The sequence below is a fragment of the Paenibacillus sp. LBL genome (assembly GCF_029893715.1).
GTDB lineage: Bacteria > Bacillota > Bacilli > Paenibacillales > Paenibacillaceae > Paenibacillus_AQ > Paenibacillus_AQ glucanolyticus.
Genome location: NZ_JARXYU010000013.1, coordinates 115,344 through 156,114, shown reverse-complemented (window position 1 = coordinate 156,114; position 40,771 = coordinate 115,344). Strand labels below are relative to the sequence as shown.

Here is a 40,771-nt window from a genome sequence, read left to right as displayed (position 1 = left end):
GTCTGTCCATTTTTAGAATGGAGCCACCATATAAGCTTGATCCTTATTGGATCCTGTTGTCTTTACGTCAATTTTCGAATTATGCAAAATGCTCATATAGAAATAATAAGTTCGATTTCTGTCTATTGTTTGGTCAAGCCCTTGGACAACCATTTCTCTATGACGACTACTCCCCAGTACATCACCATGGACAGCAGCGACAAGACAACTACGCCCACCCACACGAGATTAATATCGAGTATGGTCCCCGCATACATGATCATCCGGCCGACACCCTGGCTTGAAGCGATAAACTCACCCACGATGGCTCCTGCCAGCGCAAGGGCAATGTTAATCCGCAAACTGCTGATAATCCAGGGCATGGACCATGGGACAACGACCTTGGTGAAGACCTGATGCCGTTTGGCGCCCAGGGAATACATCAGCTTTTCCATATCAGGGTCCACGCTCTTTACACCGCTGTATGCGGAAAGCGCAGAAACGACAACCGTCATGGAGAAAGCGAGAGCCACCTTGGAGAAGAATCCAATTCCCAGTAGAATGACGAGTACCGGAGCCAGGGCAAGCTTGGGCATGGCATTCAGAATGATAAGATACGGCTCGCTGATGCCTGCATACGATCTCGACCACCAGAACGATAATCCAAGCAGCGCTCCAAGCAAGGTTCCGAACACAAAGCCGAGGATCGTCGAGCCGGATGTGTACGTAATGTCCCTCAACAGAGTCCCTTCGGCCATTTGAGTCCAGGTCGTGCCAAGAATGGCGCTAGGACTGCTCCAATAATAGGAATCCAGCAGACCGACCCGGGTGAACACCTCCCATACCAGAAAAATAAATACAGCCACAGCGGCGCGTCCCCAGACGATCCGCCGACTCCTGCGGCGCTCCATCGCCTCTTCATCCAGGATGTACGGTACAACCTCCGGCCGTTTGGATGATCCGGTCACCGACTCCGCCGGTGCCACGGCGTGTACAACAAATGCCTCTTTACGTGCAGTTTCCATCGCTATCCCTCCCTCTTCGATGCTTGTCGCTTACGATATTTGCTCTTCTTCATGCCCGGCCGACAATAAATCCATCAGATGATGCTTCAGCTCCATAAATGCAGGAGACGTCATGTCTTCCGTTTTGCGCGGACGTTCCATCGTTACCGTAATTTTGGATTTGATTCGCCCCGGTCTGGAAGAGAACACATAGATATCATCCGACAAATAAATCGCTTCATCGATGTCGTGGGTAACAAACAGAACCGTCTTTCCAAAATCCTCCCAGATCTGCAGCAGCCAATTTTGCATAGTCAGCCGGGTCTGTGCGTCCAATGCGCCGAACGGCTCGTCCAGCAAAATAATATCCCGGTCGTAGAGCAGCGTCCGCAGCAGAGCGGCGCGCTGTTTCATTCCTCCCGACAGCTCCCTCGGATAATGCTTGTCAAAACCCTTCAATCCATACTTCTCCATTAAGGGCAGGGCCCTTTCCACGGCTTCCTTGTAGGGGACGCCTCTAACCTCCATGCCCAGAATGATATTGTCGAGGATCGTGCGCCAAGGCAGGAGCATATCCTTTTGCAGCATGTAACCCACGTAACCGGTTTTGCCCACGATGTCCTTCCCATCAGCCAGCACTCTTCCCGTGGACGGCGGCATCAAGCCGGCGATAATGTTAAACAGGGTTGATTTGCCGCACCCGCTCGGACCAATAATGCTAACAAAGCGCCCTTCCTCAATCGACAGACTCGTCTCCCGCATGGCAGCAATTTCTTCCCCATTTCTGCGGAACCATTTGCTGACACCCGAAATTTCAATTTTGTGAGTCATACCCCTTCCTCCTTCATTCTGATTTCATGATTTTTCAGAAATACCAAACATTTATTTTCAAAAGCGGATGAAAAAAATCGCCAGTCCAGCCCCAATCTATGCACATACGTGCATGCTTGGTACCAAACTGACGATCGGCCCGCTCTCTACTTAGAGTTCCGGCATGTCGTTCAGATATGTTTCTACATCCTTCTCCAAGAATACGATGGTACCGGAGTATTCGGTCTCTGCATCGTAGTCTTTAAGAATGGAGATGATTTTAAATTGAAATTGCGCTTCGAGACAGGTTTTAATCTCCTGTTTGAATACCTGAAATAAAAGATGGTCCAACTGCCGGGTAGAGAGGGGGTAATTCTCATCCAGCAGTTTGAGGACGGGGACTCTACTATTCCTCGATACAATGATGATTTTGTTGCCGACGAAATCGACTTTTTGCTGCTTTACACCCACGTTAAATATTTTCTTATTTATCGCGTTGTAAACCCTCAAAAGATCCTGTTTGAGTTCGCCTGCTGTCGTCATTGTCCAACATCCCTTTGTGTAAATTTTCATTACATTGACCGGGGTAGGTATAGGGTGTTTATCGAGTTTTCTCTGTCCTTGGGTATAATTATAGGCGATTACAGACACTTGTCAATACAATAACGTCAAAAAAGTTACCAAAAATCAATTTTATGTTAAAATATATAACATTAATATGACACAATTTCATTTCTCTACCTTAGCTCTACTCTGTTCTTGTTTCATAGATTGTTAGAGATATCCACTGATTCGGCTAGGCCCTGTGCCCTCTTCTATTCCCCGTTAAAAATCCGCTCCAGGAACAAAACCGCCTCCCGCTTCTGGTATTCATTGACTTCATGGCCCGAGAACGGGTAGTCCCTGATTTCTTTATTCGCCTCTATCCTGTTGTATGCGGCATATATCGTCTCAGGCATGCAAACCGTATCCTTCCAGCCCACGGATACCATGACCGGCGCCTTGATTCTGGGCGCTAAATTCAGCATGTCAAAATGCGCGAGATGCGCCAGAATATGATCCAGCTGCTCCGGGAAACGTTTGATGTACTGGGCGATTTCGGTCAGGGAGCTGACCGAATACAGAATTCCGTAATCCATTCTGCACATATTGGGAATGTCTGCTACGATGGCTGAAACCTTCGCATTCAGAGCCCCTGCGAGCAGCGCCAGACCTCCGCCTTGACTCCCGCCAACCACGGCGATTTTATCCGAGTCCACACCCGGCTGCTGCGACGCTGTTTCAACTGCCCTCACAGCATCCATGGCAATTGCCATGTAATAGGAACGATGCATATCCGTAATCCCCTGTGTCACCCAGCCCTTCACCACGCCGCTGTCCATGGACAGCAGATTTCCCGTCTCCCCGCCCTGTCCCCTGACATCAACTGCAAACACTGCGTAACCGAGCATCACCCAGTGAGCGTACCGTTCGGGAAGTCCCCGATCTCCCGAATAACCCGGGAAGGTCACGATACATGGCATGGTCTTCTTCGTTGAAATACCGCTGGCTGGCGTGATATACCATGCATGGATGGGGGTATCATCATAACCGTGATAGGTAACCTTTGATACTTTCATATGAGGAAATGGCGTATCTTCCGGATGATTGACAATCTGCAGCGGCTTATCGTCGTAGTTCTTGAGCACCTCCTCCCAAAACCGATTCAGTACCTGCTCGTTCATCGTTGGTTCCGGACGCAGGCTGCCAAGTTCATTCTTGCGAAGCTTAATGGTATCCATCTAGTGTTCAATCCCCTTTTCGCGTGTGAAGTAGAAGTACATGGTTAACATGATTATTCGGCAAGTGACCTGCAATCCCCTTCGATAGAATAGGAAGCAGCCCCGAACAAAAAACGGCAGGTCCTTCGATAAAGCGGTACAAGGAACGGGACGGCTACCCGTTAACCTTTTGTAAAAAATAATAAAAGCTATCATAGATTTATAGAGTCGAACATATCATAATAGAAACTATGAAATAACGAGGGTTGATATAAACGAAGCACTCACCTAACCCCCAAATGACATCTTATAGCGAATGGAGACGATGAATATGCTGCAAGGTTTAACTAGCGCAGGACTCGGAAAACTTGAAAGCGATTTACAGTTTATCGAACTCGCGGCCAAATATGAGTTTCAATGTGTCGATATCGATGCCAAGGGTCTTGCAGACCGTCTTGGAGTAGAAGCGGCAGCCGATCTGCTGCAATCCCATCACTTGGAGATAGGCGCAATCGGTCTCCCCGTTGAATGGAGAGGATCAGACGAACAGTTTCTCAGCGGCCTTGAAAAACTGCCGGCAGCGGCAGCGGCTGCCAAAGCCCTGGGCTGTACGCGCTGCTGTACATATATTCTGCCTGCGACAGATGCGTCCGCAGCACATTTTATGGCGCTCGCCACAACAAGGCTGCGGGCCTGCGCCAGCATTCTCGGAGCTTACGGGATCCGATTGGCGCTGGAATTTGTAGGACCGCATCATCTGCGTACCCAATGGAAGAACCCGTTCATCTGGACCGTCCAAGAGACTCTGGACTGGGTTGATGCAATTGCAGAACCGAATGTCGGGCTTCTGTATGATGCATACCATTGGTATACCAACGAGATGACAACCGCCGATATTCGATCGCTGCGTGCCGAGCAGATTGTCCATGTTCACATTAATGACGCCAAGGACATTCCTGTCCAGGACGTACTCGACAATGATCGGCTCTACCCGGGTGAAGGCGTCATCGATCTGCCGGGCTTCCTTACGGCCCTGAACGATATCGGTTATACCGGCCCGGTTACGCAAGAAATTCTGACCCCGTCTGCACCAACGGGAACACCGGAAGAGCTGGCAGCCAAATCACGCGAAGCCTTTAATAAAGTATTCGGCGCTGCCGGACTGTAGCGGGATCATGTGATTCGTACGGAATGACCGCAGGATAAGTAACATTATGTATGGCAATGAGCTGTTATCCAAGCTCGCGGTTCAGCCGCTGACGGAATGAATTCTCGTGTTCAGGGTACACTGAAACGGTAGTTTAAGTACCTTTTCGGGAGGCCGCAATATGAACGGGTTTGAGAAGGAAGAACGATCGGAAGCCACCGATCTGTCCACCGTTGAGTCACAGCGCAACGATCTGGCACCGGAGGAATTTCCGGAGGGACCTTATGGTTCCGATCTTCGCAGCGAATCCCTCGGCAAGAGCAGTCCGTGGCGCGCGGATCAACGCCCTCCGAATCGATTCGATTATGAGGATCGCAATCTGCACATGGGCATCAAGCGGGATTATCCCGGTGAAGATGAAACCATTCAAGCAGATCCGGGACAAGAAAAACCAGAGTAGAAACTGTATATACCAACCGTCATTCTGTGGACAAGACGGTTGGTTTTTGTCGTAACAGGGCTTGTATGTCCCGGCCGAAGAGCATAACCGCCTATAAAAATACATAAGATGGCATAAAAACCTCAATCGAACACCATGATGCACTGGCTCATGAGCCTTATCGCAATTTACCGAAGATACAGAGATAAGAAGGAGTGGGGGGAGCTGCTTATGCCAAACCAGAGGAAAAACGATGAATTCGTTATCTATGTTGTCACTTTATCCCATGTTACACACTACATGTCCATCGAGTTTATCGGTGGATCCTGCGGCTATATCATCGCACAAAGAGCACTTCAATCCGATCTGCTTGGCATGATCGGCAGTATCCTGGCTCCGATTGCGATTCGCCGCGTGCTGCAGTGGCAGCAGCTTAAATCCGGCAATTCTCCGCACCTGAGTCTGCGCTCGCTGTCAGGTGCAAGGGAGCTAAACCCTACATAGATCAAAGCGGCGGCACCTTGGAGAGGTGCCGCCGCTTTATACTTTCCAACTTGTATTTTTGCTACCGGACAAGGTGTTTAAATTGAACTTCTGCTCAAATGCAAGTAAAAATCAAGATCTGCCTGCAGATGAGATTTCATTAAGCGCTCAGCCTCTTCAGCATCATGAGCACGGATTGCATCCACGATCTGCTGATGCTCATCAATGAGGAACGGCCGTTTATGATGCACCACCGCTCTGCGAAACAGATAAATAATGGACTGCATTCGATCAATGATAAGAACAAGCTCCGGATTGCGGCTTGACTGCACAATAATATCATGGAACATCTTGTTAGCTTCCATGGTTTCGCTGACGCTCCCGCTGCGGGCCACAGCAATGCATTCCTGCAGCTGTTCCAGCGTCGCTTCATCCATATAAAATGCCGCACAACGAGCAGCAAAACCTTCGAGCAGCATGCGCACCTGAAAAATATGGCGCAAATCCTCGTCAGACGGATTCACCACCCGCTTATTCTTGATGAGACCTTCCTGCTCCAGCTTTCGGATGGACTCACGGACAGGAGTGCGGCTTACACCCAATTCCTCCGCAAGCCGTTCCTCCACCAATTTCATGCCGCCCGGCAATTCGCCGTTCAATATTCTATCCCTGATCAGCTCATAACAATGGAGATACGCCGCTTGGAATCCTTGTTTAGACATTCATTATTCCCATCCTTCGTTTACACATAGAGCATGACTTATACACCGTCCTTAAATTATAGGGGAAAGCATGGTCCATTAAAAGCTTTCTTTCAATTTTTGTATCCACTACATTTACACTTGTATCCAATGATAATATTTTTGTATACAATTTTAAATTTATTGTGTACAATTAGTTCGAATTTTAAATATCGTTATCATCTAGGAGGAACTTACATGAATATTGGATTCATAGGTCTTGGTATCATGGGTAAACCGATGGCCGCAAACTTGTTGAACAAAGGTTACAGCCTTACCGTTTATGATCTGAATACAGAGGCCATCGATCACTTAGCGCAATTGGGGGCAAAAAATGGACAATCACCTAAAGAGGTTGCAATTGAAAGCGATGTCATTATTACGATGCTTCCAAACAACGCCATTGTGAAACATGTCATTCTTGGAGAAGACGGTATCGTTCAAGGCGCTAAAGCCGGGACGGTTGTCATCGACATGAGTTCGATCTCACCGGTTGTTGCCAAGGAGGTCGCAGAGAGCCTGCAAGACCACGGCATAGAAATGCTGGATGCCCCGGTCAGCGGCGGCGAACCCAAAGCAATCGACGGTACACTGTCCGTTATGGCCGGCGGAAATGAAAGCGTTTTTGAGAAAGTTAAGCCAGTGCTCGCTTGCATGGGCAAGGACATTACGTGGGTGGGTCCCAGCGGCAGTGGTGCAACCGCCAAGCTGGCCAATCAGATTATGGTCAATGTCAATATTGCCGCTATGTCAGAGGCGCTTGTGCTTGCTGCCAAAGCTGGCATCGATATCGAAAAAATGTATCACGCTATTCGCGGGGGGCTTGCCGGGAGCGCCGTTCTTGATGCCAAGCTTCCAATGATCATCGAACGAAATTTCAAAGCCGGTGGACGCGTTGATATCAATCTGAAAGATTTGACAAATGTCATGGAGACGGCTGAAGCATTTGATATGTCCCTCCCAATGACCGAGCATGTCCGCCATATTTTTGAAACCTTGAAGGATGAAGGCAAACAGGCAAATGATCATGCGGGCATTGTCCAATACTATGAAAAAGCAGCAAATGTGGAAGTCAAAAAAATGCCGAACTAAAATTAATATCATTGTAAAGGTGGAAAATACATGTTAACAGGACCTATGCTCATCGTAGTATTCCTTATTGCGTTAGCCTTCTTGTTCCTGCTGATTATTAAATGGAAGGTAGAGCCGTTTCTGGCTCTGACCGTCATCGCATTCGGCACCGCGATTGCCATTGGCATCCCGCTCAAGGAAGTGCCGGGCATCGTAACGTCGGGATTCGGAAACACGCTGGTCGGGGTAGGCATTCTAATCGGTCTTGGCGTCATCTTCGGCCAGTTTCTTGGCGCTTCCGGTGCAGTTGAAAAGATTGCCGGCTCGCTTCTGAAAATATTCGGCATTAAAAATTCACCGGCCGGATTGGCCATGTCAGGTACCCTTGTTTCCATTCCGGTGTTTTTCGATGCAGCCTTCGTCATCTTAAGCGGACTGCTCAAAAGCTTGGCAACTCGAACAGGCATCTCGATTGTTACATTTGTAACCGCTCTCGGCATCGGTCTCATTACTTCCCATAACATGATTGCGCCAACGCCTGGTCCGATGGTGGTTGCCGAGAATACCGGGGCTGATCTGGGATTGTTTATCTTGTACGGTATCCTGGTGGCAATCCCCGCAACATTAGTGGGCGGTTTTATTTACGGAATGTTTATAGGAAAACGCATCCAAACCACAGAAGAGGTCGTGGTTGCCGAGGAAGCCGAGAACAAAGCTCCACGCAAAGAAATCAGCACCTCCTTGTCTTTCGGGATGCTGGCACTGCCCATTGTGCTTATTCTGGCTAATACCATCTCCAAAATGCTGTACCCGGGAACAGCCATAGAAACCTTCTTCGGTTTTATCGGCGATAAGAACATTGCACTGTTGATCAGCGTGTTCGCGGCTGTCATTTTCCTGCGTCCTTACATCGCGGAGGATTCGGGCAAGCTTTATTCCGAAGCTATCGCGACCGGCGGTATGATTGTGCTTATTACCGGAGCGGGCGGAGCATTCGGCGCAGTCATTAACCATAGCGGCATTGGCGACTATCTGATCACAACGATGCAAAGCTGGAGCATTCCGGTGTTGATGCTGGCCTTCATATTCTCGCAGATTCTGCGCGCATCGCTGGGCTCCTCAACCGTGGCACTCGTTACGACCTCCAGTATTATGGGGCCGCTCGTTCTCGATCTGGGTGTTTCTCCTATTTTGCTCGGACTGGCCATCTGTGCGGGCGGTATCGGTTTATCGCTTCCGAACGACTCCGGCTTCTGGGTCGTGAACCGCTTCGGCAAGCTGACAGTAACCCAGACGCTGAAGGTATGGACACTCGGCGGTTTCATCGCCGGATTGACAGCGCTCGCAACGGTGTATGTATTAAGTTTGTTCAGCGGCATCTTACCAGGACTATAACGGGCACGACTATACAGATAAAGGGTGATGAGAACCTATGAATACGAAAAAGAGAATGGCAGCAGATGTGTTGGATCACCTGCCTCGCATCGATGAAACATGGGTAAGAGCCAAACTTGCGGACGAATTGGACGGATTTGACCGGAAAATCATCGTGCTGGATGATGACCCAACGGGGGTTCAAACGGTACATGGCATTTCGGTATATACCGATTGGACAGTCAACACCATGATCAAGGGATTTGAAGAGGAGCAGTCGATGTTCTTCATCCTGACCAATTCCCGCGGCCTTGTGGCAAGCGACACAAAAGCGGTGCATCGTGATATTGCCCTTCATGCGGAAGAGGCATCTCAAGCGACAAACAAGCCATATGTGATTATCAGCCGAGGTGATTCCACCCTGCGAGGCCATTACCCGCTCGAAACGGAAACACTGAAAGACACGGTGGAGGCACAATCCGGCATCTCGTTTGATGGCGAGGTTATAATCCCCTTTTTCAAGGCAGGCGGACGGTTTACGGTTGATAATGTGCATTATGTATTGTACGGTGAAGAACTGATTCCCGCCGGTGAAACGGAGTTCGCGCGCGACCGTACGTTTGGCTACACCAAATCCGACCTGGGGGAATGGGTCGAAGAGAAAACCAATGGCGTGTATACCGCCGCGAATACAACCTATATTTCACTTCAATCCCTTCGAGCCTTGGAAATCGAGACGATCGTGGATCAGCTCATGGCAGTTGAGCATTTCAACAAAGTTGTGGTCAACGCAGCCGATGATGTAGATGTCGAAGTATTCACCATTGCACTTATTCAAGCGATTAAAAAAGGGAAACATTTCATGTTCCGAAGCGCGGCTTCCTTCACCAAGGTGATCGGGGGTGTCAGCGACAAACCCTTGCTTACAAAAGAGGAGCTTATCCAAGAATCCTCCACAAGTGGCGGGCTCATCCTGGTAGGATCGCATGTCCAAAAAACGACAGAGCAGCTGGAACAATTGAAAACCGTTGATTCGATTACATTCATCGAATTTGATGTTCACCTGGTCACCGATGCGGCTGCATTCCAGTCGGAAACCGATCGTGTCATCGCTCTAGCCGAGAGTGCTATTGCTTCCGGCAAAACAGTTACGATTTATACCCGGCGCGAGCGGCTGGATCTGGGTGAAGGCAAACAGGAAGAAGAATTGAAGCAATCCATCAAAATTTCCGATGCCGTGACCAGCATCGTGGAGAGACTGCAAGCACGCCCTCGTTATATCATTGCAAAAGGCGGTATAACGTCCAGCGATATCGGCACGAAAGGTCTCCGGGTCAAACGTGCCACGGTAGCCGGACAAATCAAACCTGGCGTGCCGGTATGGATTACCGGAGATGAGAGTTTGTTCCCCGGTATGCCGTATATCATCTTTCCGGGCAATGTGGGAACACGGGATACACTAAAAGAAACAGTCGAACTGCTGGAACGGTAGAACCTGTATTTACGTTCTGCATAAACCAAGCTAAAGCCACCTCCCTAAATGGGAAGTGGCTTTGTTTGCTCTATATGAGAACCATGAACGTTGATCCAAGAAAAACTCCAACGGGCTGCGCCTATCGCTTCTGCTTGTAGAACTCGTGATACAGCTTCATCAGCGCCCTCTTCTCGATGCGTGACACATAGCTGCGTGAAATGCCAAGCTCCTTGGCAATTTCCCGCTGCGTCCGTTCCTCTCCGCCGGCTTCCAGGCCAAAGCGACCAATAACTACTTCCTTCTCGCGATCATCCAGTATATCGAGATTCCTATAGATCTTGCTCTTCTCAATCTTCAGCTGCACCGCATCCACGATATCATCCGCTTCTGTTCCGAGGATATCTATAAGTGTAATTTCGTTCCCTTCTTTGTCCGTTCCTATCGGATCGTGGAGGGATACGTCCTTGCGGGTTTTTTTAAGCGAGCGCAAATGCATCAATATCTCGTTTTCGATACATCGAGCTGCGAATGTGGCCAGCTTTGTGCCCTTGTTGGGCCGGAAACTTTCAATGGCCTTGATCAGACCGATGGTTCCGATGGATATGAGGTCTTCCAAATCCTCGCCGGTGTTATCGAATTTTTTGACGATGTGTGCGACCAGCCGAAGATTATGCTCAATCAGTTTATTGCGCGACTGAGGATCGCCTTCGGCCATTCGCTGCAGATGTTTAGCTTCCTCCTCCTCAGTCAGAGGCTGAGGAAACGCGTTGTTTTTCACGTACGAAACGAGCAGGGTCAACTCTTTAATAAACAAAGCAATTGCGGTAAACAGTCCAGGCACTTTGGGACACCTCCTGCGAAGTTACAATGCAACCGGCCCTTATCGCGCTCGGTTTCTCGGTCTTCTCATTGTATGTAGGCAGCGGCCCAGAAGTGCCTGTACGGGGGAAAGTGATAAGTAAAAAACACAAGATGCAGACATATAACGGGACATATCATTACGCATTAACCATTTATGGCTTTCATAGTCGCACCAAGCTTTAAAAACGGATCCTAGGCAATGGCGGAGGCATATCAGGGCGGTTCAACTGCTCGAATAACCAATCGTAGGAATGCCTGCCGCTGATTTGATGGGCCCCCGGGAACAGATCGGTTTGCAGCTTCTCCTCAGAGCCTTCGCGCCGGTATATTTCCCTGAGCCGATCAACTGCAGCGTTAAAACCGGCAGCGGGAAATATCGGATCATGCGTTCCAGACTCCAGAAACAAGGGCCTGGGAGCCATCAGCCCCAGCCATTCGGGCAGCTCGGCATGTTTCAGAATACCGGGGATGTAATTGCACACGCAGTGGCGGATTTCCATGATACTGTCCTTGAAGGTGTTGGGATACCCAGCCAGCACAGCGGCCCGGATTCGTTCATCCAGCGCCGCGCACAGGAACGAGATCAGCCCGCCGCCCGAAAAACCCATAATGCCGATTCTGCCTGGCTGAACCTCGGGGCGCTCGGCCAGATGGCCCACTGCCCCAAGTGTCTCGGCCACGCGCAGACCGGCAACCGTCTTGCCATACATCATCAGCTGGGTAGACAACCGATGGCAGGAGTTCGGGGTATCCGGGTCCCGTGCGAGATCCGCCATAAGGCGACGTTCACCGAAACCGGCTACATCCGGGGCAATTACCACCATGCCCCGCCGCGCCAGCTCAACCGCGAAATGCCGATGGATGCCCGGTTGTTCGGTATCAGTTGATCCGTCCTCCCTCAGCCCCACAATCTCCCTGCTTCCATAGCCATGTCCATGAACGGCAACGACGGCAGGCATCGGCTTTCCCTGACTGCCATCCGGAATCAATACATAGGCAGCATAGGATACACCAGGTACGGCGGACAGCTCCACCCTTTCGCGAACATAGCCTTCACACGGCACCCGTTCAAGCAATACAGGCTTGTGGTTTACATTGATTTCGAATTCGCCAATCAATTGCCGAAGTACTTGCTTCAACAGCAGCTTCCTCTCTGATGGACTCATGGAAACCTGTCTGTCTTTCGCTTCTCTTATTGCTTCGTTATACATGTGCTCCAGCAAAGTATCTGCTTCCCACATCCCGAACTCACCTCCTTCGATTTACTCGCTGTTTCACATAAGGCGTCCCTTGCTTGGATTCATGTACATCCCTGGCCTACCGGGGGTATCAGGGCCCCATAGTGCCGGGCAGACCACGACCACCCTGATCTGCTTTGCCATCTCTTATGTTCTGTTCCTCCGCCAGGAGATCAGAGGCCGATCCTAATCTTTCGGTCATACGAACAAGCTCATCTGAAGAATTCATCAGATGAGCTTGTTTTGTCATCAAGTGTTCTAAAGGTCATGCCCTTTCGGCCTTATTTTCCTTACACTTGTTGTATCGCGGCTTGCGACAAAAATCCAATCTTCCGAAGCCAGCCCTCGCACAGGCCCGTCCATTGCGCGACACTGACGTCCGCTTCGGCCAGCCCAAGTCCATGGCGCCCCTCCGGGAAGACATGAAGCTCAAACGGGATGCGCTGCTCGCTTAGTGCCCTGGCATACATCAGGCTGTTCTCGACCGGAACCGCCCCATCATCCGCGGTATGCCACAGTAAGGCAGGCGGGGTCTCCGGTTTCACCGCCCGCTCCAGAGACAGCGCCTGCCTCTTGTCCTCCGAAGGCTCCTCACCCAGCAGATTGAACATGGAGCCCTCATGGTAGTGATCTTTAAACGATATAACCGGGTAACACAGAATCGAAGCGTTCGGCCGTGAGCTATGCCGCTCCACAGCATCTGCCGACTCCGGGTTCCCTTCATCGAAATAAGTGCTGGCAGTAGCCGCGAGATGTCCGCCGGCAGAGAACCCCAGGATCCCGATGCGGTCCGGATCGATGTTCCATTCCTCAGCATGATGTCTTACCAGACGGATCGCTCGCTGAGCATCCAGCAGCGGATGGGGGTAGCGGTAAGGGGCCACGCGGTAATGAACCACAAAGGCCGATAAGCCAATCGAATTCAGCCACATGGCAACCGGATCGCCCTCGTGGTCTGCACGTCCTCCATAACCACCGCCCGGCAGCACAAGCACGGCTCCGCGAGGCGAATCATTTTCCAAAAGATAAGGTTTCATGTACGGTGCGAATTTCTCTTCCACCGACTCATATCCGGGAATATCCTCTTCCCAAAGCTTCATTATACCCATTCCTTTCTGCCCCCTTGTCAATAGATTCACTTCCCTCCGTTCGCACCTTCCTCAGGTGCCAAGCAAATCCAGTCTGAGCGGTGTAAACGTATCCAAAAGAGCGGATGGCTCAAGGGCTTTCACCCCGTGCTCTGCTCCGCCGGGAATGACGATGGTGTCTCCCTGACGAACAAGGGTCTTCTCTCCGTTGATCTTAAATTCAATGGCACCCTTCAAACAGTAACTCATCTGCTCATGAGGATGGGCATGCAGTGCCCCTTCCGCCCCTTCTTCAAAATGAACCTCCATCATCATCAGCCCGATTCCCGGTTGAAACACCTTTCTTGTAACCCCAGGCTCCGCTTGCTCCCAAACTCCAATGGCCGCCATGTTCCTCCTCCTCTGCTAATCCATGTCTTAACTCTAAGCAATTTCTGCCTTCCGCAAGGAACAACAAGAAGAACAGCTGATGTCGATGTACCCGCACCATCCCCGCTCTTCATGAAAAGGCGTCACTCCTGCGGCTTCCTTATGAACCTGTCTACTTCTTCGCCGCAGGTCCCGCGAATTCCTATATGAACACCAGATTATTCACCGATCCTTTTCGCATCTGCCCAAAGAGGCAGCAGCTCGGCTTCCGCATAAGGCAGATGTCGTTCCGGCAGTCCTCCAAGCTCGCGCAGGGAGTAACGAATGAGAATGGCCTGCGTTCCGGCATTCATGTCCCCTTCCACCTCACCCATACCTAACGGAACAGCCGCGGGCATGTCGGGATAATACTCTCCCGGCTTTACCTGCGCCACATTCGGAGCTGGCGGGGAGTGATCGATCTCTCTGGAGAATCCTCCATCCTCACGCTTAAGCTGTGCCATGTTGTGCAGGGTAATCTCGGTGATCTCGGCCAATGCCTTCATTGGTAGTTCCATTCTCATCGATGACAGCAGACTGATCGGATTCCGAATATAACACATATCCACTGCCCTCTCATTTCGCAGGGCATGCCGCAATGATCGGTATATCTCTGTCGTCCGCGGCAGCGGAACATGGAATCGGTTATAGAAGGTCAGCAGCTTAAAGGTCCCTGAAATTTGGACGTAGGGGGCGCCTTCTCCCCACAACCCGGTCTCCGGATCCTGCATGCTGGCGAAATAAGACAGCGCTTCTCTTAAAAATGGCTGCCGCTGCTCCGCTGTCATCTGCATCAGATGCGGAGCAGAATTGCACAATCTGTCGCAGCCGCGCCAGCTGTTCACCAGACTGACCGAGCGGAGCCATTCGGCATAAACCTCCGGTGAATCGCAGTATTCCGGCGCCATATTGCGATGGCCCGGCAGCGGGTGCAAGGGGGCAGCTCCCAGCTTGCCAAGAGCCCCCAGACTATAACCGAGTGCACGGCCGACCATCACATCGTCCCTTCTCATCCGGGGATCAGCATCATAGAAAAAACCCGTTACCGGGTCCTGCTTCGCTTGAAAAAAACGGACGATTCGAGCTCTCCTCTCTGCGCTCAGCAAGCTGCCTGCTCCGCAGCACTCGATGATATTCAGCGCTTGGGCCGTCGATTCGATATCGGGCGTAAACGCCTCTCCCTCCCTGGAGCTGCGTGCATAATAGAAACCGCCGCTCACTTCATCATACTGAAGCGCAAGCCACTCGAAGAAACCTTCAAACAGCCCGTCACCACGTTCAATAATGTCTTCTAAATAGGAATGCATTCAAAGCCCCCCTTTCAGCTGCTTAGGACGTTATACGAAAAATTCCGGAAGATTACCTTGCCTTTACCAACGGCATCCAATCCGATGCGAAGGCTCTGAAATCCGCCAAACGTGTTGTGATGAAACCCTGAGACGTCCACCACCTTGTCGTACCGCACCCATTCCAACCCATCGAAGCTGTAATAGAATGAGACGATATGCGCATCGTTTACCAAACGCAAAAATGCCCTGCGCTGATCATTCGGCATCGTGCCATATCCCTTGAAGGACCGGAAATGCCGGACTCCGTACTCGTTGACTCCCATGCCGAGATATGCCGCATCATTATAATAGAGCAGCAGACGACCTTCTGCAGGTCCCTCCACAACGACCTCCACCTCTGCCGAATAACGCTTACTGCCCGCCATATAGAGCAGCGGAGAAGCTGTGGCTTCCTCCGCTGCCGCTTCAGCAACCAGCTCATGATTCCCCGAACGGAACCGGACCGCAGGCTCCACACCCTCGCATTGCCAGTGCAGGCCCAGTTCAGAATCGTCAAAGGTATCAAGAAACGACGCTGCCTCATCTGCTGGAATCGCACCTTCCACACCATCCGGATGATCGATCCCTTGACGGCTTCCCGCAGCACGAAACCACCCGTCCGGGGTCCACTCGACCGGCTCAAGCAGGGTCTGCCTGCCAAGCGAATGAAATCCGTTGGCATAGGCATGGTATACCATCCACCACTGACCGTCCGGAGAATCTATCAATGATACATGTCCTTTGGACCACCATGGCTCACTCCTGGACTCCGTGTGAACTATCGGGTTGTACGGAGAATGCTCCCACGGGCCCGAAGGCGTTCTGGATCTTGACGATACGGCCATATGGCTTGTAGGCGGACCAGCCGTCCCGCCTACAGCCACCGTCAAATAATAATAGTCATCGTGAAGGGTGATCTTCGGTCCTTCCAAACTGTATGCCTCCACTACCCAGTCATCCGGATATCGCCAGCCGTCATACACGTGTCTGATTTCGCCGGCAATCGCTAATCCATCCGCTGTCAGCTCTACACAATCACCTCCGGACATATGCAGATAACGCTTTCCGTCCGGTCCTGCCGTATGCCCTGGATCAATTCCCTTGATACCCAGATTGATCGGTTTGCTCCATGGCCCTGCCGGACTGGGCGCCGTTACAACCCAGTTCGTTCTCCCCGCCGGATAATAGATATAGTACACCCCGTTATGCTCCACAAAATCCGGCGCCCACACGTCCCCCTCATAACGGGGGAGCGCAGCCCCAACCCTGCTCCAGTTCAGCAAATCGCGCGAATGCCAGATAATAAGCCCGGGCGTCAGCTTATAGGATGAATGCGTCATATAATAATCCGCGCCTACCCGGATGACCGAGGGGTCGGCATAATTCCCGGCAATAACAGGCGCATACTGTCTCTTTTCCATTAGCGATCCACAGCTCCTCTCTACCCCTTGATTGAACCCAGCAGCGCACCTTTTGCAAAATGCTTCTGCAGAAACGGATATACACACAGGATCGGCAGTGTCGCAATGACAATGACCGCCATCTTCACCGTCTGCTCCGGCGGACGGACAAATTCGTCCATACCGGACGTGTCCGCTGCCAATCCGCTGGCCAGAATGACAATCTGCCGCAGGATGACCTGGACAGGCCATTTGGCCGCATCATTCAGATACAGAATCGCCGACATATAGGTGTTCCAGTAGGTTACCGCATAGAAAAGCGATATCGTTGCAATGGCCGGCATCGACAGCGGGATGACAATCCGGAACAGAATGCCCCAATCACCTGCGCCGTCGATCTTTGCGGATTCTTCCAATCCCTCAGGCAGGTTCTGGAAGAAGTTTCGCATGATAATGAGATTGAAGGCGTTGATGGCCGTCGGGACAATCAGCGCTGCATAGGTATCGATCAGGCCCATCTCCTTCACAACGAGGAACGTGGGAATCATACCGCCGCTGAAGAGCATCGTGAACAATACCATGAACATTATGAAGTTTCGGCCGTCCAGATCCCTCCGCGACAGTCCGTATGCCATCAGGCAGGTTAACAGCATGCTGAACAAGGTGCCGAAGAAGGTTACCCCCACGGAAACGCCAAGCGAGCGAAAAACGGTATTGGTTGAAAATACATATTTATAGGCATCCAGGGACCATACGGTCGGAAACAGGACAAACTGCTTCTGCGCCAGCTCCGTCACCGTTGTGAAGGATCCGGCGATGACATGAAGGAAAGGCAGAATCGTAACCAGGCCAATGATCGACAGCAGCGTATAGTTCACGATATCGAAGATTCGGCTCGAAATCGTTTTATCTTGTACCATAGTGGTCCACCTTTCTGTTATTTAATAGATGCCTTCTTCTCCGGCTTTTTTCGCCAGCTTGTTGGCCAGCATCACCAAGATCAGACCGATCAGTGATTTGAAGAACCCGACGGCTGTACTGAAGCTGAATTGTCCTTGCTTGAGACCCGCAGTATATACATACGTATCGAATATCTCCGCCACATCCCGGTTCATCGAGTTTAAGAGGAGATAAATATGTTCGAATCCAAGTTCCAGCACATCCCCGATTTTCAGAATCAACAGTACAACGATCACGCTGCGAATGGAGGGGAGCGTAATATGCCACATTTGCCGAAAACGGCTTGCCCCGTCCATTCGGGACGCTTCGTATAAACCGGGATCAATCGCGGCCATGGCGGCCAAATAAATGATGGTCCCCCAGCCCGCTTCCCGCCAGATGACCTGCATGACATACATTGGCCTGAACCAATCGCTGCTCATGAGGAAATTGATTTTGTCGAATCCGGCCATAACCATTAACTCATTAATGATTCCGCGGTCCATCGAGAGCATCACAAACGAAATGGATACAATGATGACCCAAGACATGAAGTGGGGAATGTACACCAGCGTCTGGATAAAACGTTTAAACACCTCGCGCCGCACCTCATTCAGCATCAAGGCTAGAATAATCGGCACAGGAAAATAGAACGCCAGGTTCAAGAAAAACAGCAGCAGTGTGTTGCCAAGGATCGTGAAGAACATCGGCTCGGTAAACAGCCGTTCGAAATGCTTGAGTCCAACCCAGGGGCTGCCCGTAACGCCAAGATAAGCCTGATAATCCTGGAAAGCTATGATCAATCCCGACATCGGGATATATTTAAAGATCAGAAAGTATAAAAATCCCGGAAGAATCATGAGGTAGATCGCCCGGTTTTTTATGATTCTTCTCATTCGGCCAGACTCCGGTATTTTGGGGGTGCTTTTGCGCATCCCGGCCTTCACTGCGGTTTCGCTCATGATCTAAAGACTTCCTTTCTGCCCCGAACCCCCGGGGGACTGCAGAGCATCGCAGTCCCCCGATTCCTCGGGATGCTGGCCTGTTCATTATTTGGAGGATGAGTAGGAAACATTGAATTCATCTATAATTTGTTGACCGCCGCTCTTCAGCCAGTTATCTACGACGGACTGAAATCCGGCCTCATCGATATCGCCAAGCATGTAGCGATACGTACCGTCCTTAATCATCTCCTGCAGCTGTACGCCTTTTTCGTTAAACGTCTTGGAATCGAGCGCGGCCGACGGGTCCTCAATCAGATAATCATTGTTCTCCGTAATCATCTCTTCGGATTTTGCTTTGACAGGGAGCATATGCTTCGGTTCATAAAATCCTTCGATTGTTAAAGGCCCGCCGACCTGGATCGCTTGATAGGGCTTCACTTCACGATCCGTCAGCTTGGTGTCCTCCGAAGGAATGACCTTGCCGTCCTCCAGCTTGTGATGCGTGCCTTCAACCCCCCAATAGATCAGGTTGCCAAGTTCTGGACTCATCAGTCGATCCATAAATGTAAGGACATTATTCAGATCCTCTTCTGTTTTAATGGCGGTTTTCGGGAAGAGAATAACCGAGCCATAGCCGGGCACAGACCAGATGCCATAGCCGTTCGGTCCGCCTTCGATTTTATTCTGGACGTCGAGCTCTGCATCCGGGTTCACTTCCACGACCTTCGGATGCAGGCTGGATACATCCCCCATCGCTCCGATGTAAACACCGGACTTGCCAGTGATGAACAGATTTTGCTGATCGGTTTTGCTGGTGACCGGAAAATCCTGATTAATCAGGCCTTCCTGGTGGAGCTTCTTGAAGAAATTCATCGTCTCCATATACTCAGGAAACATGAATTCGGGTGCCAGCTTGCCGTCCTTCTCGCCCCAGTTGTTAGGTGTACCGAGCCAGGAGCTTATCGTCTTGAAGGCACCATAGACCAAATCGTTTCGGTCCGTCAGCGGGATGGTATCATCTTTGCCGTTGCCGTCAGGATCGTTCTCCTTGAACTGCTTCAGCATGTTGTAGAATTCTTCGATATGGGTTGGAGCGCTGAGCCCAAGCTTGTCGGCCCAATCCTTGCGGTAAATGATGCCTTGGCGCGACAAGGGCACTTCACGGTAAAGCGCATAGATTTTGCCGTCCACCGCCGTGTTCTTTAACACCTCCGGTTTCAGCCGACTGAGGTTCGGGTACTGATCCAGCAGCGGGCCGATTTCCCAGAATTGACCGTTGCGGATCGCATCACGCATATTCACCAGCGAAGCTGCATTCTTTAGATATGTCACTTGCGGCAGCGTTCCTGTGGCAAAGGATGCATTAACCTTTTCGTCATATGTACCGTCCGGTACCCACTGAATCTCCAGCTTGGTGCCCGTTTTCTCTTCCAGCAGCTTCTCAATCATATCGGAGGGAACTTCAGGGGTATGGAGGTTGGCCATGATCGAGATGGCTACCGGTTCGCTCTTGTTCTCCCCTTGCACTGCACTGCCATTGGAAGTGCCGGTTGCCGCAGGCGCGGAGCTGCCGCCGCCACAACCCGCCAACACCGATAAAGCGGTTACAATTGCCAGAATGGAACTGGCTTTTTTCTTCTTCATCTTCTGACCTCCGTATTAAAATTTGAATGGGCCTGGCAAGTAAAAGCTTAGATTATGGCGCTCCGTTACGTATATAATCCCAAGATTGGATGTAGCGATTTCGGGCTCGCCTCATATGTGGAACCACCTAAATCAAATCTAATGATTGTGCTGCCACTGTCATGGCACTCGCGCGCCAAGTCAAAAAAAACCGCCAGGGAACGTGCTCCCCAGCGGTTTACTCATGCAGATACGCCCCAACCGTCCTTCGGTAAGACGCATTATATTCCTCGATAATTTGCCTGCCCCCATCTTCAAGCCAGCGATCAATCTCGGCTTCATATCCCTTCTCATCCATCATGCCGAGCATGAATTGATATGCGGCGTCCCGCATATGCTCATTCAATCTGACTCCGATCTCATTGTACAGCGGAGATTCCAGCGGGCCGGTCGGATCATAGATCAGGAAGCTTTCATTATCATAAATCAGCTGCTCTGCCTTATCCTTGACCTTATTCGCGTTAACCGACTGCAGCATGCCCGGTATGGTGCTGAATCCTCCGACCATCAGGGCCTGGTAAGGCTTTACGTCCTTTTCCTTAAGCTCAAAAGCATCCACCGCCATGGCTTTGCCGTTCTGAACGGTGTAATGGGTTCCTTCGATTCCCCAATAAATCAGATTCGCAAGCTCGGGACTCATTAACGCATCATAGAAGGAGAGGATTTTCTTCAATTCCTCCTCCGTTGCAATGGCGGACTTCGGAAACAAGATCACCGTCCCATATCCCTCCGAGGCCCATATGCCGTACCCTTCCGGTCCGAGCACCCGATTATGCACATCCAGCTCTGCTGCTGGATCATGGGCAAGAAGCCTGGATTCCAAAGACAGCACGTCCCCCATCGCTCCGATATATACGCCGGCTTTTCCCGTAACAAACAGCTCCTGCTGATCCGTTTTACTGGTAATCGGAAAATCCTCGTTCATAAGTCCTTCACTATGGAGCTTGCGGAAGAACTTCATGGTCTCCATATAATTCGGGAACACAAACTCGGGCTGCAATGATCATCGTACCATCCCCAATTATTCGGCGTTCCGTAATAGGAGCTGATGGTCTTGAATGCCCCGTAGATCAGATCATTCCGATCCGCCAAACCCATGGTATCATCAACGCCATTGTTGTCAGGGTCATTGTATGTAAACCCTTTCAGCATTTCGTACAGCTCATCCAGCGTTTCCGGTGCCGAAAGCCCGAGTCGGTCTGCCCAATCCTTACGGTAAATGATGCCTTGACGGGCTAAAGCGCGCTCCTGATACAGGCTGTACAGTTTACCGTCAATGGAGGTATTGTTCAGAACCTCCGGTTTCAGGTTCTTTAGATTCGGATAGTCCGCAAGCAGCGGTCCGATCTCCCAGAAGAGCCCGCTCCGAATCTCATCTCTGAAATAGGACAAGGATGCGGCATTTTTTAAATACAGCGCCTGCGGCAGCGTCCCTGTTGCAAGCGAAGCATATACCTTCTGGTCATAGCTGCCGTCCGGAACCCACTGAATGTCCAGCTGAGTGCCCGTTCGTTCCTCAAGCCATTTCTCAATCCAGTCAGATGGAACCTGTGCGGTGTGCAGGTTGGCCATAATAGAGATGCTGGTTAATCGACCAGAAGACGTACTTCCGTCATCCTCGCCTGAGGATCTGGCCATGCTGAGGCAAGCAGCAGAGACAATAAGGACAGCCAGCGTAAGAAATACATAGTTTGACAGACGGGTCATCACTTCCGTTCTACCTCCGTTCCCACCATGCTTCTTGCAATTCCCATATGAATGGGATGATCATACCATATGTACATCTTTTTACATGGTAAGCCCATGATGATCAAATACAGTGATTATTCATTTCGAAATGATTATTGAATGAAACCAGGGTTGCCCATACAATGATTATACACTTTGTAAAATGGGAAGGTGTAACCTATTGCATCCAAAAAGTAGCTTTTATTCTAAAATGGTCCTGTTCGGCTGTGTCATCAGCATCCTCCCTCTTGCAGCCCTCGGCTTCTTCTCGTTCATGAAATCATCAACCTCTGTGCAAAACCATGTAAACGGCAGCAATATTCAGATTATGAATCAAACGAACAGCAATCTGGAGCAGGTGCTGCGGACGGTGGACTATACACTTAATTACGTGATTAATTCCAACATTCTGCAAAGTGCGCTGTATCGGCCGCTGTCCTACTATGACTTTCAATTGTATAACAAGCTGAGAGAAGAAATGAGCCTGCTGCAGTCTCCTGAAACTAAAGTAACGGATGTCATTCTCGCGAATACAACCACGAACTGGCTGATCAACAATCGGGGCATGTACCCATTTAATGAATACGCTTCCAAAGATACACTTTTGACACTGATGGAGCTTCAGGGGAATTCCAACTGGGTGATGCTGGATACGGAATCCCTGGGCTCCAGCGATACGCTCAGTTATGCCTGCCCCTACACCATTGCGCTTGTTAAGAAAATGCCGCTCTCCGCCTCCATCGCCCGGGGAGTCGCACTTGCCACCATTCCGAGCTGCAGTCTCGCCGCGATGATGGACAGCCCTTCCGATTCCCGTGAGGTGATGGTACTGGACCATGACTACCGGATTATCGTGCATCCCGAGCAAGCGAAGCTTGGTCAGTACCTGACGGATAACGGGTATGCGAAGGAGGCGCTGAACCATTTTGACAGCAAGTCGGGGCAATTCGAAACGAAGATACATAACAAGCCGGTGTCGGTTACCTATGTACGGTCCGATTTTAACGGCTGGCTGTATGCCTCCTTCACCGAAATGTCCGCCATTACCAAGGAGTCCCGCTCCATCGGCTGGTTTACGCTGTATATCTGCCTGCTGATGATCGGCCTTAGCGTTCTGCTTGTATGGGTAGGTACCCGCAAGATGTATACACCCATCCGCCGCATCTTCCAACATATCGTAGAGCGCCTGCCGGAAATTCAAGCGAATAAAAAGAGCGAGCTGCAAGTCATCGATGAACATATCCGTGATATGTTCAATTCGAACACCAAGCTCCGCAGCGAGCTGCGGCAGACCAGCCAGCAGCTGCGCACCTTTTTCCTCCATAAACTGTTCCTCGGCAAAATCAGTCCCCAGGAAGTGATGGAACAAATCGAATTGTTCGGCTTCGAGGAGCAAGTATCCGCTTGGGAGCACCTGGCGGTGTTTACCCTTCAGATCGACATGCTGGATGAAACGCGTTATGAACGCAAGGATTCCGATCTGCTGCTGTTTGCCATCAACAATATTATTGAGGAGATGATCCCCTCCGCCCATCGGCTGCCGTCCGTCATTATTGACCTAACGCAGGTTACACTGATCGGACGGGGCGGGATTTCCCTGGAGGAATTCAATAATGATCTCTATACGTTATCTGAAGAGATCCAGAAAACGACCCGCCATGTCCTGGATCTTGAAGTCAGCATCGGCATCAGTTTGCCATATGAGAGCTTATCCAAAACATCACGCGCGTATCAGGAAGGGCTCGAAGCGCTCAAGCACCGCATCAAGCTCGGCACCGGCGTCATCATTCCCTACTTCAGTCTCAACTCCGGCAAGCATACGCGGGTCTATTTCTATCCGATGCAGCTTGAGAACGAGCTGATTGATGCCATTAAGCTGGCTGACGAGGAACGGGCCATCGAGCTGCTGAAGCAGTGGCTTGATGAAGTGTTTCGCAAGGATCGGACGCCCCATGATTACCAAATCTCGCTCATCCGGCTGTTGAATGATCTGATGATTGTGATGCAAGAGAACGGGATCATGCTGGAGCAGCTTGATATCCGGGACAGCTCCCTGGTGGAGGAGCTCCTTCGGCTCTATACCAACCCCGATATCGAGAGCTGGTTCAAATCCCGTATTATCCGGCCGATGGTGAGTGTATTCCGGGATCGCCAAGACTCCCAATATCAGAATCTGTCGGAGCAGATGATTGAGATGATCCGCAATGAATTTGACCGCAATATTACGCTTGAGGAATGCGCGTCACGCCTGCACTACAACAATTTCTATCTAAGCAGTGTATTTAAAAAAGAAACCAACATGTCCTTCAGTGAATACCTGTCCCAATACCGCTTCAAAATGTCCAAGAAGTGGCTTGTCGAAACGGATATGCCGATTAAGGATATCGCCGAGAAGCTGAGTTACAACAATTCGCAGAATTTTATCCGCTCCTTCCGCAAGCTGGAGGGAATGACGCCCGGACAATATCGCAGCAAGTACAGAGCCGTGCCTTAAACCGCAGCAATACCGCATCAAATTACCAAAAAAGGTCACCTGTGTCCCGTACTTTTCCTTTGGTAGAGAACCTACAATTAGAATAGTCACTTTTTTTGTTCTGATCATGTGGATCACTGAATCACTCTAAACCATCCCCAAAGGAGAATCTGTGTAATGACACAACAAATGCAGGCCGATATCGTCATTCTCGGCGGCGGGACAGGTGGAACTGCTGCCGCGCTCGCCGCTGCGAAATCAGGAAAAACCATCATCATGACGGAGGAGACTGCCTGGATCGGAGGACAGCTGACAAGCCAGGCGGTTCCGCCCGACGAGCATCCATGGATTGAATCGTTTGGCTGCACGCGCAGCTACAGGCAGTTCCGCGAAGGCGTCCGCCAGTACTATCGCGATCATTTCCCCATGACTCCCAAAGCAAGATCCAATGTACAGCTAAACCCCGGCAGCGGCATTGTCAGCCGGTTGTGCCATGAGCCCCGGACCGCATTAGCTGTGCTGCAACAAATGCTGGCCCCCTATATTCACAGCGGGCGGCTCACGATCCTGTATCGATATGCGGCGGTGTCTGCCGACGTTAGCGGGGATCACGTGAACAGCGTAACCATTCAACATCTTGAGACCCAGGATCAAATCCTGCTCCAGGCCCCGTACTTCGTGGATGCCACCGAGCTCGGGGACCTGCTTCCGCTGGCGGGTATCGAATATGTTACCGGAGCGGAGTCCAAATCCCAGACAGGCGAACCGCATGCCGTCGATGGGGAGCCGCTGCCGCAGGACATGCAGGGCTTCACGTATTGTTTTGCCGTGGATTATCTGGAGGGCGAGGACCATACGATTGAGAAGCCAGAGCTGTATGATTTTTGGCGCGATTACAAGCCCGATTTCTGGCCGGATAAGCTGTTAAGCCTGACCGCCGTCAAGCCGTCCACGAATGAGCCGATTGAGTATGAGATTTTTCCGGGCCACGGCAAATTCCCTCTCTTTCAATACCGGCAAATTCTGGACCCGAAGCATTTTGCCGAAGGCACGTTTGAAGGCCCGGTTTCTCTGGTAAACTGGCCGCAAAACGACTATTGGCTGGGCTCCATTATCGATGTACCGAAGGAAGACGCGGACCATCGTATGTATCAGGCCAAGCAGCTGAGCCTGTCCCTGCTGTATTGGCTGCAAACCGAGGTGCCGCGGCCGGATGGCGGGCAGGGCTACCCCGGGCTGCGCCTGCGGCCGGATGTTGTGGGTACGGAAGACGGAATGGCCATGTATCCTTATATCCGTGAATCCAGAAGAATTCAAGCCGAGTTTACGGTACTGGAACAACATGTGGCAACTGAATCGCGGCCGGACGGTGTTGCCGAGACGTTCCAGGATTCGGTCGGCATCGGCTGTTATCGGATCGACTTACACCCGAGCACCGGAGAGCGCCCTTACATCGATATCTCTTCCCTGCCATTCCAGATTCCGCTGGGCAGCTTAATCCCGAAACGGATGAAGAATGTGCTGGCTGCAAGCAAGAACATCGGTGTAACCCATATCACCAATGGCTGTTACCGATTGCATCCCGTTGAATGGAACATCGGCGAAGCCGCCGGTTATTGCATCAGCTACTGTCTGGATCAAGACATCCTGCCGACAGACGTGCGAAACGATGCAGAAAGACTGGCCACGTTCCAGCAAAGGCTGGTCAGTGCAGGGATTGAGCTTGCGTGGCCGGCACTGCGCCCGGTCTGATCCCACTCATAACAGAAACGCCAAAAAACCAGCTCAGGGGCCATCCCCCGGGCTGGTTTTTTTCCTGACTATTCACAACTCCTCAGCCGTTACGAACCGGATGCGTTCGGGGAAATGCCGGCAGGTACTGCATACCGACAGCTTGTAGCCTTCTTCCAGTGCATACTGTTTAAAAGAATACGTCTCTCCACTCTCCCCAACAACAGGTGCCCACTTGCCCTCCTTCAATTCCAATGCAAAAGAATCCAGCGGCAGGTGCAGCCCCTTGCCCACTGCCTTAATATAACTTTCCTTTAACGTCCACAGATCAAAGAAGTGAGAAAGCCGCGCCGACGGTTCACGGTTTAACAGTGCGTGAAACTCGGTTTTATGGAAAAAGCGCTTGGCGATATCCATATCGATGGCCTTCATCTTCTCCACGTCGATCCCGACGGGCTCATGGCTGACGGCGCACACAATCCAATGCCCTGAATGCGAGATATTAAAATGCAGGTTCTCATAATCCTTCAGGAACGGCTTGCCATATGTATTTCTTATGATTTCTATGTGATTTCGACCTTGCCCCAGCTTCTCCCGAAGAACCCGGTGGACCATGGCATCTCCAAGCACTGAGCGGTGGTAATCGCCCACCCTTCTGAATTTGGATACGTAGTCCTGCCTTTGGGGTGACAACGTCAGGAATAAGGCTCGGAACGTCTCATCACGGATATGGTCCGAATTCTTGATTGCATATACCTCGACAGCGCCGGGTTGTTCCTGATTCAATGTAGCCATAACTCCGTCCTTTCACCAAATAAATAGTCCACTGTTCACTTCGATGCACAGGTACAATTCCCCTGCTTGCCAGGTGCAGTCTGCCCCAATTACTGGTGTAACGGCTGCAGCCAACGCTGCCAATTGACAAGGAAATAATCCCCAAACATAATGGATGAATATCACATAAGTTAAAGGTGGGCATCAAGTTGGACACACCCTTGGTTTTGAATCGTGTTGCAGGATTATTTAAAGAGGAGCTTGGTGGCAATCTGGTCGGCATATATTTGCATGGGTCATTGGCAATGGGATGTTTCAACCCGGACACCAGCGATGTGGATCTGCTGCTCGTGGTACGGGACAAGCTGACCCGGGAGCAGATGAGACGGCTTGCCAAGAACATCATAAATTTACACGATACCATGCCCAATCAGCAGGGATTGGAGCTTAGCCTTGTTCTGGAATCCAGCCTGCAGAATTTCGTGTATCCGCCCCCGTTCGAATTCCACTATTCCGCCTTTCATCGCGAGAGGTACCTGACCGACAACGAATATGTTTGTGGTGGATTCGAGGACGCTGACTTGGCCGCTCATTACACCGTGATCTATCATCGCGGCATTGCTTTGTACGGGAAACCGGTTCGAGAAGTCTTTGATCTTATCGACCGGCAGTATTACATCCAGGCGATTGTACAGGATGTGGAAGGCGCGGTGCAGGACATCACCGACTCACCCATGTACTATACGCTGAACCTGTGCCGAGTGCTGTACTATCTGAAGGAGGGCGTGGTGTCCTCCAAAAAAGAAGGCGGTGAATGGGGCCTGCACACACTCGCCTCCAAGTATCGTCCCTTGATTCAGCGCGCTTTAGCTCAATATAGCGGCGGTGCCCGTAATGCTGCGGATTCCGCACCGGATGAACTCATGTCGTTTGCGAGCGATATGCTCGCTCAAATTTATGAGTCGCTGGAATAGACAAGGGATACGCAAACCTTATAGAATGATATCGTTTATGGTTTCAATGAATCGTTTTTGATCTTGAGGATTATAGGCATCAGGCAAAAGACGGAGCAATTCATCTGTTCGGTTTTTCAAGTCTTCAAACGTGCTAATATCATAATCTTCTAAATTAAATGCAGACATCCGTTCAAACATCGCCTCGTCGATATAAGATAAAAATAGTTCTATGCTATGCGAGTTCATCTTGGTTGAAGCCATAGAATTCTCAAATCGTATAAACGAATGAATGGATAAGTTAAGCCTTTCATCTGCGTTAATCAACAGATTCATATTTTCAACTTTTCCATTTGTTTCTACGACCTCACCCATCGTTTGACTGAAATACTCAAGCCCGTGGATAAATATTCTGTACGAGTTGGGATCTCCGATTCCATACTTGTTTTTATGATGTGTATATGGATATAGAAATACAGCAGACAATAAAACATTCAAGATGATAGAAACGATTAGAGTGATTTTTAGAGGTTTTTTCAATTTTTTCATTCCATTCAAAGAGGATTCATGTATTGTATAATTAACAGGAGCAGCAATGATTCATCCATTGCCAGGATACGGTTAAAATCCTATCATTATTAAAATAAAGATAGTAAACGAAATATTTACTATTATTTGAAATAATCGGTTTTATATGAAAAAAATGACCGATCAAGAGGTGAATATGATGAACGGTAAGACATTTGTTATTATCATGGTTGTTGTTTTGCTGGTAATTGGCGCATTCGCTTTAATCGCAGCGGAGCTCCTGAATTCATTAGGTAGCCCGGATAGCAATTGACACCTGTTTTCGGCTGCTTCGGACTAAAGCTGCATCAAGATCTGTGCTATTCCAGAGGCCTAATACATAAAAAATCCCCGTTCGTTGATAACGAACGGGGATTTTGACTTTATCGATTCATGAATTCTGCCATCTTCAGCATTCTGGTTAATACTACCGCTCCTTCAGCCCGGGTGGAATGAGCTCCCGGCACGAACCTGTCGGCCGAACGTCCCTCCATCAGGCCTGATCTTACGATGGCCGATACGGCCTCTTCCGACCAGGCTGCAATGCTGTCGCGATCCTTGAATCCTTCCAATATAGATGCGGGGTCTCCTGCCTCCAATTCCGTTCCGGCAAGCTTCAGCGCCCGGAGCAGCAAGACACTCATCTGCTCACGTGTAATCTCTTCGTGCGGACGGAACGTACCATTGCTGAAGCCCTCGATCAGCCCATTCTCCACAGCAGTGGCCACAGCGGCTGCATACCAATCGTTTGCCTTCACGTCCTGGAAGCCCGCATCGGCTCCCTGCTCCTTCAGTCCAAGAGCACGAACGAGCATCGCGGTAAACTGCGCCCTCGTGATCGGCTCATTCGGACCAAAACGCGTATCACTTAAACCCTCGATCACTTTTTTCGAAGCCAGCAGCGATACGTCCTCGCGTGCCCAATGACTTGTTAAATCCGCAAACGTCTTCGCATAGGAGACAACGGAATACACTCCACTCTCCGTCCATTTAAACTCCGCATGGGATTTTCCGTTGGCCGTTCGAATGAGTGCCGGCACGAACACTGCCTTGCCGGATGCCGGATCCCATCGTAACACCGTCGTTTGGGATGGGCTGACGACACGGGACAGCACCTTGGTAAACTTCGCGTAAGCTCCCTTCAGTGCTGGCAGCGTCGATAATTTGTCACCCTGTTTCCAAGCCAAGGTTAAGGCAAGCGACGCATCCAGCATGGAGGCTCCATCCTCCATGGCTGCCTTCATCCGGTCCTCTTCTTCTTTCGAAGCAAAACCGATGCGAATTTGCAGGCTATCGGCCGCCCCCCGACGCTGCAGCGCTTCCGTCAGCGACTGCAGCGGAATTTCCAAGCGGCCAAGGGAGGATTCCAACAGGATGGATCCCCCTGGCAGCTCCTTCACCGCAGCGCTCAGTCCCTGAACCGGCAAGTGAAGAACGACGGAATCCGACGTGTCCGTCACCGTATACGTAAGCAGGCGCGAGGCCGCAGGCAGCTTGCTGAGACGTTCCACATCCGCGAGCATGGCGCTCTCGTTTGCATCCGCTACGATGACCGTACGACCACCCTCAGCCGTTTCTTTTTTGATACTCAGGCGCTCTGGCACAGGTGGTTTAGGAGGTGTCGTTCCACCAGATGAACCGGAGCCGCTACCAGGAGAACCTGGATGGCCTGGCTCCGATCCGCCATCACCCGTTGAGGTCCGGATCACCTCAAATGTTTTACTGTTTGTTTTGTATTCGTCAACGAATACATCCACCGTGATGGAGTTCACACCGGTCGCCAGCGGAATATTAGCAGTAAATTCTCCGCTCGCTGACATGACGGCCTCCGCACCGTTCACCTTCACGGTTGCTTTGCCTGGTCCCAGAACTTCAACCATGCCTTTCAGTGCAAGCTGACTGTCGCGCGTTTCTTTGCCTTCATCATCCATCAGTCCGCTTAGTACCGCCGAACGAACCTGGTCGCCCGCATTATAGGCATTGGCAACAAGCTGCCGCAGCGTTCTTGTGCCTGAAGGATCCAGCGTCGAAATCACGAAGCCGCCTTGCGGAATGACGCTGTTGTTCTCCTCCGGCGATCCCCAGCTCCATTTAATGGCTTGGTTCCGATTGACCACGCGTGTGACGTGACCCGTGGCGTCCACAACCACTTCAACCCCGAAGCGGTTCGTACCGGTTGAGTAACCGAAGGCCTCCGTCATCACATTGACGTTGCCCTCAATCCGGTTAATATTATAGAAATTGCCTTCGAGGAACGAATCCGGACTTCCAGGCAAACTCATGCCAAGCTGGTAATCCTTCACCCACTCCTTATCCTGCAGAGCAGCTGCCGCAATCGGCCAGTTGACCTGGGATGCATCAAACAGCATAAGTCCGTTCGTGGATTTCAAGCCCGCCTGGAACACTTCGCGCTGAACGGCCGGTGCCTGCACATTGTTCATCGCAATGCCCGCATACAGCGGAATTTCCCCGTTCGTAACGATGTTGCCAAGCGTGATGTATTTCTGAATTTCCTGACTGGTGGTTTGATACGCCCCGATCATCAGGAAATCCAAATGCTCGATATACCCGGTCTGATAATATTCCGGCGTATACACCGATTCGTCCGGCATGCCGAGCGCGGGATTAAACCGGAAGTTCTTGCTGCCCCAGTTAACGCCGTTCAAATAATACGTTTCGTACCAGGATCCTACATAGGAGGAGACTTCGATCTTTCTTCCCTTTGACGCTTCGTAGGAATCCACCAGCGTCTTCACTTCGCCGAAGAAGCTCTGAATCGTCCCTGAGCGGAATTCCCACCAATCCTGAATCAGTGGGCCGTATACTCTTGCATTGTTTTCATAGTAGAAGATATCGTTTGGCCAATTGACAAGCTGCTTGCCCCGGGCCTGCAAAAACTGCTCGAACTTCACGCGGGTTTCGTCACTGAAATCGGCCCCTTCGTTGTCATACCGGCTCCGGTCATGGATAACGCCGTCCACATCATAGTTCTTCATGATTTCTTCAAAGGTTCTAAGCTGATAATTTCGAACCTCGTCATTGGACGGGTTGACAAAGGCTACCAAGCCCTGCTTTTTGCTTTCGCGAAGACGCTTGATCTCCCCGTTGTTTTCAGGAAAATACACTCGCTCCTCCCAGTCGAGGTGATCGTTCAGAACCGCATACTCGTTATGAGCGATCGATCCCTCGGCAAACACGTTGATTGCCGCATGAATCTCCAAACCAAGCGCATGGCCGTGGTCAATGAACTCCTGCAGCAGGTCCAGATCCGGGCTTGCTCCCGCTTTTTCGGGTGCCTTGATCTCACTGACGTAAGGTCTGCCTGTCAGGTCATTCTTTTTATACGATACATACCCTTCAACGCCTTTTACATCAAACGCAATCGAAGTAACACCCGTCTCCTTGGCTTTTGTCAGAAAAGCCAGAACATCCTCGCTGGTTTTGAACTTTCTCGCATTGGAAGCCTGGTCCACCCAGAGAATAACTTCTTTTTCCGGGGAAAACCCAGGTCTTGCAAACACCGCAAGATGACGAACATCCTGCTCGATGTCATTCTTCAGCACTTTGACTTCGATATAGTTGGTCCCATTCGCAAGCGTATAAGTGTAGGAGAATGAACCATCTGCTTGAAAAGAAATCTCGTTATCGTTCATCAGCAGTTTAATCGCCGTGATATCGTCCATGTTGTCAATGCGGCCAGAAATCACGGTGCTGCCTTCCGTTACCGTATACATCGCCTGGTTATCCAGCGTAAGCCGGGCAATAAGCCCGTTGCCGCTCATGATGTCGCGTACCTGTACCACTTCTCCGTTCTTGCGCAGCTTAATCATGTCCCCAACCTTAAAGTTCTCGGCCAAATACCGCTTGATGTTATTGCCTGCATAGCTGTTGTCCTGTGCCATCAGCACATAACCGCCTTCAGGTATTTCAAGATCGGTCGGTCCAGTCCATACCGGAGGTTTGCCGTCGATGGATGGATTAATGACCCTTAGTACACGATTGTTGGCATCCACCTGCACGGCAACATTGGTCTGAGGAATCGTGATGGAGGTGCCATAATCCCTTGTAAATACCGCCACGATGTTAGGCACGCCCGTGACATCCTTGTCAACGTAATCCAGCTGCTTGCGCGGACCTTCAATGTCGATGGTAATGTCCTTTGGCGCCGCCTCAACTTCAATATAATCCTGGTTCTCAATCGGTTCATACATCATGTTCAGCGTTTGAGCAGCCAGTTCGCCCTCTCCCTTGAACAGCTTAACTTCAGCTGCGTTCGGACCCGGCTCCAAATAAACATTCGTGCGAAACACCCCATCCGCTGTAAGCGTGCTCTCATCGCCATTGACGGTGACGCTTAAATCCAGGTCCTCGGCATAGTTCGCCACAAAACCCGCAATCTCAACGACCGGAATATCCACGGTTGTATCGTTTGGTGTAATCAGATGCAGCTCCGGCGGCAGCGGATCCGGACCTGGGCCCGGGCCCGGCTGCTCCGGCAGGAAATCGGCCGCAGTCACCTCTACTCCAGCTTGCATCAGCTTCACCGAGTCTCCCGTTTTGTTATGATTAAAGAGAGGTTTCTGAAAAAGGGATTGATCCCACGCATTGGTGCCGCCAGCTACAACAACGTAACCCCCGACAGGAATCGGCAGCAATGTGCCGGGATCCCAGGCAGTCGGCGGATCGCTGTCCGGTCCAACGATATCCTGTACGATGCCGCTTGCATCCACAGCAACCGCAACCTGCAGCGTCGGAACCCACACCTCGCCGGTATATACGGAGCCCGTAACGGTTGCACCGCTGGTGTACAGTGCCAAATAATCATTTTCCCCTTCCAGCGGGTCACCTGCCACGTTAATATCCGTAAACTCCAGACTCTGTCCGCCTTGGGAGACCAGCGTAATCGGGTCGGGACTCGCGCTTTGAGCCGGGGAAGCTTCGTTATCCGCGAACGCGGAAGAACCAACCGGCACGATGAGGGATATGATCAGCGAAAGACTGAGTAGTAGAGCAATCCGCCTGCGAAATAAACGATACATTAATGATTACCACCCTTCTTTTATTAAGAATGAACCGTGCTCTTTAAATTCAACCAACACCTCTTTATTCTTAATTTTGAAAAAGCAGCTGCAAATGCAGACTGCTTCTTCAAATGAAATCATTTACTTCGTGGATTGGAACCATTCATTCGCTGCGTTTACCATATCGGCTCCACCTTCAGCTCTCCATTGAGCAAGGAATTGATCGTATGCATCAATCGGCTTCGCTCCGGAAATGAATTGCAGCACATTGTCATCCAGCATGGTTGTCAATTTCAACTGATATTTGGATACAGCTTCAATTGGCGGTGCTGTTGACATCGGATCCACTACGATAATACCCTCGGCATTTTTCTGGAAAGCTTCGAAATGTGCTTGCAGAACCGGATCCTTACGAACGCGTGCCTGCCAGTAGATCGGGTACTTCTCTTCATCGACACCTGTAAGGAAACTGCTTGCATTGTTGAGCTCATCATTAAAGATCGGCAGAATTGGATAGTACTTACCGTCCTTCACTTCATGATGGACGCCTTCTTTACCCAGCGCGATGCCTTTGAACGTCTCAGGCTCCAACTTCGCGTTCAGGAATTCCATCGCGGCTTCCTTGTTCTTTGAGGATTTCAGGATAGCTACATACCAAGTGGTGTTCGTTTTAACACCGACAACGGCTTTGCCGTCTTTGCCTTTCAGGTAAGGGATGATGGACGTTTTGGCATCCGGGAAGTTTTTCGTAAGCGCATCAATCGTTGTCCCGGCATTCCACCAGGCCAGCTCATACATCGCAGCTTTACCACCCGAAAACTTTTCAATGGATTTCTGTGCGGTATTAATCGGAGTCTCGTTATCGAGCAATCCTTCTTTATACAGTTTGTTCATAAAGGTAAGGTACTCTTTCATCTCTGGAAGCTCAGCCCGATGCATCAGCTTGCCGTCGACCTCTTTCCAATCCGTCAAAACACCAAATGTCGTGGCAATGTTGCCATAAATAGCAGGGGCCTTATTGCTCACCGTGAGCGGAATGACATTTTTCTTCTCTTTGATCGTTTTGAGCACATTGTAAAGCTCATCGGCGTTTGTCGGTGTGGACAGTCCCAATTCATCCATCCAATCCTGTCTAACCACCAGTTCCTCCCCGATACTTACGCCTGCTCCAGTCTCGGGAATGCCGTAAATCTTCCCGTCGATGGTGGCACTGCCGAAGGATTCCTGCTTAATGGATTGCTTAATATAATTGCCGTGGGATTCCAGCAGCTCATCAATTGGCTCAAGTGCTCCCGCAGATGCCAGATTGTAGAACTGGGCTGCATTCAATTTCACCAGATCATAATTGTCTTTGCTGGATACGAGCAGGTTCAGCTTCTCGTCCGCATTTTCTGCCGGCAGCAGTTCATATTCCACATTGAATCCGGTTCTTTCCTGGATGTACTTGGCCGCATATTCAGTCTTCGGATCAAACAATCCATATTGCATGATCATGCGCAGACCCGGTTTTTCAGCAGTTTTCCCTCCGTCCCCTTCATCTTTCGGGGTCGTAGCCGGCGTATCCGAAGGCTGAGCTGCCGGTGTATCGGTCGTGCCGCCTCCCCCGCCGCCGCATCCGGACAGCGCCAGCGTAAATCCGAGAATTCCAGCCAGTACTGCGGATTTTTTAATCTTGATCATGGATAACCCTCCTTGTGATTGAGAAATTCAATGAATCCTGCCACCTGAGCAATACGAAGCGCATCACCACCTTTATAAGAGAACCCCACAAAGTGGGGCCTTGCTCCGAAGTCCATTCAGGTACTTTGTGGGGACCCCGGAAATTATAATAATGTTAAGAAAAACGTCTATCGACGTGCTTTCTCTAGAGATCGACCGCTTATAGAGGACATTTTTCCTATGAAATAAGGTGGGTAACCTTCCGGTACTTCCTTGTCTCTTAAGAAACACCTGATGAATCTAGCCTTTAACCGAACCTACCAGCACGCCTTTGACAAAGTACTTTTGCAGGAATGGATACACCAGCAAAATCGGGATCGTTGCCAGCAGGATTGAAGAAGCCTGTATGGACTGAGGTGTTGCGTTAATCGCGGCGTCGACATTATCCTTCAGGAAATCCCCGCTGGACGAAACCAGCAGCTCCTTCAGGTACAACTGCATGGGTTTGATCGCCGGATCGGTAATGTAGATCATCGCCGCAAAATAGTCATTCCAGAAAGCGACCGCAAAGAACAATCCAATCGTTGCCATGACGGGAAGCGAGAGCGGCACAATGACCGAGACGAGGATGCGGATATTCCCCGCGCCGTCCAGCTTGGCGGATTCCTCCAGCTCATCCGGAAGACCCTCGAAATAGTTTTTAATAATGAGCATGTTGTACACATTCACCATCGCTGGCAGGAACAACACTGGGAAGGAGTTTACCAAGTTCAAGTTCTGCATAAGCAGGTAAGTCGGAATCAGGCCGCCGCTGAAGAGCATCGTGAATACGAAGATCAACAGCAGTCCTTTTCGTCCCCGCAGTCGGTATTTGGACAACGGATAAGCCGTGAGCGTAGTCAGAAACAGGCTGCAGGCCGTTCCAACCACTGTCAAAAAAATGGACACCTTGAGCGAATTCAGGAACATGGAATCCTGAAGCACATATTTGTAGGTTTCGAATTGAACCCCGACCGGGAGCAGCCCTACCTGCCCTGATATGACGGCACCCTCGCTGCTCAAGGATTTGGCGATCAAATTCATGAAAGGCAGCAGGGTGGTTAAGCCCATCACAATGAAAAAAGCATAATTAAATACCGAGAAGCATTTTTCCGAAAACGAGGTTTGGATGACACCTCGGGTGGTGTTTGTTCCTTCCAAAGCTTTTTTGTGATCCATATGCGCCACCCTTTCTTTACCAGATCCCGCGCTGTAAGTATTTTCTGCTCATAGAATTGCCAATGATGACCAACGTGAAGGATATAATGGCTTCGAACAAGCCAACCGCGGTGGAGAAGCTGTAATCCTGGTTTCCGAGACCCTGCCGGTATACATAGGTTCCGATGACATCCGACACCTGGTACACCACCGGATTGTACATGACAAGAATTTGCTCCGTTCCCGCTTCCAGCACGTTCCCGAGCCGCAGGATAAACATCAGGACAATAATCGGCGCGATCCCCGGCAGCGTGATATGCCACAGCTGCTTCCAGCGTCCGGCCCCGTCAATCTTCGCGGCTTCATACAGCATCGGGTCAATCATTGTAAACGCTGCCAAATATACGATCGTGCTCCAGCCCGTTTCCTTCCAGCCTGCGGACGTGATCAGCACGCCCCGGAACACGCTGTTATCCAGGAAAAAAGCAATCTGCTCCATCCCCAGGGATACCAGCAATTTGTTGACGATTCCTCCGTTTGTTGAGAGGAGATCGATAAACAATCCGCCAACGATGACCCAGGACAGGAAATGCGGAAGATAGATGACGGTTTGCACCGTGCGTTTAAATACCATATTCCTCAGCTCATTGAGCATCAGGGCAATCATAATGGGGAGAGGAAACAAAATCACGATTTTCAGGAAGCTGATGATAACCGTATTTTTGAATACCTGCGCAAAGTCCGGCGACGTGAACAGCTTCTCGAAATGCTTCCATCCTACCCACGGGCTGTCGGCAAATCCGGTGAAGATGTTGAAATCCTTAAATGCAATCGTAATCCCGTACATCGGTGTGTATTTGAACAGTAAAATGAACAAGATGCCCGGCACGAGCAGCAGGTAAAGATCCCACTCTTTCCAAATGTCCGTCCCTAAACGGCCCCAGTATCCTCGTTTTGGTTTTATCTCTCTATGCGGTGCCGGCGATGGTTCTATCGTGAGTTTCATCGACTCGTCTCCCCCTTTCTATTGATTCAATCTCCTTGGTTACTACACATTGTAATTCGCGCCGAGGAGACTGAGTAGGCGAGGATGATTACTATTTATGGTAATATGATGTTGTGTTGGGGCATGGACGTCAGTAATTATGACATGAGGTTGCGGCAGGTATTTCATAAGGTGTTAACTTGTCACGATCGGCTAATCGCTGCCAACGAAATTCAAATCTGAAATTCAAAGCATACCCTGCCAAAAAAAGAGGATGGTTCATCACTCCGCATACGGATTGTCCTTCCGATCCCTGTTACCCCCGGATTTCATCTGAATGGATAGATAATGTGGAAATCCGGGGATAAAGGAGACCGCTGCCGCTTCTCCAGAACAATTCCGCCTGCTCCGTTGAAGCTTGCTCATTAGGGTTTAGGCGGTCGATTTATGGCTTGCCGTGCACCGTCGCCAAAGGCAGCACCTCGTCTGCTCTGCGCCGAGCTTGGCCTTTCTGCACAACCATCTGAAGCGCCCATGCGGGTGATTACTTCCGTCCTGCCGATGGTTGGGTCTGGAGGGATAAACAAACGAGCCGTTCGGGATGTATGCCCCGAACGGCTCGTTTGGTTAGTTTATGTACTGCGCGCGCTCTGCTGCGCTGCGTTTTACCCCCTCCCCCACTTCAAGGGGGAGAGGCTTTGGGGGTAGTATGAACCCACGCGGACCAGCGGAGAGGACATATCGATTCCGGAAAAGCGGTAGCGGTCGGCTGAAAGTTTTCCATAGGAAAACTCACATCGAAAGCATAATTTGGAGCCGAATTTCTTCCTCCGTAACCATCATTCCAGAAATTCGGCGACAACAGCGATTGGAGGAACGATATGACCGCGCAGCGGGCTTCACGTTTCTTCCTCCCCCCAACTACAAGGGGGAGAAGCTTTTTGTGGGCATGACCCCCACGGACCAGCGGAGCAGACGTATCGATTCCGGAAAAGCGGTAGCGGTCGGCTGAAAGTTTTCCATAGGAAAACTCACATCGAAAGCATAATCTGGAGCCGAAATTCTTCCGCTCTCATCATCATTCCTGGAAATTCGGCGACAACAGCGATTGGAGGAACGATATGACCGCGTAGCGGGCTTCAGATGTGTGCAGTAGTGCCGTACAGCCTCTCCCGCATCCTCATCCCTTAAACTCCCCCGGGTTCACGCCCCAATACTTGCGAAACACCTTGGTGAAGTAACTGACATCGCGGTACCCGACCAGCCTGGCGGCATCGTACACCTTAAATCCATCCTGCAGCAGCGACTTGGCCCGCTCCATTTTGCGCTCCAGCACATAGGTAGAGAAGACTACCCCCATTTCCTGCTTGAACAGCCGGCTGAGGTAGGAGGAATTGACGTATAAACGGTCTGCTACCGTATGCAGCGTAATCTCCTGGTCCATCTCCTCCTCAAGCAGATTCAGAATATCCTTCACCACCTGATTGCTCGTCGTTTTCCGCTGCTCGCTCATAAACGCGACAATATGTTTCACCGTTCGCTCCAGGAGCGAGAACGTCTGCATTTTAGTGCTGAGCAGTTTGACGTTTTGGAAATAATCGATATCTTCGCCAACCACGCGTTTCACCGTCCAGCCCTGCTTCTGGATCATTCGGGTGAAAAAGCTGTTCATATAAAGAACCGCCTCATGGAATTCGTCCGAGGATTCGGATCTCGTAAAGGCCTCCTCCCACAACCCCTTGAGCGCCTCCAGCGCCTTACTTTCGTCCGCCGTTTCCAGCGCGATCTCAAGTGCCTTCTCCAGGTTCTGCTGCACGATCACGCCCTGGATATCCCGTCTCAGCTGTTCCCGGTAAGGAATCGCGAGATCGTGTCCATACACGACGCGCTCCTGCAGGGCCCGGCAGGCCTGTACATACAGCAGGCTCATTTCTTCAATCGTGCCGATGGATGCACATATGCCCGCACTTGCCGTTAACTTCAGCACTTCCCTCGTTTGCGAGAGGAGCTTGGATACATCCGCGTTCAGCCGCAGCATGGCCTCCTTGGCATCCTGGTCCTCCTCCACAATCAGCACCAACAGCAGCAGGTTGCCCGAATCCGATGTAATCCAGCGGGAAGGATGGGGCAGCAGCTCCTTCGCCAGGCACTGCATGGTAAACTGCAGCAGCTCCACATCTCCACGTTGAAACCGGGTCTCATGCTCAGGCAACGGGTCCAGATCCACCACAGCCACCGCAATACGGTCATGCTCCTTCAGCGGAATATATAACTCCCTGCTCTTGCTGAGAATGTCCTGCCTCGTATATTTGCCGCTGATCCATTGGATGAAAAATAGGTTTTGCAAATGCGGAAGATTATCCTTCCATTTCTGCTCCAGCGCCGCCTTGCGCTGCCACTGCTCCAGATCCCCTCGAAGCTGCTGTCTCGCTTCCAGCACAGCCTCGAGAATTTCTTCCTCGCCGGCCGGCTTCAACAAATATTTGGACACCCCGTATTCCAGCGCAATCTGCGCGAATTCAAAGTTATCATGTCCGCTCAGGATGATCATTTTCATTAATTTGCTGATTTCCTGTCGGCTTCGCAGTTCGCCAAGGAGCGTCAGTCCATCCATTTCAGGCATCTGCACATCGATCAGCATGATATCAGGCTTCTTCCTGCTCACTAGCTCAAGTGCCTCGACTCCGTTAGATGCCATTCCCACCACTTCAATCCCGTGTTTGTCCCACGGGATATTGTGGGCTAGTGCATTGCGCAGCCGAGGTTCATCTTCCACAATCATGAGATTCATTCAGGTCCTCCCCTTTTAAGGCCATCTAGATATGAACTATAACTCCATATTAACTTCCTTGCAGCGGTCCAGCGGAATGGAGATGGTGACGGTTGTGCCTTCGCCAGGCACACTGTGCACCGTCAGATTGGCCTCCCTGCCGTAATACAGCTTCATCCGGCTAAATACATTGCGAAGACCAAACAGATCCTTCACATTCTCCTCATCCTGAGAGGAAGCCGGCACGCTCCGGGAGCCCATCATTGCAAGTTCATGCTGTATGTAACGCAGCCTTTCCTCTCCGATGCCCGGTCCATTGTCCTGTACACTGATCACTACCGTATTCCCCTTCTCAATGCAGCTGGAAATCTTCAGGCATCCCCCTGATGACTTCCCCTCCATGCCATGAATGATGGCATTCTCTACCAAGGGCTGAAGCAGGAGCTTCAGGAGTGGTACTCTCTTGCTGTCTTCCGAAATCTGATAGTCTACGGTGAAATTGTCCATGAAGCGAAGCTGCTGAATGCGCAAATAGTAGTGCAGGTGGGTGATGCTCTCCTCAATCGTGAACACCTGCCTGCCCTTGTTCAGGCTCAATCGGAAAAACTTCGACAGATTCATGACCATCTCGCTGATCTCATCCGCATCATAATTCTTCGCCGTCCAATAGATCGAATCCAGCGTATTGTACAGAAAATGCGGGTTGATCTGGGATTGCAAAAATTTCAGCTCCGTTGTGGTCA

Annotated in this window: 31 protein-coding genes and 1 pseudogene (1 of these 32 running past the window's edge); 9 read left to right on the top strand and 23 right to left on the bottom strand. The window is 50.8% G+C overall.

What is annotated here, in order from left to right:
- Window positions 1–122: 122 nt before the first annotated feature.
- The 4 genes from M2277_RS23250 to M2277_RS23235 all read right to left on the bottom strand — a co-directional run bounded on the left by M2277_RS23250 (window position 123) and on the right by M2277_RS23235 (window position 3,574).
- Window positions 123–1,004 (bottom strand): ABC transporter permease, encoded by an 882-nt coding sequence (locus M2277_RS23250; RefSeq protein WP_148247915.1) that lies wholly within the window; start codon window positions 1,002–1,004, stop codon window positions 123–125.
- Between the two features lie 30 nt (window positions 1,005–1,034).
- Entirely contained in the window at window positions 1,035–1,814 is a 780-nt protein-coding gene (locus tag M2277_RS23245; protein ID WP_006208963.1) for an ABC transporter ATP-binding protein, read from the bottom strand.
- 150 nt (window positions 1,815–1,964) lie between these two features.
- Window positions 1,965–2,336: a Na-translocating system protein MpsC family protein gene (locus M2277_RS23240; protein WP_006208962.1), complete on the bottom strand. Its 372-nt coding sequence runs from the start codon at window positions 2,334–2,336 to the stop codon at window positions 1,965–1,967.
- A 272-nt stretch (window positions 2,337–2,608) separates the two neighbouring features.
- Window positions 2,609–3,574: an acetylxylan esterase gene (locus M2277_RS23235; protein ID WP_280755599.1), complete on the bottom strand. Its 966-nt coding sequence runs from the start codon at window positions 3,572–3,574 to the stop codon at window positions 2,609–2,611.
- A 310-nt stretch (window positions 3,575–3,884) separates the two neighbouring features.
- Here M2277_RS23235 and M2277_RS23230 point away from each other — a divergent pair, with 310 nt between their 5' ends.
- From M2277_RS23230 to M2277_RS23220, 3 genes are all read left to right on the top strand, one after another.
- Window positions 3,885–4,721 (top strand): sugar phosphate isomerase/epimerase family protein, encoded by an 837-nt coding sequence (locus M2277_RS23230; RefSeq protein ID WP_076152266.1) that lies wholly within the window; start codon window positions 3,885–3,887, stop codon window positions 4,719–4,721.
- A 160-nt stretch (window positions 4,722–4,881) separates the two neighbouring features.
- Window positions 4,882–5,160 (top strand): hypothetical protein, encoded by a 279-nt coding sequence (locus tag M2277_RS23225; protein ID WP_006208959.1) that lies wholly within the window; start codon window positions 4,882–4,884, stop codon window positions 5,158–5,160.
- 210 nt (window positions 5,161–5,370) lie between these two features.
- Window positions 5,371–5,643 (top strand): hypothetical protein, encoded by a 273-nt coding sequence (locus M2277_RS23220; protein WP_076152267.1) that lies wholly within the window; start codon window positions 5,371–5,373, stop codon window positions 5,641–5,643.
- Window positions 5,644–5,720: 77 nt separating this feature from the next.
- Here the strand turns inward: M2277_RS23220 and M2277_RS23215 are convergent, their stop codons facing one another.
- Window positions 5,721–6,344 (bottom strand): GntR family transcriptional regulator, encoded by a 624-nt coding sequence (locus tag M2277_RS23215; RefSeq protein ID WP_006208957.1) that lies wholly within the window; start codon window positions 6,342–6,344, stop codon window positions 5,721–5,723.
- Window positions 6,345–6,560: 216 nt separating this feature from the next.
- Between M2277_RS23215 and garR the strand changes: the two genes are divergently transcribed.
- The 3 genes from garR to M2277_RS23200 are packed head-to-tail and all read left to right on the top strand — an operon-like array spanning window position 6,561 to window position 10,299.
- Window positions 6,561–7,454, top strand: a complete 894-nt coding sequence (garR, locus tag M2277_RS23210) for a 2-hydroxy-3-oxopropionate reductase (RefSeq protein WP_280755598.1) — start codon at window positions 6,561–6,563, stop codon at window positions 7,452–7,454.
- Between the two features lie 30 nt (window positions 7,455–7,484).
- A complete protein-coding gene (locus M2277_RS23205) occupies window positions 7,485–8,828 on the top strand; it encodes a GntP family permease (protein WP_280755597.1) in 1,344 nt (447 codons plus the stop codon).
- A 37-nt stretch (window positions 8,829–8,865) separates the two neighbouring features.
- Window positions 8,866–10,299 (top strand): four-carbon acid sugar kinase family protein, encoded by a 1,434-nt coding sequence (locus tag M2277_RS23200; protein ID WP_063478914.1) that lies wholly within the window; start codon window positions 8,866–8,868, stop codon window positions 10,297–10,299.
- 121 nt (window positions 10,300–10,420) lie between these two features.
- On the opposite strand, the gene sigK is transcribed toward M2277_RS23200, so the two are convergent.
- The 10 genes and pseudogenes from sigK to M2277_RS23150 all read right to left on the bottom strand — a co-directional run bounded on the left by sigK (window position 10,421) and on the right by M2277_RS23150 (window position 21,877).
- The gene (gene sigK, locus M2277_RS23195; protein ID WP_006208952.1) at window positions 10,421–11,122 is read right to left on the bottom strand and encodes an RNA polymerase sporulation sigma factor SigK; all 702 of its coding nucleotides are present in this window, start codon (window positions 11,120–11,122) and stop codon (window positions 10,421–10,423) included.
- A gap of 199 nt (window positions 11,123–11,321) precedes the next feature.
- Window positions 11,322–12,383, bottom strand: coding sequence for a dienelactone hydrolase family protein (locus M2277_RS23190; protein ID WP_063478913.1), 1,062 nt, complete (start codon window positions 12,381–12,383; stop codon window positions 11,322–11,324).
- Between the two features lie 287 nt (window positions 12,384–12,670).
- On the bottom strand, window positions 12,671–13,480 hold the full coding sequence (locus M2277_RS23185) for an alpha/beta hydrolase (RefSeq protein ID WP_280755604.1): 810 nt from the start codon (window positions 13,478–13,480) through the stop codon (window positions 12,671–12,673).
- 60 nt (window positions 13,481–13,540) lie between these two features.
- The gene (locus M2277_RS23180; RefSeq protein WP_006208949.1) at window positions 13,541–13,858 is read right to left on the bottom strand and encodes a cupin domain-containing protein; all 318 of its coding nucleotides are present in this window, start codon (window positions 13,856–13,858) and stop codon (window positions 13,541–13,543) included.
- A gap of 197 nt (window positions 13,859–14,055) precedes the next feature.
- The gene (locus M2277_RS23175; RefSeq protein ID WP_280755596.1) at window positions 14,056–15,183 is read right to left on the bottom strand and encodes a prenyltransferase/squalene oxidase repeat-containing protein; all 1,128 of its coding nucleotides are present in this window, start codon (window positions 15,181–15,183) and stop codon (window positions 14,056–14,058) included.
- Window positions 15,184–15,197: 14 nt separating this feature from the next.
- A complete protein-coding gene (locus M2277_RS23170) occupies window positions 15,198–16,625 on the bottom strand; it encodes a family 43 glycosylhydrolase (protein ID WP_006208947.1) in 1,428 nt (475 codons plus the stop codon).
- Between the two features lie 20 nt (window positions 16,626–16,645).
- Window positions 16,646–17,524: a carbohydrate ABC transporter permease gene (locus M2277_RS23165; RefSeq protein WP_006208946.1), complete on the bottom strand. Its 879-nt coding sequence runs from the start codon at window positions 17,522–17,524 to the stop codon at window positions 16,646–16,648.
- Between the two features lie 21 nt (window positions 17,525–17,545).
- On the bottom strand, window positions 17,546–18,439 hold the full coding sequence (locus M2277_RS23160) for an ABC transporter permease (RefSeq protein WP_370511123.1): 894 nt from the start codon (window positions 18,437–18,439) through the stop codon (window positions 17,546–17,548).
- 153 nt (window positions 18,440–18,592) lie between these two features.
- Entirely contained in the window at window positions 18,593–20,131 is a 1,539-nt protein-coding gene (locus M2277_RS23155) for an extracellular solute-binding protein (RefSeq protein WP_280755595.1), read from the bottom strand.
- A 217-nt stretch (window positions 20,132–20,348) separates the two neighbouring features.
- A pseudogene (locus tag M2277_RS23150) lies at window positions 20,349–21,877 on the bottom strand (extracellular solute-binding protein).
- Between the two features lie 202 nt (window positions 21,878–22,079).
- Here M2277_RS23150 and M2277_RS23145 point away from each other — a divergent pair.
- Together M2277_RS23145 and M2277_RS23140 are read left to right on the top strand one after the other, a co-directional pair.
- On the top strand, window positions 22,080–24,392 hold the full coding sequence (locus tag M2277_RS23145) for a helix-turn-helix domain-containing protein (protein WP_006208942.1): 2,313 nt from the start codon (window positions 22,080–22,082) through the stop codon (window positions 24,390–24,392).
- A gap of 156 nt (window positions 24,393–24,548) precedes the next feature.
- The gene (locus M2277_RS23140; RefSeq protein WP_280755594.1) at window positions 24,549–26,123 is read left to right on the top strand and encodes an FAD-dependent oxidoreductase; all 1,575 of its coding nucleotides are present in this window, start codon (window positions 24,549–24,551) and stop codon (window positions 26,121–26,123) included.
- Window positions 26,124–26,195: 72 nt separating this feature from the next.
- Here the strand turns inward: M2277_RS23140 and M2277_RS23135 are convergent, their stop codons facing one another.
- On the bottom strand, window positions 26,196–26,897 hold the full coding sequence (locus tag M2277_RS23135) for a 4'-phosphopantetheinyl transferase family protein (RefSeq protein WP_348537790.1): 702 nt from the start codon (window positions 26,895–26,897) through the stop codon (window positions 26,196–26,198).
- Window positions 26,898–27,085: 188 nt separating this feature from the next.
- Here M2277_RS23135 and M2277_RS23130 point away from each other — a divergent pair, with 188 nt between their 5' ends.
- A complete protein-coding gene (locus M2277_RS23130; protein ID WP_280755593.1) occupies window positions 27,086–27,850 on the top strand; it encodes an aminoglycoside adenylyltransferase domain-containing protein in 765 nt (254 codons plus the stop codon).
- An 18-nt stretch (window positions 27,851–27,868) separates the two neighbouring features.
- Here the strand turns inward: M2277_RS23130 and M2277_RS23125 are convergent, their stop codons facing one another.
- The 7 genes from M2277_RS23125 to M2277_RS23095 form a co-directional block, all read right to left on the bottom strand.
- Window positions 27,869–28,369 carry a hypothetical protein gene (locus M2277_RS23125; RefSeq protein WP_280755592.1) on the bottom strand — a complete coding sequence of 167 codons (501 nt, stop codon included), beginning with the start codon at window positions 28,367–28,369 and terminating at the stop codon, window positions 27,869–27,871.
- A 410-nt stretch (window positions 28,370–28,779) separates the two neighbouring features.
- Complete coding sequence (locus M2277_RS23120) at window positions 28,780–33,435, bottom strand: S-layer homology domain-containing protein (RefSeq protein ID WP_280755591.1); 4,656 nt, start codon at window positions 33,433–33,435, stop codon at window positions 28,780–28,782.
- 123 nt (window positions 33,436–33,558) lie between these two features.
- Window positions 33,559–35,097: an extracellular solute-binding protein gene (locus M2277_RS23115; RefSeq protein WP_006208935.1), complete on the bottom strand. Its 1,539-nt coding sequence runs from the start codon at window positions 35,095–35,097 to the stop codon at window positions 33,559–33,561.
- 279 nt (window positions 35,098–35,376) lie between these two features.
- A complete protein-coding gene (locus M2277_RS23110; RefSeq protein WP_006208934.1) occupies window positions 35,377–36,294 on the bottom strand; it encodes a carbohydrate ABC transporter permease in 918 nt (305 codons plus the stop codon).
- Window positions 36,295–36,310: 16 nt separating this feature from the next.
- Window positions 36,311–37,279 carry an ABC transporter permease gene (locus M2277_RS23105; protein WP_280755590.1) on the bottom strand — a complete coding sequence of 323 codons (969 nt, stop codon included), beginning with the start codon at window positions 37,277–37,279 and terminating at the stop codon, window positions 36,311–36,313.
- Window positions 37,280–38,438: 1,159 nt separating this feature from the next.
- On the bottom strand, window positions 38,439–40,049 hold the full coding sequence (locus tag M2277_RS23100) for a response regulator transcription factor (protein ID WP_006208930.1): 1,611 nt from the start codon (window positions 40,047–40,049) through the stop codon (window positions 38,439–38,441).
- 36 nt (window positions 40,050–40,085) lie between these two features.
- Window positions 40,086–40,771, bottom strand: partial view of a sensor histidine kinase gene (locus M2277_RS23095; RefSeq protein WP_063479770.1) — the final stretch only. The gene runs 1,108 nt beyond the window's last position; the window shows 686 of its 1,794 coding nt (coding positions 1,109–1,794); its start codon lies beyond the right edge, outside the window; its stop codon occupies window positions 40,086–40,088.

Coding starts and splice junctions, on each gene's coding strand:
- M2277_RS23110 (WP_006208934.1), bottom strand. CDS start 36,294: ATGGATCACAAAAAAGCTTTGGAAGGAACAAACACCACCCGAGGTGTC.
- M2277_RS23200 (WP_063478914.1), top strand. CDS start 8,866: ATGAATACGAAAAAGAGAATGGCAGCAGATGTGTTGGATCACCTGCCT.
- M2277_RS23180 (WP_006208949.1), bottom strand. CDS start 13,858: ATGGCGGCCATTGGAGTTTGGGAGCAAGCGGAGCCTGGGGTTACAAGA.
- M2277_RS23205 (WP_280755597.1), top strand. CDS start 7,485: ATGTTAACAGGACCTATGCTCATCGTAGTATTCCTTATTGCGTTAGCC.
- M2277_RS23235 (WP_280755599.1), bottom strand. CDS start 3,574: ATGGATACCATTAAGCTTCGCAAGAATGAACTTGGCAGCCTGCGTCCG.
- M2277_RS23215 (WP_006208957.1), bottom strand. CDS start 6,344: ATGTCTAAACAAGGATTCCAAGCGGCGTATCTCCATTGTTATGAGCTG.
- M2277_RS23135 (WP_348537790.1), bottom strand. CDS start 26,897: ATGGCTACATTGAATCAGGAACAACCCGGCGCTGTCGAGGTATATGCA.
- M2277_RS23120 (WP_280755591.1), bottom strand. CDS start 33,435: ATGTATCGTTTATTTCGCAGGCGGATTGCTCTACTACTCAGTCTTTCG.
- M2277_RS23170 (WP_006208947.1), bottom strand. CDS start 16,625: ATGGAAAAGAGACAGTATGCGCCTGTTATTGCCGGGAATTATGCCGAC.
- M2277_RS23190 (WP_063478913.1), bottom strand. CDS start 12,383: ATGTGGGAAGCAGATACTTTGCTGGAGCACATGTATAACGAAGCAATA.
- M2277_RS23105 (WP_280755590.1), bottom strand. CDS start 37,279: ATGAAACTCACGATAGAACCATCGCCGGCACCGCATAGAGAGATAAAA.
- M2277_RS23230 (WP_076152266.1), top strand. CDS start 3,885: ATGCTGCAAGGTTTAACTAGCGCAGGACTCGGAAAACTTGAAAGCGAT.
- M2277_RS23250 (WP_148247915.1), bottom strand. CDS start 1,004: ATGGAAACTGCACGTAAAGAGGCATTTGTTGTACACGCCGTGGCACCG.
- M2277_RS23100 (WP_006208930.1), bottom strand. CDS start 40,049: ATGAATCTCATGATTGTGGAAGATGAACCTCGGCTGCGCAATGCACTA.
- M2277_RS23185 (WP_280755604.1), bottom strand. CDS start 13,480: ATGAAGCTTTGGGAAGAGGATATTCCCGGATATGAGTCGGTGGAAGAG.
- M2277_RS23140 (WP_280755594.1), top strand. CDS start 24,549: ATGACACAACAAATGCAGGCCGATATCGTCATTCTCGGCGGCGGGACA.
- M2277_RS23115 (WP_006208935.1), bottom strand. CDS start 35,097: ATGATCAAGATTAAAAAATCCGCAGTACTGGCTGGAATTCTCGGATTT.
- M2277_RS23225 (WP_006208959.1), top strand. CDS start 4,882: ATGAACGGGTTTGAGAAGGAAGAACGATCGGAAGCCACCGATCTGTCC.
- M2277_RS23245 (WP_006208963.1), bottom strand. CDS start 1,814: ATGACTCACAAAATTGAAATTTCGGGTGTCAGCAAATGGTTCCGCAGA.
- garR (WP_280755598.1), top strand. CDS start 6,561: ATGAATATTGGATTCATAGGTCTTGGTATCATGGGTAAACCGATGGCC.
- M2277_RS23165 (WP_006208946.1), bottom strand. CDS start 17,524: ATGGTACAAGATAAAACGATTTCGAGCCGAATCTTCGATATCGTGAAC.
- M2277_RS23220 (WP_076152267.1), top strand. CDS start 5,371: ATGCCAAACCAGAGGAAAAACGATGAATTCGTTATCTATGTTGTCACT.
- M2277_RS23175 (WP_280755596.1), bottom strand. CDS start 15,183: ATGCATTCCTATTTAGAAGACATTATTGAACGTGGTGACGGGCTGTTT.
- M2277_RS23155 (WP_280755595.1), bottom strand. CDS start 20,131: ATGAAGAAGAAAAAAGCCAGTTCCATTCTGGCAATTGTAACCGCTTTA.
- M2277_RS23160 (WP_370511123.1), bottom strand. CDS start 18,439: ATGAGAAGAATCATAAAAAACCGGGCGATCTACCTCATGATTCTTCCG.
- M2277_RS23240 (WP_006208962.1), bottom strand. CDS start 2,336: ATGACGACAGCAGGCGAACTCAAACAGGATCTTTTGAGGGTTTACAAC.